This window comes from Staphylococcus sp. acrmy (genome assembly GCF_022690565.1).
Taxonomy (GTDB): Bacteria; Bacillota; Bacilli; order Staphylococcales; family Staphylococcaceae; genus Staphylococcus; species Staphylococcus caledonicus.
On record NZ_JALCVE010000005.1, the window covers coordinates 171,865 to 229,535 of the forward strand.

The following is a 57,671-nucleotide window of genomic DNA, read 5'->3' on the forward strand; positions in this document are numbered from 1 at the left end:
AATTGTAGTTTCTTTTCATTTACTACATGGGCTGCCGCTTTCATATCAAGTGTTTCATCGACAGGAATAACAAACACATAATGGTCATGGTTCGCATTTTCGAGCACTAATGTTTTGTAAACTTCTTTAACATCGGCGCCCACCATTTTTGCTACTGTGATGCCATCCATATGACCATTACCCACTTCATACGTATTCACTTCATATTTAACCTTCGCTCTATCAAGCATACGCATCGCGTTCGTTTTTTTATGTTTCATACACTGTCACCTCATTAATTGATATACATTAGTTTACTACTAAACTATTACAAATGAAAAAAGCGCTCTTTTCTCATTTAAGAAAAGGCGCTATCAGTTTCCCCTATTTGATGTTGCGTCAATTTTACCAATTTTATCAACTGCTATTTCAGTTTGTTGATTACCTTGATTGGAATGAATAGAAAATGTTACATCTTGGCTTGTTTCATCTGTTTGATCTAATGTAACTATCTTCCCATAACGTTGTTCAGCATAGTTTTGAGCGAGTGCTTTACATTCTACAGTTGAATACGTATGTTGATGATTCTCATTAGTTGCTTGTTCCGTAGTTTGTAACTGATTGTATTGCACTTCCGCTTTACGTTCGTTACTATCTTTTTCAGAAGCTTTAGCCGTGTGAGTAGTGTTGATATTTAATGTATTTTCAATTGCTGATACGTTACCCATCTTTGAAAATGTAGAAATCGTTTGATGTACTTTGGCTAAGGCGTTTTGATTCGTGGCAATAAATAATAAGAAAGCTAAACAAATTGATAAAATTACAGCTATCATACCTAAAAGTATGTTTTTTAAATTCATCTCCTTACCCACATTTCCTCTTAATTTTTACTTATCTTAACACACAACTAGAGTAAAAATAATTAGGTAGACCGCAATTTAAAATAACTGTAATCTTTGTAACAGTTATATTACCGAACGACTTTATATTGTTACAAATTATCAATTTAAATGTAAAAAAAGTATTTAGTGTGTTAACTTCTTCAGTGTTTATTTATTAAGATGAACGTTTATGACGTCGACTGGCTTGCATTGTCTTTTCAATAAAAATAATTATAATACCAAAGATCATTACGATAATAGCCATATATAATGGAAATTCTAAATTAATGTCGAAGAGCATACCAGCGACTAGTGGGCCTACGAAGTTACCCATACTAGTGAATGTGGAGTTTAATCCTCCGGCGAAACCTTGACGGTTGCCTGCAATATTTGAAAAATAATTAGTTAATGCTGGGCGAATCAAGTCAAATCCGATAAAGACGATAAAACTGATTAACATGATAGACCAGTAGCTATTAGACACGATGAGCAGTCCTAGAACTATCGCGGAATAGAGTAGTGACCAGATAATGAATGTTAATTCAGTCATATATTTCATAAATTTATCAAAGAAGAAGACTTGGAAGACGGCACCTGCTACGCCACCACCGACAATAGCGATTGAAATATCACGTGGTGTGTAATGTGCTTTCTCTGAAGTATATAATGAGAATAACGTTTCAAATGACGATAATCCGAAAGCTAAAACAAGTGTCAAAATGATAGGCGTAATAAATACCTTCCAATTGATCTTAGAAAATTCTTCCGTTTCAAACATTTGGAAACCTTCTGTTGTTTCTTTACGTGGGCTATGAATTAATATTAAAGACATAATGAATGCTAGTACCCCTAGGACACCTGCAAAATAGAAAGGTGCTCGATGAGAAAATTCTGCTAAAAATCCTCCAATACCCGGTCCAAGTATAAAACCTGAATTAATAATTGCTGACATATAACCGAAGTTTTTCGCTTTATCTTTAGCGGGTGAAATATCGGCAATCATACCTGTTACACCTGGCATAACCATACCCGCACTGAAACCGCCCAAGATTCTTGAAATAATAAGAATAGAAAAACTATGTCCAACTGCGAATAAGAATTCTGAAATTGCGAATAAACTTAGACCAATACAGATGATTAATTTTTTACCTAATTTGTCTGCAAGCGTACCACCAAATGGAGAAATGAGCATTTGTGATAGCGCAAAGACTGCTACTAAAACACCTAAATCACTACCTTTTAATCCTAAATCTTTTAAATATACTGGCAATACTGGAATAACGAGTCCAATTCCCACAAAGATTAAGAAAATATTAAAGTAGAGTGTAAATAATTGTTTTTTCATGGTCACACCTCTTTTCATTAATTGAGAGATTAATAACAAAGGTCTAGGGAATAACGACAGAAATCTCATGTATTTTCGAAGATTTCATGGTCCCTTAGTAATGTTAATTAGAGTTGAAGATAGTAAGGATTTAATACATCTTCATCATACAATATCGTGACATTGTATACTATTTCTTCTCTATATTACAATAGTAAATTTTAAATACTAAGCAATTAAACTTAATGCTTTGGCGGTAATTGTTTGTAATATACCCAAGTTAAAATGATATTTTCTTCTTTTAAAATTCATTTTGTGAATCTTATTCATTTTAGTTTTAAAATATATAGTTAAATTATTTGATTACCATCTTGTGAACGTTTATTATTAAAAATTGACTAACTAAAATGAGCCTTATAATTAATAACCTAAGAAAGTAGTGTATAACATGACCGCGCGTTATATTGCGAGAATATATTTTATTATCCTTTTTATAATTTCATTATTTGAAACACGGGTCTTTAATTTTATGAGTTTAAATCTTTTCCTAGCTTACGTGCCTTTTGAATTGTGTTTACTTTTACGATTATTTAGACCTAGAAAAACGTTTGAGTGGCCGTTATTTATTGTGTTTAGTTTGATTTTTATCTTATTAGTACCCAATACATTCTATATGTTGACGGATTTAATTCATTTAAATCAATTTACATTTGATTTTTATATGCGACTCAATATAATGGAATGGATTTATTTCACATATTTATTACTTGGCGTCTTTTTAGCTATTTATTGTATGATCCTTATTTACATCGAATTATTACATTTCACTTCGAAAATGTGGTTTAATCGTTCATTAATTATTATTCTTATGTTTTTAAATGGTTTAGGCATTTATATGGGACGCTTTTTAAGATTCCATACCATCCACTTAATTACTGAACCATTCAAGATTGTTCACCAAGTGATTTCATCGTTGAATACACACACGATTACGTTTGTTTTACTGATGGTTCTATTACAAGCTGTCATCATTGTCTTTGTGAAAGGAGTGCGCGTTGCAAAATGATGTTAAATATTCTAATGCTTTTGATTATAATCCTAGCTTTGCAACTGATTATCGGTCATTTCTTTCATGTGATTGGCTTTAAGCTATCACACAGTATTATTCTGACATTATTGCCACTTGGGATTGGACTATTCCTTATACAAGTCTTTTACTACGAACGTCGTTACCCTAATTGGAACGTTCCATTAAATGTTAAATTCAAATTAAAATATATGTATATCATTACTTTCTTCGAATATATAGCCGTATATATTTGTCTATTTGTTTTTAAATAGCCTAACAGATAAGATTCGTATAAAGAAATAAAGCTCGAGCAGTTTGGAACACTTCATAATGAAGGTTCTAAGCTACTCGAGCTTTGAATATAATTAAATACTTTTAAACGTCTCCATCACATATTCTCTAGCATTTTTATGATCCACGATAGGTTGAGGATAATCTGTTCCTAACTTTACCCCTTCTTCTTCAAGTTGAGCTTTATTTTTAAGTGGATCATGTATCAATTTAGCCGAAATATCATCAAAGAGAGGGATAAACTTCTTAATATATAAAGCATCTTTATCAAAACGCTCACTTTGACGAATTGGATTAAACATTCTAAAGTACGGGACTGCATCTGTACCCGTTGAAGCCGACCATTGCCAGCCGTGGACATTCGATGCAGAATCAAAATCGATTAATTTCTTTCTAAAATAATCTTCTCCCCATGTCCAATCTATAAATAAATCTTTTGTTAAAAATTGAGACACTACCATTCTCATACGGTTATGCATAAAACCCGTATTATTTAATTCTGCCATAGCTGCATCTACTAATGGAAAGCCTGTTTGTTCTTCACACCAATGTTGGAAGTTTTTATTATCATTAGACCACTTAATTTGACGATACTTTTCATTAAAAGCTTCGTGCGCCGTGTTAGGATATTGCGTCATTAAGACGTAATAAAATTCTCGGAACATCAACTCTCTAATAAACTTTTCAATATTACTTTCATCTTCTTCATAACTTTCTAAAAGCTGAGCTATAATTTGGTTAATATCAATTAGGCCATAAGCTAAAACGATGCTAAGTTGACTTGTTAATACTTCTGGTAAATATTCACGATTAGTATCATACTTTTGAATGTCGTTCTCTAAATATTCATTCCAGTTTTTTATCGCTTGGCTTTCTGACAATCCTTCTTGTGCAACCTCTTTATCTAAAGTCTGTTGAGACTTAACGGCAATCTTCGCAATATCTTTTAATTTATAATCGTATGAAGAATGTTGACGTAGTTTAGAACGATGCGCTTTATAAAAACTAGTGAATACTTTATAAGGTTCACCTTGCTTATTCATTGTCGAACTAGGTTTGAAATAATGATTCGCTCGCAACGTAGTCACAGTGACATCATACTTTTCAAACGCCTTCTTCAAATGACGTATATCATAAGCTTCTTGATGATAGCTCATAATATCGCCTGCTACCACAACTTCAGATATGCCTTTATCCTTAGAAAAGTCTCCTAGCTGACTATAATCTATTAAAAATGGTTCAATATCATGTTTGTGTAGTTCTTTTAAAAACTTATCTAACGTTCCATAATAATAACGTTCTTTTAATTCTGTACCATCTTCTTCAAATAGTTCTTGTGGAATAATAAGATAACATTTATCAATATCCTCTTGTTGTTGACTTATATATTCAAATAACGGGTTATTATTCACCCGAAATACTCGATTAAGGATTACACCAATATTCATTGTTTCACTCCTGAGACTAAAGTTCATATACTTTACCTTTTTTCCCGAAAAGTAATAATGTTTAATGAACAAAAAAGAACGGCGACAGAAATCTTATGTAATTCCCAAGATTTCGTCGTGCCGTCCCACGATATTGACTGAAAGTGAAGATAGTATAGTTTCATGGCCTAGCTTCGTCTATTTAGTCTTATACTAGTTTGATTATTAAATGATTAAACCTAATGTTTCACGATTAAGTCCGAATACATATAATAAAATAAAGAATATGATAGCACTTAATACGGTTAAAATAAGCGTTAAGATTAATGTTCGTTTGAAACGATTCACGAATGCTACAAAGAGCATTCCTAGATTATAAGCGAAGAACAGACCAAATAATGCCATAGAAATTTTTATATTTGTAAAGAAAATATTTATCAATAATATAATGACCGCAAAAATGACATATGGAATGGTGATCCATTTAAATTCAAATCGAATTTGCTTCGTACGTTTATCTTCATTATTCATGCGCAAACCCTCCTACTATTATTATAAAATATCACACTCACATATTAGATATGTGACAAAGTCCTGAACTATCTAATCATATCATTACTTGTTTTAAGTGAATTGAATCATCTCCAACTGATTACGTAAACGTGCTGTATCGAGTTCCTCACCGATTAACACAATCGTTAAGGGCACATCTTTATTTATAATGCCATAATCCGGTAACCCCATAGCATACTGAAATTCATAAATTGCTTCAGGGAGATCTCTAAATTTCACAAAGCCTTTCAAACGTAGAACATTGTCCGGCAAGCGCATGATAAACTGATAAAACAACTGACGGTCTATAGGCGAAGTAAACGTATATTGCATAGATTGGATTCCATGATGATGGGCATGTGGATGATGACCATCAACTGCTTTTGAATCATGATATTCTTGTAATTGTGCAATATCTATTTGACTATATGTCGTAGCTATTCTTAGCGCATTCGGATTAAGGTTTCTCAACTCATCATGCATGTTCTGAAGACTTGCATCGTCAATTAAATCCACTTTATTAATGATCATTGCATCACTATATTTTAGTTGCTCTTCCATTAAATGTGAAGTTGAGTGACTATAGTCTTCTTTTTTTGAAAATTGCTGTGCATCTACAATTCCAATAATCTGTGGCACTTCCACTTGTTTGACTACTGTTGGGTCTTGGCAAGCAGCAAATATTTCAAGCGGATGTGCAATACCTGTAGCTTCTATAATGATATGAGTCGTCTCACCTTGTGTTGTCATCGCCTTTAATTGTTGGACTAAATCTTCATTTAAATCGCAACATACACAACCATTAACAAGGGATTTTATAGAAACATTCTCTCCTATTACTAAACTATCTACATCAAAATTTCCAAATTCGTTCATTACAATTTTTATTTTCTCATCTTTTTTTAATAATTGGTCTATATAATGTTTGAGAAATGTAGTCTTACCACTTCCTAGAAAGCCAGTTATAATTGTAATAGATATTTTTTCATTTTTATTATTAATCACATTAAATTCTCTTTTCTTTTTTAAAATTATATGAATTTGATAATATATCTATATATTTTAGATTATACTTGATTAAAATTGAATTTTCTTCTAAAATTTAAGCATACTTTAATTTTAGTATGGCATTAAAACGAAGTGTGTTGCAATGTATATTTTATGCAACATAGACGAAATTTAATCCGATATATATAGAGAGACGGATAGAATGTCTGGAGGAGAACTTTAATGTCTGAACAACATAATTTGAAAGAGCAACTATGCTTTAGTTTGTACAATGCTCAAAGACAGGTTAATCGCTATTATTCAAACAAAGTCTTTAAAAAGTATAACCTTACTTATCCACAATTTTTAGTGTTAAGTATCTTATGGAATGAATCTCCTGTAAATGTCAAAAAGGTTGTAACAGAACTAGCATTAGATACTGGAACAGTATCACCTTTATTAAAAAGAATGGAACAAGTTGATTTAATCAAACGTGAACGTTCTGAAGTAGATCAACGTGAAGTATTTATTCATCTCACTGAAAAAAGTGAAAAAATTAAACCTGAATTAAGCACAGCATCACAAAAAGTTGCTACCGCTTCTTCGTTAAGTAATGACGAAGTGCATGAGCTCAATCGTCTATTAGGTAAAGTCATCAACGCTTTTACGCAATCTAAGTAGAATGACATGCTAATACTAAGCCAATTAAAGTTATTTACTTCAAATCAATTGTTATACATTTACCAGTAACGAAAAGCCTGAGTTATCTTTCCAACGAAGATATCTCAGGCTTTTTGTTTGAGTTATGATTTAACTGTTTGAGTCTTATCATTATTTCTCAAAATACGACTTAAATAGCTATCACGCTTACATAATGCATTATAGCTTCCTTGCTCAACGATTTCACCATCCATCATCACAACAATAGTATCGAATTGTGGCAATAATTGTAAATCATGGGTCGCTACAACAAGCGTGTCAGCATGCGCTTGAATTAACTTCATAATATTTTGCGTATTCTCCTCGTCTAAAGCGGTCGTTGGTTCATCTAATAGCCAAACATTCGCTTCTTTAAGGAATAGACGCGCTAGCGCAAGACGTTGCACCTCTCCGCCAGACAACCTGCTACCATCGATTGAGATATGTTGCTCGATATCTAAATGGTCAAGATTCAAGCTTTCTAATACATTGATGAGTGTTTCGTCTTGTTGCTCTGAAAATAAATTATAACGAATCGTTCCATCAAACAGTTGTTGTGTTTGTAATAATGCATTCATTGCACTATAACGCTCATCTTCGATAATATAGCTGACTTGTTGTCCGTTAAATAATACTTCCCCTTTTTCAATGTCATATAAGCCACTCATTATTTGTAAAAGTGAACTTTTACCAGATCCAGAGGGCCCTATAATAGCGACTTTCTCCCCTTGATGAATAGTCAGATTAATATTTTTCAAAACAGGAAGTTCTTGATTTAAGTAACTGAAATTCATATTCTCAATTTCAAAGACATTTTTTTGAGAAGGCATAAGATGTTCGTTATCTTCTACTACCGGATAATCAAGAATTTCATTTAAATCTGACAGGGCTTCGTCGGTGTCCGCTTTATAATACGCGACATTACTCATAGACACTGCTTGTTCAAATAATGTTAGCATCATTAGTACTATACTTGTTAAATAGACCACATTTAGTTGGCCATTTTCAACTTGCATAACACCAAGTGCTAAGCTTGCAAATAGTGCAATCATAGCAATTACATTTAAAATATAATCGTACATTGTTAAAAAACGTGTTTCTTTCGCTTGCGATTCATCATACTGGCGCAATGATGTTAAAACATCTTGATAATAGTCTTCACTTTGATTAAAACGCGTTAATTCTTCATAGCCTTCTTTGTAATCATAGAATTGCGTTAACAATTGTCGCTGTTCTGAGGCTACCTGACGTTTAAGTTTATAAGCACGTCGTGCACTAAGCCAAGGTACAAGCCATAAAGAACAGAGCATACTTACGACGATAATTATCGCATGTGCAACGCTAAAATAAATTAACGTTATTGCAGCTATGAGTGCAGTAAACCCTATGACGACAGGAGGATAGTAGACACGTAAATAAATATTCTGTAGTGCTTCAACCTTGTTAATCATTTTAGAGAGTAAGTCACTAGATGAATATTTACGATACACATGTGGAACACGTGGAATAAATCGTTTTAAAAATTGAACTCTCACATCGCGTAACATTGTAAAAGTCGTTCTATGAGATAATAAACGTTCTCCGTATCGTGCGATTGCGCGTAAAAAGCCGAATAACTTCACTGACACCACTAATACCATTAAGGCATATAACGGTGCGCCTAATGCACTTTGAGTCACCATATAGCCACTTAAGAAAAACATGGCTAAAGCTACCAGGCTTCCTCCTATACCTGTTAAGATGGCTAATATCAAGTCTCTATCTGGTCGAAATTTGATATGTGATTTCATGCATCTTCACCATCCTTATCTATACTTACTGAAATCGTTGCATCGTCTTCTACTAGACGTCCCTCTTTAATATATAATCGTCTTGTCGCTTGACGTATCGTTGAATCACGATGTGCAATAATGAGCATGGTCGTATGTTGAAACCGTTGAGCAATCGCTTCTTGAATCACACGTTCTGTTTCAATATCAAGACCCGTCGTCGGTTCATCAAAGATAACGACATCGGGGTTCATTAATAATATACGGGACAATTCAAGACGTCGCATTTGACCCCCAGACATTGTTTCCCCACCTTCACCAATACGTGTATGAATACCATCTTTCAATGACATGACTTTTTCTTTCAAGCCTACCCAATCAAGTACTTGAAGTACCTTGTCATCAGAAACGGTTTTAAACATGGCAATATTATCTTTAATTGTTGCCGCAAAAATATAAGGATGTTGACTGAGCATTCCGACATTCTTTACTTCTGAATTGAAAGTTACCTGACCATTTGTCGGTTCTAATGTCTGAGTTAATAGTTTTGCTAATGTTGTTTTACCGGCACCACTTGGTCCTACAATGGCAATTTTTTCACCTTGTCTTATGCTTAATGACAAGTTCTGAATAGCAAATAAAGATTTCTCGTCATATTGAAACGCGACGTCGGTCATTTCAATTTGGTTGCTTTGAGTAGGTACAATTTCTGGTGTGTGATTGGGAGCTTCATTTTCAGTATTTAAAAATCCAAAAACGATATCACTGGAACCTTCACTTTGTTTACCAGTATGAAATGCTTGCCCTAAATCTTTGATAGCATTATAGAATTCGGGCGCTAAGATAATCGCAATAGCTGCTGTTCTAAAATCAATATGATGAAAAACAACAAGACTAAGTGCTGCTTCTAAAGCGACTAACCCGATTCCGAGCATACTAATAAATTCAAGCATGAGCCCTGAGAGAAATGCACTTTTCAAAATACGCATCGTTAGATCTCTAAAACGCGTACTATCTTCGTAGATAAGTGTTTCTGCTTGATGGGTACGTCTAAATAATTTCAAAGTAATTAGTCCTTTGGCTACGTTTAGAAATCGCTGACTGAATTGATTTAGATAGTTCATTTGTTCTTTTGATTCATCACGTGTTTTTAAGCCAAAAATAATATAAAAGAGAGGTATAAATGGTGCTGTCACCATCATAATGAGTGCTGTATTTAAGTGAATAAAGCACATAGCGATGATAATCATTAAAGGTATCATCATAGATTTGAAAACTTGCGGTAAATAACTTTTGAAAAATGGTGCCAAACCATCAATGGCCTCAGTTAAAATATTAATTTGAGTGCCAATTGGAGCTGATGAGTGTTTAAGTACGACCTGTTTACGTAGCTGATGTTTCACTTTCATAGCTAAGTGATCTCCAAGTCGTAAATTGAACATATTGAATGTTACTCGTGCTATTAGTACGATGAAAATAACGAGTAATAAAGAAAAAATATTTGTAGTGTTATGATAGAGTACACGATTTAAAAATTCTGCGATACTCACATTTTGCACTACGACGCTTATTGCTAAAAGAAAGCTGGTTATTCCCATTAATACTGGAAAAGATTTATATTTAAAGACTAAATTCATTAGTTTTTTCACTTTAACTTCACCTAGTTTTCTATTATAAGAGCTTATTATTGTTTTGGCATTTAATACCTTTTGAAAATTAGTGACAATATAATGGCAATAAAATTTTAAATATAGATTTTTGAATTAATAGTTTTTTATAATCGTACATGATTTTGCCATTCTTCTTTATAATCATTAGCAAAGTCGCAATTTAATGTGATATTATAGTAAAGTGAATTTTGACAACAATCTATTTTTTAAAACTATAAAATTAATTTTTAAATAAAAGAAAGAGGTTTCTTATGATTATTATTGAGTTTATCAAGGGGCTTATTCTAGGTGTCGTTGAAGGCTTAACTGAGTTTGCTCCGGTATCTTCTACTGGCCATATGATTCTAGTTGATAACATGTGGTTGAAATCAACAGAATTTTTAGGTCCCCATTCCGCTTTTACTTTTAAAGTCGTCATCCAATTAGGTTCAGTCTTTGCAGCCGCATGGGTCTTCCGTGAACGTTATTTCGAAATGTTACATATTGGAAAATATAGACATGCTTCGATTAATGAAGAGTTTCGTTCTAAACCACGTCGTTTGAATTTATTACATGTGTTAGTAGGTATGATTCCAGCAGGTATTTTAGGTGTCTTATTCGATGATTTTATTGAAGAACATTTATTCAGTGTACCTACTGTTATGATTGGATTATTCCTTGGTGCAATTTATATGATTATTGCTGATAAATATAGTGAAAAGGTTCGCAATCCTCAAAATGTAGACCAACTTAGCTATGTTCAAGCCTTTGTAATTGGGATTTCTCAAGCCGTAGCAATGTGGCCTGGATTTAGTAGATCTGGTTCAACTATTTCAACAGGTGTCTTAATGAAGTTAGATCACAAATCAGCTTCAGATTTCACTTTCATTATGGCCGTACCTATTATGTTAGCAGCGAGTGCATTATCATTAGTTAAAAACTACCAATATATTGAACTTGCACATCTACCATTCTATTTAATCGGATTTTTAGCAGCATTTATTGTTGGTTTAATCGCGATTAAGACATTCTTACATTTAATTAACAGAGTTAAATTAGTTCCGTTTGCGATTTATCGTATTGTATTAGTAATCATTATTGCTATTCTTTACTTTGGCTTCGGTATCGGTAAAGGAATTTAATTTTTCTAAGTACGTGTGAAATCTATATTTAATAATGATAAGCTTGAAGATGAATTTCAATTTAGAAATAATCTTCAAGCTTATTTTTATATCTTTACTGTATAGTCGGTGATTTTCACATTAAAATACAGGACACACTTATGTTATTAAGTGGTCAATGATATGAGTATTATAGCTAGTGAAACCGTTTAGTTTCATGTATCATAGGGTATTGAAGAGAATAATAAATCTAATGGAGGCAACGCGTATGGACAAAAAGAAGATGATTAAAACAGCGATTAATGTATTACCAATTTTTATTGTGCCACTAGTAGTGGAACGCAAACGTATTAAATCTCATCCTGAGGTTCAAAAAGCAACAAATGCTACTACAAACGCTGGTCATACAATTGCTAATAAAGCTTCAGATGTAAAAGACTATGTTGGCGATAAAAAGCAAGAGTTTGATAATAAACGCGAATTGAAAAAAATCGCTAAAGAAAATGATCCTGAATACATCGAAAAAAAAGGTGAAAAATTAGAGAAGAAAAATCGCAAAGAAGCTGACAAAATGAATAAAAAGCTTCAAAAAAATATTGAACAACGTCACAAAGATGAAGAAAAAGCACGTGAAAAGAACGAAAAAGAGCGTATTAAAGACATGAAAAAAACTCAGAAATATCAAGAACAAGTAGGTTTAACACCTGGTAAACTTGATGAAGATACTGAGAAAAAAGGCGAAAAGCTAGAAAAAGAAAATAAAAAAGAAGTTAACAAATTAGATAAAAAACTTCAAAAAAATATCGAACAACGTCATAAAGACGAAGAAAAAATCCAAAAGCAAAATGAAAAAGCGCGTATTAAAGAAATGAAAAAATACGAGGATTATGAAGCAGATAGCGTTGTTACACAAAATAAATTAGACGACAATAATAAGGCGTAATTTATTATGACAACGGTACTTATTGATGGAGATGCTTGTCCAGTAGTTGATTCAGTAATTGAGCTGACTACTGGGACAGGCATTTTTGTTACGATTTTACGTAGTTTTAGTCACTATTCAAATAAGGTATACCCTGAACATGTTAATACGCTATACATTGATGACGGACCCGATGCCGTCGATTACAAGATTGTTCAGCTCGTTACTAAAGACGATATTGTCATTACACAAGATTATGGTCTAGCTAGTTTATTATTAACTAAAGCTAAGATCGTAATGCATCATAAAGGACATATATACAATCATAGTAATATAGATATGTTACTTCAACAGCGTTATAATAATGCTCAGATTAGGAAACAAGGCGGTCGACACAAAGGGCCTCCCCCTTTTTCAAAGGAAGATAGACATCAATTTAGAATGGCATTTAATCATGTAGTGAATCAACTTAAGGAGGATGATGTGTAATGAAACGTATTGCAGTGTATTGTGGGGCTAGTAAAGGTAAAGATGAGACTTACGTTAAAGAAGCGTATGAATTAGGTAAATATATGGCTGAACAAGGTTATGAACTTATCTTCGGTGCTGGGTCTGTTGGTATAATGGGCGCTATTCAAGACGGCGTGTTAGACCATGGTGGCCACGCTATTGGTGTCATGCCCAAAATGTTAGATGAGAAAGAAATTACAAGCCAAAATGTCAGTGAACTCATCTTAGTCGATTCCATGCATCAACGTAAAGAAAAAATGGCGGACCTTGCTGATGCATTTGTAATCGCGCCAGGTGGTGCCGGTTCACTTGAAGAATTCTTTGAAATGTATAGTTGGGCACAAATTGGTATTCACCAAAAACCAATTGGCGTCTTTAATTTAAATGGTTTCTTTGAACCGCTTCAAAATTTAATCGAGCATATGATTAAAGAAGGGTTTATTGATGAGAAATATAGCGCGCTTGCGCCTCTATATGATACTAAAGAAGAATTAATTGAAGGATTATTTAATTACAAACCACTGGGCGTTCGTACGTACGATTAATTGCTTCCGAGGTCTAACATTTATAATTACAAAAATAAGCCGTGGCATAATAGTCAATCTGAAGAAGTAAGAGAATTTCACCCTTGTCTTCTATTCAGCACTATTGATGCCACGGTTTATTATCTTATAGTGATAAGTCTTTATAGTAACGGACTTGTCTTTTTAACATATGATATTTACTAAGCTCTGGCATTTCAAAGTTGTCATAAAAAGTCATCCCAATTTTTTCCATTACTTTTCTGGAAGGCAAATTATTCTCAGCTGTAAAACTATACACCTCGGTAATGCCTTTCTCTTTGGCATATTTTAACACTGCCGTTGCGCCTTCTGTAGCTAGGCCATTTCCCCATACTTCAGGAATAAGTCGCCAACCAATTTCATAAATAGGCAATTCGTCAAAGGGATATTTACTATCGTCCGGCAAATAATTGACGCCTATATAACCAAGCCATTCTCCAGTTTCTTTTAATTCCACTGCAAATAACCCTATTTTCTCTTTTTTAAGAATATCGTCCATCTTATGCATATCCAATTCAGAGCGACGATAGCTTAACAAGCTTGGAAAATAGCGTCTTACTTGTTGGTTAGCATTCATTTTTTGAAATGGCAATAAGTCAGTTGCCTCCCAATCTCGTAACTTTAATCTTTCAGTTTCAATGTAAACTACCATAATCAACACTCCATTGCAGAGAAAATACAATTAATAAAAAAGTGCGATATGGGTACTGTTCCATAACACACTTAATTTATAATTAATTTTAATTAATATGTTTTATTAAGCTTTAGAAATGTAACTTACAAGTTTAATATGGACAGGTATTTCTTTTAAACGATTGCGTTGATCCTTTGGTGCAACAACAGTAGCATCCACAAAATCATTGCGGTGATTAAGTTTGAATGTTGCGACAAACGTATCTGTATCTGATTCGAAATTTGGTAAATGTGCTACAACACGTTTAATTTCTCCTGTTGAATCTACAATTGTACGTCCAGTGATGTTTTCAATTTCGCGACCTAATTCTGGTAAGGTCATTTCACGACCTTCTAAAATATGAAAATCTTGTTCATGCATATCTCATCTCTCCAATACATTAGTTATGTTTTTTAAATCATCAAATATTAAAACTATTCTAGCTTATATATTCTTAAAATATATAACCGTATCGAGGTTGGGACAAAAGTGTTTAGGATTTGAGCAGAACCGAACGATGAGCAAAATTGTTCTTCAAATTTTGTCGAATTGTGACGGTATCTGCCGAGAATCCTACTTTTGGGACACCGTTTATCGGTTTTCCAGAGCACAAATGATTAATGTCTTAGTCTCAAGTTTTACCCTTCACATCCTCTAGTCAAACTTAATCGCCTATTAATATTAGGTGTTGGACACAATTTATCGTTTTCCGAGAACACAAAACATTAAATCTTCAGCTTCACTTATTCATTACTACTTTGCGTTCCTTCATCAGAACTACTTTGTTCGCTAGAAGTGTTAGCGTCTTCAGTTTCACTTGAATTATTCTCAGTAGAACTGTTTTCAGTAGAGTTTGCAGATTGGGTCGTAGTCTCATTTGAGTCAGAAGAGTTAGCGTTACTATTAGCATTCATACTTTTCGAATCACTATTTGACTGGTCATCAGACGACATACTACTTTCAGATGAACTAGCATCGCTTGTATCGTCGGAAGATTCATCCGAACTATCATTACTCTCTTTATCCTCATCATCTGAACTTGCTTTAGACGACTCATAGGCTACCGATTCATCAACCTCTTTTTGTAGTTTTTCACGTTGATCATTCAATTTTTCTTTTTGTTTTTCTAAATCTTTCTTTTGACTTTTCAAATCATCATTTTCTTTTTGTAATTGCTTAATGTCCTTTTCCAATGATGCTCTTTCATCACTTTTACCACATGCTGACAACATAATCGTAGCAGACAGTAAAAGTACCAACCATTTTTTCATGCTTTTCTCCTTTAAATACAAGTCAATATAACTTATTTTAACATGAAATTGCCGTCTAATCATTTATTCACCCACTGTCCCTAGCAAGTTTTCACACATTTATTATTGAACTAATATAATCGCAACTCTATTTTTCTTATTTTTTGAAAAGAAGTATCGCTGCATTCAATATCGCGAAGAAGGAGTAAAATATTATGTCTATATTTAAATATCGTTGAACTCCTTTTCAATATTATAATCTCAACTTATCTATGATATGATTATTCATAATTCACATATATTAACCTACTATTTTAAAAAATAAAAAGTTTTAGACGTTGAGGAGTTTAGCGAATGAAATCCACTGCAAAATTAACACGTGAAAATAACGTGAAATCATTGCGCCTAAATAATACAGATAGAGAGATTTTCGAAAATTACATCACCTATGTACGAGCTGATTTACGTGTAAATCCTCATGACAGTGAATTAATGCTAAGTCGCATACTAAAGAGGCTATTAGCGGCTGAAGACGAAGGAACATTGGCGTTAGAATTCTTTGAACATAATCCCAGAGCACACGCTGAAAAAGAAATTAAATCTTTACCGAATGAAACGTTCCAAAATATAATTAAATATATTTGTAGAAATTTTATCTTCCTTATCGGTATATTTTGCTTTTTTAAAGGGTTTATTGGTTTCTTTATTGGTGGGAATAATAACGAGGTTTATTTATATACCTTCCCACTTATCGTTATTGCAGGATTGTTTATTATCTTCTTATTTATCTTAGTTATTTTTAAGACCGTTCAACTTCAAAGTTTTAACAATTCTCATTGGGTATGGTGGTTCAATTATTGCATCATTGCACTTTTATTAGTAGCACTTTTCTATGTATTTTTCATACCACAATCATTTTTAGCTTTTGGGCCATTTATATTAATCAGTAATTGGTCATTTATTATACTATCTTTAATTATTACGCCTATCGCATTTTATATTGAACATCATTTTGGAAATAAAAACTCAAACACAGTACTATAATTTTCAATCAAAATAGGAGCGAAACTGAAATGTCGTGTGTTTCACGGATTTCCAGTCTCGCTCCTCGTTATATTGGTTCTATACTAAATTGAACTGATGAAAATCAGCTCAATTTTTTTATGTCTTTAAGAATATAAAAATGGCGCAAATATCTCTATAATTGTAAGTGCCTAAACCAACAATAAGGAGAGATATTGCGCCTATAAATGATTGTATATCAAAAATACTTGGAATTAAAGATGTTATATTTATTTAACTAAAAACACATCAATAAAGAACCAAATTACCATTATAATCATGATAAGCGCTTGGGCCACTGTACTGGCTAAGAAAGCCATGACTGATCCTAAGCTTGCTTTTAATGCTTTTCCAAAATTAAAATCTTGTATCAATTCAACAATTAAGACAGCTAAGAAAGGCACGATGATAATACCGAATGGTGGGAATACAAAGCACCCAATAATAACTCCGATAAGTGCTGCATATTCACCTAGTTTCGAGCCTCCAAAGCGATTGACAAAGTATTTATTCATTAAAAAGTCTGATACTAGAATAAATACTGTAAAGAGTACCATGGCTACGTAAAATATCCATGACAAGCCTTGGTCACTAAATCCAAATTGATAGATTAAAAATCCTACCCATAGTACTAACACTGAAGGAATAATCGGCTTAATTAATCCAACAAATGCCAGAATAAACGCTAAAATAATTAATATCCATAAAATCGTTGCCATTATTTCACACTCACATTCTCTTTAGTATATTTTTGTTCTTTCGTAAAGAATATTAAGATCATGCCTAGGAAAATAGATGATGCTGAAACGTAAAAGACATTTTCCAAGCCAACCCAATGACTCATAGCCCCACCTAATAAATTTCCTAACAGTTGTCCAATAACCATTGCGTTCGCGAATAATGTGGAAGCATAACCCGGGAAATCAGGTAAAATGTCTTGAAAGTAACTAATCCCTAATCCTAAAAGAATGGCTAAGAAGAGTGCTAAAAAGATTTGGCCAACCATCATCATATAAATATTCTCAAAAAATCCGATACTAAAGTAAAATGTTCCGCCACTAATCGCACCAATAATTAATAATGTGCGTGTTTCAAGTTTAGACGCTAGAACGCCTAAAATAACCATAAATGGCACTTCTAAACCAGCACATAGACTCGCTAATGTTCCGACATAACCTTTTTGTTCTTTTAAATAATCAGTCACGAATAATGGCATATTCATCGTATACATCCATTGGCCAATATGTAATAAAATAAAGGCAATAAAAGGCACAAATAATGTTTTATCTTTAAACATATTCGGTGCAGTTTTCTCGATATTGGTAGTGCCACTTACATGTTCAGTTGGCGCTAAATTCAAATCTTTATAGAAAAAGATTTGTAGTATTAATGTGAATAGTAAGATGCTTACTGTGCCTCCGAATAAACCAGCGTATCCTAGAAATTGAATTAAATAGGCGCCGATTAATGGACCAAATAGAAAGCCAAATGAAAACATTGAACGTAAGACGGTATTAGCGAACTTCGCATTATCTTTAGAGGAAGATACATTGATAGATTCTCGTGCAGATGCATATAGTTGAGGCATTGCCGGCGCAAATAGTCCTTGGAAGATTGCATAGACAATGATAAACAACCATATATGATGGATATAAAAATAAATTGAGAAACTGATAGCACCCATTAATAAAGCGCTAATAATTAAGAATTTCCTGTTAATATTATACGTATCTGAAAATCGGGCTACAATTGAATTGACAGTAAATTGACTTACCGCAGCTAAAGCGAGTAGGATACCAAATTCATTCGTCGACATCCCTAATTCTTTTGTCGCAAATAATACGAAGTAAGGTACGGTAATGGCAATACCCATCCCTAGAAGCATCATATTAACAACAAACAATTTATAGTTTTTAATTTGTAATAGTGCTAAAAACATAATTTCTACCTCTATTCCAGACTTTAAACAAACGTTATTACGTTTCATTATCTTGTGCATTACTGAGAAGATGGAGGCGAGTGTAGCATTTCTCCATCTATCTGATAAAATTGAGCATGAGCGTCACAAATGATTCAACTTGTGGTAGTTGTAACATACTACCGTCATAACTCATATAAGTTGAACGTATTAGAGGTTGTGAATCAATATTTACCTTTTCAAATTCAAACATATTCTTATCTATATTCTTCATCATTATTTCAGGTAGAATAGTTACTCCTACACCACTCACTAACATTTCTTTGCAGGTAGCAACTTGGTCAACTGTAATGGTGGCATGATAATCTTGGCCAAAGTTTTCGTTATACCATTCTTTAATCTGACTAATATATATAGGATCAGCTTGAAATTCTATAAATGGTAATTGCGCAACCTCATCTTTCTTTTCTTTCGGAAAAATAAAATAATGATCATCATCAAATAAATGAGTATTCGTTAAATTCATTACTTTATTACCTCGCGTAATCATCACATGATAATCTCGATGATTAGCTTTAATTTGTTCCGTCGAGCCAACTTGTACTTGAATTTCAACATTTGGAAACTGAGAATTATATAAACTAAGCACCTCAGGTAATAAGGTCTGTCCAATCAGTGACGAACAACCAATTGAAATCGTTCCATTCACTTCTCCAATATGTGCTTGCATTTTATCGAAAAATAATCGCTCACGTTTTAACATATCACGTGCATGTTCAATAATCATAACGCCCTCAGTCGTAGTGATTAATTGCTTTTTTGTACGAATAAATATATCTACGCCAAATGAGTTTTCAATAGCTTTTAAACGTTGTGTTACAGCAGGCTGAGAAATATATAGAACCTCTGCTGCTTTACGTAATGTTTTAGTTTCATCTAATGTAATTAACAATTGATAATCTTCAATTTTCATAGCGTTCCCCCTACTTATGTTTATCCATGAACGTGGCTATGAGCGATAAATTTCAATTCAGAAACTTTAATCTTACGTTCGTGAAGCCTATTTTTGATTCGCTTTCTTACTTTTTTTCTCTATTGTCATATAAAACTAAGTGTAAAAACATATTTATTTTGTATGGGAACTATGATGTTTAATATGTTCTTTATATGTTTTATGATTTTTCGGTTTCTTCAACTTACTAATCATCTTGTTATAGCAGTGCATAATACGATGATGAACATCCTCGAAATTTTCATTAATTTCTATCATTAATTGATGCGCTATAATATATGCTTCATGATATTGTTTCTGAGTGATTTGCCCATTTTGCAATGCAAGTTCTAAATCTTGTTCATCTACTAATTCATATTCACCCGTGGAGGGTAAAACTAGAACATCTAAAAATAAATCTAAAGTTCTAGCGTTCCCCTTTTGAATAATATTTTTTATATTAATATCGAAATAATATTCCAATGGATTACCTTTATCATCAAACATTGCAGTAATACTATAGCGTTTCTTTTCTGGCAAAATCTGTAACCATTGATAATTGTCATTAGCAACAATTATGTTCTGGCCAACCACCGTCACCTCTAGAGGCTCACGGACCTTCTTCATCGTGACCAATCCAATAATACCCTTGAATCTATTATTATTTACCTTAACTTCTATGTAATCACGTTCTATAAGGCGACGCCAGTGACGTTTATCTATATATTTAATTTTCATAAAGCCACCAACTCCTTGTAATTATTATATTAAACTGACCTATTGATGTCATCTTTAGTCATTCCTATTTGAAATACGCACGTAAAATCTTTTAAATTTTCATATTTATTTTACTACATCTCTACAAATTTTAGGGAATATTGATAAAAATACTCGTATTTAATAGGTAAATTCTTTTTTATCTTAACTTTTAGAAAAACACCTAAATTAAAAAAAGGCTAGATAAAGCTATAAAGAAAAAGCTACATAAAGCCTTGAAGTCATGAAAGTAACCACCAGGCTGTATGTAGCTTTATCTGGACTGCATATTATTGTTTATTTTTAAGCGCATAACGCTGAATAATCTCTTTATGTTGAGGATACTCATCGAGTAGTTCTTGTTGGCTAAACAACTCAAAGTGATTGAAGTCGAATGCTGGTTGACACATACATCCTACCAAACTGTATCCTTCTGTCTCTATTAGACTAGAGGCAAAGATTGTACCTTTAGGCACGATACACTGCATTACATTGCCTTTTGATATAAAAGGACCTAGATCTACCGATTGATAGTCACCTTGTGGTGTGATCATATGGATTGTTAACGGTACGCCAGCATGATAATACCATATTTCATCAGCATCAATACGATGAAAATGTGAAATGTCACTTGTTTTAAGCATAAAATAAATACTGCTAACGGAACCACGCGATTGGTTAGTAGCATTAGTTCGTATAGTTTCTTTATAGTAGCCTCCTTCAGGATGTGGCGTAAGGTTAAGTTGTTGTACCCAGTACTCTGCACTAAAGTCCATTATTTTAAGTCCACGTTGTGGAAGACATTTTGTACATCTTCAAGGTCTTCAAGCGCATCTACTAATCTTTCAAACGTTGCTTGGTCATCTTCCGATAATTCGATATCTGTTTGAGGTAACATTTCGAATTCAGCAATTTTAAAGTCTTCAACGCCTGATTGACGTAACGCGTCTTGAACTTGGGCAAATTGATCTGGTTCTGCATAAACGATAGTAATATCGCCTTCCTCAGTGACATCTCTAACATCGACATCTTGTTCCATTAGTACTTCTAACACATCGTCAGCTGATTTACCTTCAAAACCAAAGGTAGCGGTGTGATCAAACATATAGGCTACTGAACCTGATACACCCATATTTCCGCCATTTTTACCAAATGCAGCTCTAACATCTGAGGCTGTACGGTTAACATTATTTGTTAAAGCATCAACAATTAACATTGAACCACTTGAACCAAAGCCTTCATAACGTAAGTGGTCGTAATTTTCTTCGCCAGCACCTTTCGCTTTATCAATTGCTCTTTCAATGATGTGGTTAGGTACTGAATAAGTTTTAGCTCTTTCAAGTACTAATCTTAAGGCTTGGTTAGACTCAGGATTAGGTTCACCTGATTTAGCTGCAACATATATTTCTTTACCAAATTTTGCATATATTCTACTTGTATTTTTATCTTTTTGGGCTTTTTTCTCTTTAATGTTGTTCCATTTACGTCCCATAATGTCATCTCACTTTCATACTCAATAATCACTATTATATAGCATTCATAGAACGTTGTCTAAAGTGATAAGCAACGACCATGTATTTCATTTTAAACATAAAAAATACTGACAAAGCATTGCCTCTGTCAGTACTCTCCCAATTAGTACAATTAAATGTTTAAAAATTCTTCAACATCATTAAATAAAGCATCGAATTTTTCGTTATTCGTTTCATCCATATAAATAAAAATTTTACGTTCATCTTCAGTGGAACGAACTTTACTTAATCTCTCTTTTTCTATAAGTCTGCGTATTGATACTAATAATTTAGTTCTACTTAAATCTAACTCGTCTATTGCAATTTTTAAAAATGATTGCATAAGTATTTGATCATCAATCGTATATTTATGAGCTAATTTTAATAAAGCTAAATCATTTAATGTCAACTTATATTGTTTATCTATATATTCTGATAATGCTTTATATTGTTTGTAAAAATCTAATAATTTATTCATCTTGTCATTGTTCAATGCTACTTGCACCTCCAAATATAAGCAGACAACTTACTATCCATTATCCTTTATATTTGAAAGCCTGTCGTTTTCATTTGTTTTGAAGTTTTTGTTAAATTTACTAACAAAGTCAAATATTGTTGCGCAATACTCTTTTCGTCATCATCTTTTTTTGTAAATTTTGATAATATAAAGTGAATTATAATTTAGTTTTATTTTTAGCGGACCTTTTTTAAAGTTATGTTCTCGAATTTTATATGCTGGGTGGGTTAAATCATTCATATTGCGTAAAAATTTCGTAGACCATTGGTATTTTTCTCTAATATCTGGCGAAATAATATGATTAATATTGCCATGATAGTCATCTATCTTTTGAATCTTCACAAGGTATTTATCTTTTAAATCTGCGTTTTTAAAATCTATGTGTGTATCTGTTTGTTCATAATCTACCTCACGCGACTCACTTTCTAATACACGCCAATCATACAGAAATACCGTATAACTGTCCTCGTCATTAACAATAATATAATTATCTTTAATCAATTTTGGCTGTATATTTACTGAAACCAACTGATCTATCATGGTTCCTAAAATAGATTTGAAGCCATTTTCATCAAATAAATACAATGCGTTAAACAAATCGGTGTAATGTTTAAAATTAAAGCTAATGCCATTAAAATACCTAGCTGTTTTTACGATTGTTTCTATTAATAATGGTGCACTATTATTTAAATTGCCATTTTGATTATTTATAAAATTATGATTTTCAAAGTTAAGGAATATTATTTTCTTATTTTCTAAGTCTATTTGCTGTAAGATTTCTCTAATATTCTGATAACGTAATATATTTTTAACTAAAAGACGCTCATTTTTCTCAATTAAGTATGGCATTTTCAATTTAGCATTATCTATATATAAAAACTCGAAATTAATACGTTTAATTTGCGATTCTATCGTTTTAAACAGTACGGGGTCATTTAATAGTTTGCTAATTTCTAGACCGAAAGAAAAACGACTTGTTTTATGTTGAATTTTTAATATGACACGATAGATGGTTTTTAAATCTATTTCATCTAAATCAAATACAAGACCTAGCTCATGTCCACCGTCCACCGGAATGTTATTCGCTTTGAAATGATCCATCACATCTTCATAATTAGATTCTAGAAAATCAACTAATCCTAAATCTTCTAATCTGAAAATTACATTTAAATCATTTTTTATAATGTATTCGAACATAAGTTGACGCTCATAAATGGTGAATTGGTCTTTTATATCACGCATGTCCACTTTTAAATAGTACATAAGTGAAGAATTTTCATGATGTAACGGTCTCGCAAAATCTTGTAAGAATAATAATTTTATTTCTTCTATGGTATTAATTTGTAATACCAAATAGTATGGTTCAACAACTTCTTCTGTCTCCGAATCGACATATATATTATATTCAATTTTTTCTTGGTAATATTGGTGCTTAGAATGTATAAGATGATTGATCTTTTCAAGACTATCGTCTATATGGCTTTCATAGTCCATATCAATATCTTTCTCGTATTTACTACAGGATCGATAATCATTTGGCGTGATGCCAACGTAGCTTTTAAATGTTTTAGAGTAGCTCGACGCATTACTAAATCCTAAGTTTTCACTAATCAAACTAATTGTATAGTCGGTAGTTAACAATTGCTCAAACGAAGTGGCTATTTTAAGCGTATCGACGTATGATTTAAATCCCATATTTAACACTTGATTAAACTGTGCCGACAAATTAGATTTTGATGTAAATAAATGAGATGAAATATCTTTTAAAGTTAATCGTTTATCTATATTTTTATTAATATATTCCAATACATCGCTTAACTCACCATAATATGAAAAATGATACTGATTATTAGCAATACTTTTTTCCATACTGCCCTGTTTACCAATAATATTAACAATATCTCTTATATGTTTTGCATCTTCAGAGACATTAGCATCCTTTAAATGATTAATTGCTAATTGAAGTAACGCCTTTTTTATGGCATTCACTGATTTAAGCAGATTAGTAGAATATTTATAATCGAAGAAATCGAACCCTTCGTCTCTAAACCAGTCGCTAGCAATATAAACCATCAATGTTTTACTATTCTCTTTTATCGAAAAGATATCCGTATTATTGATAATATATATTTCATTTTCAATTGTAATATTTTTGGTAAAGTGCTGAATTTTCAGTTGGCCTTCTATTGGAAAAAGTAAAATAATACCATCTTGACAGCGCGTCATTTTATACTCATGTTTGGTAAGTAAATGAAAATAGGCATTAGACATATATTAACCTCTTTCTATTCATGATAGCCTTTCTTTTAATTGTACTAAATTATCTTCAAGAACATAACTTATATATATTGTTTAAATGTAAATCTACCACAATATTAATTCTAAATCAAAAACACACGTAAGAATATATTAATTTTTTTCTAAATTGGGTATCTACTAATTTTAAAAAAAGATGTTACGATATTGCCTCAATTTTAAATGATTTGTAGGAGTCTCAGTCATTTATAATCAAATGTGCTAGACTGCTTAATTTGGCAATAGTTAGTCGAAATGATCACATACTACAACTTCGATTGTCATTTCTAGTTAAGTTTGCCGGAACAGGACGGTGAAATCTTTCAATGCATACTGGATTTCTGCACCACTCCCTACAAAATCGAAAATGAAAACAATTCGTCAACATCTTAAATTCGTAATAATGGATTATATGTGTTTTTGTTTAGTTTTTAAAGCGATTGGCTAATCGTAAAACGTCTTTAATAATATTAAGCAGGTTAATAAATAAGTTAAAGCCCATTTCCCTAGGCGTAAAACTACCACGCTTCATCCTATTAAAATCATATAACGTGTACATTAAGAATAAAATTAAGCCGATAATAGTAATCGCTGTATGATAAATTGGATTATGAACAAACATTCCAATTAACCCACCAATGATTAAAGCAATAAAAGCTACAAATAAATATTTACCGAGACTTGAGGCATCATTGATTATAAAGTACCCCAATATTCCGAATATAATAAATGCGCCAATTGCTAGTAATACATTTTTATAAAATACATCTGGACCTAAGTTTTGCATATAGGTTGTAAAAGTAGCGTAAGACAATAAGCCTACTATAATGGCATAGATATGTGAAATGACTAGACCGTACTTACGTGCGCGTTTTATAAATAAAGTCGCTAGTATAAGTACGAATAAACCAATTGATAATGGTCGTCTCCATTCCATAGGTAAGTATTGGCCAAAGTAACAACCGATACCAAAGATAATCCAGTAATATGTAAAGAATAACCACACTTTAGCATAAGCGTGAGTACTTTGGCTATGATGACTTTTATTTTTTACTTTTTTATTAGACGCTACGTTTTGCGCCGTATTTGAAGACTGAGACATTTTTGACCCCTCTTTGATTTTCATACTAAATATTTATCTTGATTGTACATTATCTTACTAAAGATTAAAAAGGTTTATTTTATCTACTTTTACAGTACCCAATTATCTTTAAATTATTTATTTTCAAATTAATCCACCTTTTTAAAAGTGTTTATTACAACTATGTTTTTTGCAACTATAAAGCCTGGTGTTGAGCCATTTTGGGACTTTTAATACATAATTAATTTGTCATTTTTCGAGCTGAAATGTTACAAATTTATTTTCTTATAAAATTTATATATTATTTCAATAAGGCTTCACATCATGTGTGCCAATGGTTATAGGACTTTTACATATAATAGGACAAATATTAACAATATTACAAGATAATAACAACGCCCACAGTAGTCTACATTTTTGATAGTATGAATACGTGATATACGAATTAATTTATAAAGGATATATAAAGAGTTTGGAATGATAAATTCTAATTTTTATAAAATAAAAAGTTTCAAGGAGGACATCAAGTTTGAAAAAGTTAGCAGTCGCAGTTTCTGTTGCATCCGGGGCAGTAGCAGTATTCTCGCATCATAACGCTGAAGCATCCACACAACATACGGTAAAATCTGGTGAATCTTTATGGAGTATTGCTAGTAAATACAACACATCAGTAAAAAATATTAAGCAAAGTAATAATTTATCTAATAACGTGATTTTACCTGGCCAAGTACTTACTATTGGGGGCAATAATAGTAATAGTACATCAAATGGAAATTCAACGACAGTAGCTTCATCATCTACTTATACAGTTAAATCTGGTGATTCACTTTATGCTATCGCTAATAAATATGGTGTTTCAGTGAATGCGATTATAAGAACGAATAAGTTATCTGGATATTTAATTTCACCTAACCAACAATTAAAAATTCCAAATAGCTCTACAACGCCTAAAAAGACACTAACTAATCCAAACCCTAACAATGCTACTTCAAACCAAAGTAACGGTTATCAAAGTCCAACTTTTAACCATCAAAATTTATATACTGCTGGTCAATGTACTTGGTATGTGTTTGATCGTCGTGCGAAAGCTGGAAATACAATCAGTACATATTGGTCAGATGCTAAATATTGGGCTGGCAAGGCTGCTGCAGACGGCTATAGTGTTGACCACAGACCAACAGTAGGTGCGATTATGCAATCGACTTCTGGTTATTATGGTCATGTAGCCTATGTTGAACGTGTGAATGCAGATGGTAGTATATTAATTTCAGAAATGAATTATGCTAATGGTCCATATAACACAAATACTCGTACTATTCCTGCATCTGTAGTTTCAAGTTATAATTATATTCATTAATATCAAATCCGATAAAATTAGATTCGTTAAAATTGTGAACGTATAAAACAATATTCAAATAAACAAACCATAAGCCTATCAATAAATTTTTCTACTGAAAAATATTGATAGGCTTATTTTGTATCGTTTTATAGTTTCAGTTAACTACAGTATGAATTACTTAGACAAAAAATGAGGTTGAGACATCAATTGTTTATACGCTAGAAAATCGATAAACGACGTCTCAACCTCATTTTAAATGTTATAAGAAAATATTCATTATTAAATAAATAATTGCTGCTAAAATTGCAGATATAGGTAATGTAATGACCCATGTAATAATCATACGTTGTGCAGTGCTCCATTTAACACCTTTAGCACGGTTAGAAGCCCCTACACCAAGGATTGATGAAGATACAACGTGTGTTGTTGATAATGGGAAGTGTAATGATGACGCTACGAAAATAGTTAACGCTGATGAAATATCAGCTGCCGCACCATTAGCTGGGCGGATTTTCATAATGTTTCCTCCCACTGTTTTGATGATTTTCCAACCACCAATAGCCGTACCTAGACCCATTGCAGTCGCACAAGCAATTTTAACCCAAAGTGCTGGCTCTACATTTGCAGGGTCTTGTATATTAGCCACAATTAAAGCTAACGTAATGATACCCATTGATTTTTGCGCATCATTCGTACCATGTGAGAATGATTGTAATGCTGCAGTAAATACTTGGAAGAATCGGAAATTACGATTTGCTCTAGTAAGGTTTGCATTCTTGAATACAACTTTCACAATTGTGTACATAATAAAACCAACGCAGAATGCAATAATTGGTGAAATGATTAATACAATGATAATTTTAGTGAATCCTTGATAATGTAATACACCGAAACCTTGAGCCATTACTGCTGCACCAGCGATTGAACCAATCAACGCATGGGATGAAGAACTTGGAATCCCATATAACCATGTTAATAGGTTCCAAATTATCGCTGCTAAAATGGCCGCTAGTACTACTGCTAGTCCGTTATCTAATTTAAATGGGTCGACGATATCCTTTGTGATGGTACCGGCAACTCCAGTAAATGTTAAAGCACCGACAAAGTTCATAATCGCTGCTAAGAAGATAGCAGTTCTAGGGGTCAATGCTCGTGTTGACACTGCTGTAGCAATCGCATTGGCTGTATCATGGAAACCATTGATAAAGTCAAAGATTAAAGAAAATATAACGATAGCTATAGTGATGATTAATACGTACTCCATAAATTAAAACTCCCTTAGCTATTTTTCATGATAATCGTTTCGAAATTATTTGCTACAACCTGACATTTATCAGCGATTTCTTCCATACTTTCATAAATATCTTTTATTTTAATTAATGTGATTGGATCAGTTTCGCTATTGAAAATGTGTTTAATTGATTGTCGTAAAATGCCATCACAATTTGTTTCAAACTCTTTAATATTAATTGAGTGAATACGCATGTGAGATAATTTCTTTTCAACTAATAAACCAACAGCTAACTTCATTTCCGCTACTGCTTTTTGGATATTTTCTACGAATTCAGCCATGTACTCATCAGTATATTCAATTGAATACATTTCAAACATTGCAGAAGTTTCTTCCATTGCGTCAAGCACATCATCAATGGCATTACATAATGATAAAATGTCTTCACGCTCAATAGGTGTAATGAATGTTTGATTTAGATCCGTAATAACTTGGTGCATAAGTTCATCACCATGTGACTCATAAGTCTTGATATTGTCAGAATAAGCTTTGAGATCTAAATGCGTATTGAAATCCATTTTCCCGAATTCAACGGCTGCACGGTCCAAGTTGAATACCATTTCTTCTAATTGAACCATGAACTTATCCTTTTTCTTAGTAAACATTATAAAGCCTCCATTATAGCGATTGTTATCAATCACATTGTTAATTTTTTTATTCTTGTAAGACAACTTAAATCAAGAATACATTTACAATAAGAACTTTTCAAAAGCCTATTTTCTGACTATTTGTAAATTTTATGTAAATATAATGTTTTACTGTTTTTTACGTCATACTCCATCATTGAATTTGTCCCTATTTGAAAATATCACAAAATTTACATATCCACAATTGCATTTACAAATTCTTTACAAATACGAAACATTCCTTCAACTTTAGCTTAAATTGAGTGGTTAATCGTCCGTTTTGAATGGTTATAAGCGATGATTGCAAAGATGCTATAAATAACCGTATAAATCGCCATTACCACAAATATTGGCGTTTGATTTGCGAACCCAATGAGCTTCATAAAAACGAGTGAAGCAAAATAGGCATGCAATAGTGCAATAATTAAAGGCAGACCAAAGTTAAATGCGACTTTAAGCATTAACCCTCTTGCCATATCTTTCTGTGTAAATCCTAATTTTCGCAAAATCGAATAACTCTCTAGTTCATCTTCTGTCTCATCTATTTGTTTAATATAAATAATACATCCTGTCGCAATTAAGAACGCTATTCCTAAGAAAGATGTAACAAATAATAGAATTCCAGTTAAACTTGAGGCCTCGCTCACTACTTCGCTTCGTGTTTGTACATCTCCACTAATTCCGCTAACTATTTTTTCTAATTTTGGAATATCCTTGTTATGTTTCAGGTCAAAGCCATATTGAGGCACAATATATTTATTTTTAGCATGTGCTTTCAAATAATTGTATTCTTTATCGCTAAGGACTAACGTTGGTCCTCCCAAATCTATACTCTCTTTAAAGTATATTTTATTTATCACTTTATGCAGTTTTACATTTACATGTGTTTTCTTAGTTCCTATTGCCATAGTGCCATTTTCTCTATGTTTTGCTAAATCATGAATTAAACCTTCTGGAATAATTAAATTTGCTTGTCCTTTTTCCAAAGAAATATTAGGAAAATATTTGTCACTAGTCACTGTAACTGCATAAGGCTGCGCTTGACTCACATCGAATAAATGATCTTTATACACTTTCGAATATACCACTTCTTTAAAATCATATTGGTATGCAATATGATGTCTTCCAAGTTCAAAACCCAGTTCATTAGCAATATTTTCATCTTTCAATGTCACTTCATGAGGAGATTCTAGTAATACTTCATTACTTAAAGAGCCCCGGCTAAGCGCTGCGAAACAAAGAACAGATACAGTAATCGCCGAAATAATTGCCATGACGGTAAGTGAAAATGCATTCTTTCGAATACGAAACATGAGCGATGATGTAAAAATAACATCATTTACAGTCACATTTCCACCTTTAAAGTGTTTGATGATTTTTAGTATGAGAGAAACTGTACTTCTAAAGAAGAAGTACGCACCGATAACAGTTAAAAATAAAATTACAAACGGCAATAAAATATGATCTAACAATTCCATAAATCGCGTTGACAAATAATAACCTGCTAAGATAAATAAAATGCCAAGGATACTTAAAACGACTTCGCCCAATGTAATATTAACTTGGCTTTCTTCTTTCGTATCTTGAAAACTCATCAAACTTTTTATTGAATTTTTATTGAGATAAATCCACGCTTGCACGATGATTAAAATATAAGAAATGATCAAAATAAATAACGTTTGTGCGATGGCTTGAAAACTAAAAATAATAGACACCGAGGTATGAATACCTAATAATTTCAGCACAATCATTAAAAGAATTTTAGACCCTAACACACCAATGATCATGCCTAAAATAGCCGTAATCAAGAATATAAACAATTGTTCTAACATTAACATGTAAATAATGCGCTTTTTATTTAAACCAATCGTTTGTAATAACCCAAACTCATAACTACGCCGTTTAATAAACAACATATTAGTATACATAATAAAGACGATAATAATTATGAATAAAAAATAACTGCCGACCTGCGTACCTTGTTTAATAACCGACATGGATTGATGTAAATGTAGATGATGTACATATTTAATCGTTATAAAGCTATAAAATAAGACGATACTTAAAATTAATGAAAAGATGTAAATCGCGTAATGCGTAATATTTTGTTGGAAATTTTTCCAAATAATGTGACTAAAACTCATACATCATGCCACCTAAAATACTTTGCGCACGCAATATTTCTTTATGAAACACTTGTTTATCATCTTCCCCTTGATATAACTCTGTGAAGATTTGGCCATCTTTTAACATGACCACCCGATCTGAAAAACTTGCCGCAAGAGGATCATGTGTCACCATTACAATTGTCGCATTATACAATTGATTAATTTTTTGAAAACGATGTAACAAGTCTCGCGTATTTTTAGAATCTAATGCTCCTGTGGGTTCATCTGCAAAGATAATCTTTGGATGTGTGATAAAAGCACGGGCAGCTGACGTACGTTGACGTTGGCCTCCTGAAATTTCAGATGGGTACTTATCACTAATATCAAAAATATTGAGCGTTTCTGTAATTCGTTGATAGCGCTCATTCATTTCTTTTTTATTCAATTTTTGTACGGATAAGGGTAATACAATATTTTCTTTTACTGTTAATGTATGAAGTAAATTGTAATCTTGAAAGATAAAGCCGATATCCTTTTTTCTAATTTCCGATAAAGCTTTGTTAGATAATTTTTCTAATTGTTGATCACCTAGGACGACTGACCCATGAGTTAAATAATCGATAGAACTCAATACATTTAGAAACGTTGTTTTGCCTGACCCTGAAGCCCCCATAATAGAGATAAATTCTCCCGCTTCAATGGATAAATCTATCCCTTTTAAGACTTCTTGTTTCATATTTTTAGCACCATATGTTTTGGTTACTTGTTTCGCCTGTAAAATGGTCACGTCATTACTTCACCTCGTCATTCATAATTATTTTCCTCAAATTTGATATCTCACCTTTAATTCACTTTAATTATATAGGTTGTGTTCTATTGAAAAATGAAGATGAAATAACAAATTGCAGGTTTAAAATGACAGTGTTGTCACTTCAGACATACGTTTTAATATTTCATTTTGCTTAGGGAACGTCAAAATAAAAGTAGTGCCTTGACCAACCGTGGAGTCTACTTTTATTTTAATGCCTAGTTGTTTTTTTACACTATCGACTAAATACAAGCCAATCCCAGAAGACGTAGTTTCATTACGGTTGGCTGTTGACGTAAACCCACGTTCAAATATACGAGGTAAATCTTTGTGACTGATGCCTCTTCCTCTATCAGTTATTTCGAGAGCGACATGTCCATCTTGTTCAAAAGAACGAATGCGAATATCCTGACCTTGTGAATACTTCAACGAATTAGATAATATTTGACGAATCATCATGCGACACCATTTCACATCGGTGTAGACAGTTGGATTAATGTCAAAGTTCAAATCATATCCTATACCTTTCGTTTGACTAATATGACGCGTCAATTGAATTTCCTCGATGACAAGTCGCTTTAGTGCTACTTCTTCGAAATACATATCGCGATTTTTAGACTCTAATCGCGTGAGATACAATTGCTTGTCTAACAATTCATTGATACGCGCCCATTCATATAGCAACGCTTTTTTTCGTTTAACGTCCTCTTCTTGATCAATTAGCAATTTCATTGCGGTAACCGGCGTTTTAATATCGTGCACAAATTCGGTTAATGATTGTTCAGACGTTTGAATATGTAATTGTTGCTCAACGACACGTTCTTTTTGACTTGTTAGTTTGCGGTATAGATAATTTACGATTTGTTGTTGAAAAGGATCTTCAGCTAAATCTTTATGTTTAATTTCTTCAATTTCTTTATTGTTGTATAAATGTTGATATAGTTTTACTTCTTTTAGAAAAGCAAAAATTAGAAACAGACATGTTAGACCAAGGTTTAACATGACGATGTAGCTCACACTTTCAATCGAAATATCGTAATCGATATAGGCCATACCTAATAAGATAAGATGTAAAAATACTATCCAAAATATCCAATTACTGCGTGTCTTTAGAAATAACCAAAACCACTTTACATTACTCATGAGCCATATAACCTTTACCTACTTTAGTTTCAATCTGCGTATCCATGTCGATTTCGGATAGCTTTTTACGCAGGCGATTCACGTTAACGGTTAATGTATTATCACTTACAAAAGCCTCATCATCCCACAGTACCGTAATTAATGTGTCACGTGTGACGATTTGATTTTGCTTTTTAATCAACATTTCTAAAATAATCATTTCAGTTTTAGATAAGTAAATAATTGTATCGCCTTTTTGGATACTGTCTTTCGATAAATCAACAAGCGTATCTTGCCAATTGAGTGTGCGCTTTTCTTCTGCACCAAATTCGTAAACGCGACGATAAATCGCTTGTAATTTGGCTATTAGGGCATTGGTATAGAATGGCTTTTGCATATAATCATCTGCACCTAATTCCATACTCATCACTTGGTCCATTGGATTGTCACGGGAGGATAAAAATAGGATAGGCACATTAGAAATTTGTCTAATTTTGCGACACCAATAAAACCCATCATATTTTGGTAATTGTATATCCATAATCACAATTTCAGGCTTAGCTTCTTCAAATTTATCCATTACAGCACTAAAATCATCGACGCCCGTAACATAGAAATCCCAGTGTTCTAATTCTTTCTTCAACTCTTGAAATAATGTTTGATCGTCTTCAACTAATAATATTTGCATGAGTGTATCACCTGCTATTTTGTATATTTCATTTTCTCGCCTGATTGCACACGTCCATTAAAGTGCTTAATACGACAATCAATTTCAAAACCTCTCATTATTAATCCTTGTAGCGGCGCTTGGACGAAATAATAAATAGGCCAAAACAGTCTTGGAATATAATCATATAAATGCACAACAACCAGACGTGTTCCTTTAATATGTCGAAATTCTAATTTACCTTGTTTCTTCAGGTTCGGTTTTATCATTGATCCTCCAACTAAATGAAATGTTATAAAATCTTCAGCATTAGTTACTTTTTTTAAAATTAACAACGGCTTAGATTTCTTACGCGAGTATACGATATAATTATCATTTTCTTTATACGTATGCATAAATGTTCCACGTGTATCATTAATCCAAGTCATAAAGTAGTCGACTAAGTGAGATAACGTCCATTTCCTAGGTAATACCATTTTTAATGCCGTACGTACATCGTCGTACTTTGAAACTTGTAATTCAACATTAATATGAGGACGTTTGATATAGGTTTCCGTCGTTTCAACGGTCACACCATAACTTTCTAAACGTTGAATCGTTTCATTATCAAAACGGCTTCCTTTTACATAAACAATTTTATCTAATCCTTGTTTCATTGCCGCTCTGGCAAAGTTATCTGCAGCAATAAGGTTCAAATCACGCGCTGTAGCTTGTGTTAATTTAGCTGAATGTTTATTTGGATCTAAATAGAAATAGGCGATATCCATGCCTTCCATTCCCGTTACCACGTCTTCATAGTTATAGATATCACGTTTGAGCCAGATAATTCGAGTATCTTCTTTCTTCTTAGAGTGAGGATATTTGGATAATGCATAGACATTTTCATCTTTTTCAAGTGCATTACTTATATATTTACCAATATAACCACTACCACCAGCTAATAAGACATTTGATTTCATGTTAGAAATTGCCCCTTTATCTTTTGAAAATTTATAATTATATGTATCGTTAAGATTTATTGCTATAATGTTATGTAAGGCAATATAGCTTAACATATTGGGAGGAAGCCGCATGGCTCATAATATTCGTGAAATCAGTATAAAAGACGTCGAGAATTTTATTAAACTTTTAAGCAAGATTTATGATGAATCTGACTATACATTATATAATCCTGGTGAATATACACCAAGCATTTCAAGCGTTAGTGACCATCTAGAACATATTATTACGTCTCCAAGAAATACAATTTACGTGGCAGAACAAGATGACCAACTCGTAGCTTATGCTTTTGTCACTACTGAAGATTATGAACGTACACGTCATCAAGCTTTTATCACTATCGGTGTAAAACAACTCTATCAGAAACATGGTATTGGCCTAGCGTTAATCAATGCCGTTGAAGCATGGTCTATTAATCATAATATTAGACGTATCGAAGCTTCGGTTGTTCCTGAAAATGCTCGCGCCGTAGAACTCTTTAAAGGCGCTAATTTTAATATCGAAGGTGAATTAAAAGACAAACTATTCATCAATGGCACTTATTACAGTCAATATGTTATGGCTAAATTACTCATTTAAACTATTCGTTTCGTATTTATTATACTCTAGTCACTATAATATTAAACTATCTTAGCGAGATGTTTAAACAATTATCATCTAAGAAAGTGAAATTCATATACTTATCTTGAAAATAGAGGAATATAGATTACAAAAAGCGTAGAAGAGTTTGGGACATAAATCCCAAAATAATAGCGTAGAGATGATTGAATCACCTCTACGCTTCTCTTTTTATCAATACTTCGTATTGTTTGGCTCGCATTTTCCTAAGGAGAGCGAGACAGGAACCTAATTTAATATGGAGATAATGAAAAGTTTTTATCTGGTTCTGTAGCACCATCGAATGGTGAACGTTGATTTTGTTCCACACCAGATGACGAAGTATTTCGGCTTAGGAATGCTAGTACTCTTTTCATATTTTCTTTAGATTCCGGTTTATCTAGATGAAATTGATATTGATGATGTAAATGATGTGAACCATCATAGAATAAAGTATTAACAGGAACCTCTTCTTCTTTTAACTTACGATAAAATGCAATGTTTTGACTATAGAATGGATCCGCATCGCCTACTGATAAATATGTTGACGGATAATCTTTTGTTACCTGATTAATCGTTGACATTTGAGAAATATCTTTAAAATCCGTTTCCCAATGTGTAGCTCCAGTATAACTATGCATAAACATTTTAATCCTTGGGAATTCTGTAGCTCTTACAGTCTTCATATCATAAAATCCACCAAAGAAAATGGCCCCTTTAAGTTGTGAAGGCATAAATTGCTGTTCAAAATTCATCTCTTGGCGTAATGCTTCGTTGGATTGCATTGCTACATATTGACTTGTAAGCTGCGCACCTGCAGAGTCCCCACCTATAACTACTTGATCTAAATCAATTGGGAAGCGCTCTTTATTATCTTTAATGAATTGGACTGCATCATTTAATTGAATGAGTGGCGTCGGATATTTATTATGTGGCGCTAATGCATAATTGACATTGACCACTACATAACCTTGCTCAGCAATTTGTGCGAGCAACGGATTTTTATATTGTTTATCCCCTGCAACATACCCTCCGCCATGCATCCAAAAGATAACTGGTAATCGAGTCTTACTATTGAAGTCAGAAGGCATAATAATATCTAACTGACTATTCGGAATATGTTTGTTATAAGTAATATTTTGAAATAACTTAACATTAGGATTATTAATTTGTACCTTTTCATGTTGTTGTACGTTTTTTTTATTTTGTTGATAATGACTGTATAAATTCCAGGCGATTAAAGCTCCGACCATAATTATGAATACAAATGTAATTATCGTCCACTTCCGTTGATTATTCATTTCTTGCAGTCCTTTCAACTCTTTATATAATAGATTACTTCTCTTTTTTAAAAAGAAAAGCAATCCGTGACGTTATCACGAATTGCTTTTAAGATTAAAACATTCAATTTAAATTGTAAAGTTTAGTTATTTTAAAACTAGGCAATGTGGTCTTTGTTATCATTTTTACGAACGTAGTACTTAATAAGTACTGCTACAACGATAAATAAGCCAACTACACCCATAATATTATATAAGAAGTTAATTAAGTCTGCGAAACCAACGAAACTTAGGATAAATGCAGCAATCATCATAATAACGATGAAAACATGATATTTTTTACTGTATGTTTCTGTAAAACGTGCAGCAAATGAATAGCATAGACCTAAAATTGTGTTATACATTACCACAAGCATAATGATAGTTAAAACAAGACCAATCCATGGATTAATATCATTTGCAAGTGTGAGCGTTGGAATTTCTGCGTTCTTAATTTTTGGATATTCTGATTGTAATGCAAAGTTGATTAATGCAAGTAAGATAGTATAAACAACGCCACCGAACATTGCGCCTGCACCAGAAACTTTACGTTTAGATGCGTCGCCACCAATGGCAACTACCGTACTGAATCCGACAGCAAATGCTAGTCCACCGTACATTAATCCTCTAACGGCACCCCAGAATATACTTGTTTTTTCTACTGTACTATTAACCTCACTTATTGGAACACTACCTGCAAATAAGTAGTAAACCGCAATAAGTACTACCATAATAATTAAAAATGGTGTAACGATTCCAAGTGCACTAACGATTTTATTAAAATCTAATAATAGTGTTAAGTAAATCACTACTGTCATAATAAGTGCACCTAACCACGTTGGAATTCCAAAACTTTCTTGGAATGTAGAACCCGATCCGGCAATCATAGTTACTGCTATACCGAATAGGAAGAATACAAGTATATAGTCGAAGATTTTACTGAACTTCTCTCCAAATAAATATTGTAACGTTGACTCGTGATTCTTAGCTTTAAAGGCAGTACCGATTTTAGCTACTTGTCGGCCAATAAAGCCAAGGATTAACCCTGAGATTAATACACCTATATATGACCATAGACCATAAGGCGTAAAGAATTGCATTACTTCTTGGCCAGTTGAGAATCCGGCACCAACTACGATGCCGACATAGGCGAAACCAATTTTTACAGCTTCTCTATTTAAACCCATGCGAAAAAATAACCTCCTTAAATTTGACACATTGAGAATTATAACGTACTAAAAATATTATGCAATAGCGTATAAAGGTAGCAACTCAACCTTTATCGGCTGAAAGTACTGAGCTAAATACTATTAGAAAAGATTGAAAAAAATTGAAAAACTATTAAATTTGTTAACAAATTCATAAATGAGTAACTAGTAGTGGGCATAATTGTTAAAGTCTTATAATTAAGAGAAGCTAATTTATAGTAAATGTATAATCAATAAAAAACGATATGAAAACGTAAATGCTGTCTTCATACCGATATGTGTAGCTTAGTATTGGGTTATATGGCGATAATTAATGATTATTGTGAGCCACCATATTGTTGTAGTTCATTAATATCAACGACTACATTATCCATACGTTTCGCCGTTTCTTTTAGTGCGTTTCTAGCGACATGGTTACTTGGGTCTAATTTCAAGATTTGTTTCGCTACTTTAAATGCTTCAGAATCTGAAATAACGGGCTCAGGTATAGCATGTAATAATAACATTTGTAACAAGCTTTTGATTTCTTTTCCATTGGTTAATTGGATGGAAGATTGGGCGTGGTAATATGCAGAATCTATTGCACCTTCCACTTCACTCAATGGATATACTAATAAAAGAAATGCTAAGTCATGTAACTCTGCCGTTTCTTCGAATTTAATCATATATAAGATACATGTATAAAACATCATACTTTCATGTTCATGTGCACATGAAATGTAGGCTTCTTCGAAATCCATAAAATCAGCTTGAGACATTATTTGTCTCACCTGTTCAAATTCGCCACTTAACACATATTGTTCAATGCTTTCTTGCATGACAAGGCTCACCTACTCTCCACCTATTTTGCAATACTACTATTCTATCATAATTAAAGTTAATTTTCATATTATAATAATTTAGTTAAATTCAACTATTTCATTTAAATGCCGTCGATTTAAATGAAGTCTTTTCTACTTCTTTTATAACTTCATCTGTAGAACTACCCACTGATAATTTAACAGCAGCCGTAAAACTTCCTTCTACGATAGGAGCGTTCATTTTCTTAATATTATACGGCCCTTTATATCTTTCAATGGCTAAGTTAATATTCATTTCCGAAGATCCTAAATCGTAAAAACATAAAGCATCCTCTTCCACACTATTAATGAGTCGTTGTACTGCACTAAATGACGTGCCAATCTCCCCATCGACGCCACCGTATGCTAATATATTAACACTACTTGCCATCTTATTCAGTAGTGCTTTAGTCCCATTTGCGATATCTTCACTATGACTAATAATGATAATTGAGGTCACTTATATTCATCTCCAATTCATGCATTAATTTCTTATATCATATTGTTTATCTAGCGTTATATCGTAAATTAAAATATCTGATTTTCTTCTATTTCTTCTCTCTGTCATTCCATTATAAATTAAGTACTATAGATGTGCTAACTTTTGAATAATTTAGCGTTTAAGCCTATTCTTTTTTACTTTTGAAAATTAAAAAAAATACACTTCAAAAAGTTGGATGATTAGCCATTTTCACTAAAAAATAGCTAACGATAACCCAACCTATTGAAATGTACATTAAACTACAAATACTAAACACTTTTAGATTTATACATTAAATAAATAAAATATGTTGCGCCGATAATCGCCACAACAATCCCAGCAGGTATACCAGTTGGTTCAAGAATGATTTTACCAAGTGTATCTGCAAATACTAATAAGAATGCGCCTACTAGTATAGAAATTGGTAAAAAGAGTTGATGTCGTGGTCCCACGATAGACTTAGCGATATGAGGACCCATTAAACCTATAAATGTAATCGAACCTGCTACCGCTACCGCTACTGAAGATAATACTACGGCGATGAAGAAGAGAACAATACGTTCACGCTCAATTTTCACACCTAAACCTTTCGCAATATGCTCGTGTGTATTAACTAAATTCAATACATTCGATTTATACATTAAGAAAGGGAACAGAATAATTATCCATGGCAGAGTAGCAATCACAAAAGCCCATTCATCGCCCCAAATATTACCAGCAAACCACGTTGCGATAAATTCAGATTGGTCTTCATCAAATTTAGACATTAGGGTGATTGAACCACCATATAAAGCTGTTTGCATACCTACACCAATTAACACCATACTTGCTGGCGTAATACCATCTCTTTTATTCATGCTAAATAAAAAGATAATAATTGCAGTTGCCACACCACCAATTACACTAATAATTGGTAGAAGATAAACAAAATTGTCAGGGTCGATTTGACCAACTGATAAGAATAAGGCAATCGCAAAGCCACCACCAGCATTAATACCTAAAATACCTGGTTCGGCGATTGGATTCTTAGTCACACTTTGAATAATCGCACCACTTAAACTTAAAGCTGCACCAGCTAAGATAGTGATTAACATTCGTGGGAAACGAAATTCCATTAAAATTAATTGATCATAGTATTCACCTTGGCCAATCAATGTTTTAAAGAAATGATTTACTGGAATTTTATATTCGCCAGATGCCACGCTCCATGTGCATGCTGCAAATAAGAGTATCGCAAAAATAATAAAGATAATAATTTGTTTGCGTCTCAATTTAGGATGTATCATATTGTGCGGCCTCCTCTTTTAACTAAGTATAAGAAGTAAGGCACACCAATAAATGAAATTACTGCGCCGACTGGAGCTTCACCTAACATTCGCGCTACTGTGTCGGCTACTATCATTAATAAACCGCCTGATAAAGCTGTTAATGGTAATACCTTAGCGTAATCTGTACCGACTAAAAATCGTACGATATGAGGCACCATTAGACCTACGAAGGCAATCTGACCAACCATAGATACGGCCACGCCTGCAAGAATCATTGTTAACACTAGGCTCACACCTCTTATCAGTGTGATATTTTGACCTAAACCTTTAGCTAATGTTTCTCCCAAATTTAGAATCGTTAATTGCTTGCTCATTGTTAAAATAATGATAACTGCAATAATAATGACTGGTCCGCTCCATAGTAATTGTTGCCAAGTTGTTCCTGAAACACCACCTGCACTCCAATATGTAAGTGATTGATTCAATTTAAATGTTAGTGCTATACCTTGGCTAAGTGCCGTTAATAGCGCACTTACTGCCGCACCGGCTAATATAATCCTCATAGGGTTAAACCCATCGCGTCTTGAACGCCCAATCATTAAGACAATAAAGCCACCTAACATTGCACCAATAAAACCAGCGAACATTAACACTAGAAATGGCGCTTCAGGGTAGAATGCGAATGTACACGCCAATGCAAAGGAAGCACCTGAATTCAGTCCGATTAAACTTGGATCCGCAAGACCGTTTTTTGTAACACCTTGAATAACGGCGCCCGCTACGGATAAAGCCATTCCTACTAACACTGCTCCCAAATCTCGTGGAATACGAATTTCACTAATAATGTTGTGTTGTTGATTCTTGGGGTTATAGTGAAAAATAGCATCGCTTATTGTAGATAAGCTGATTTTAGCGTCACCAATTAAAATAGAAACTAAAAGGGCACCAAATAATAACACTAAGACTAAAATAATATAGCCTATAAACCCAAAATTAACTTTCTTGTCCTTCCCTGTCATATTAAAATCCCTTTTCTTTATTTGTTTTTAAATTATGAATAATTTTTTTGGAATAGATCATAAGTTACTAAAAGCGGTTTCCCAGTTCGTGGGTCTGTACTAAGTACCACATCAATATTAAATACTTTTTCTAAAATATCTTTAGTTAGCACATCCTCTGTCGCACCACTTGCTACAATTTCCCCTTTTTTCATTGCAATGAGGTGATCTGAAAAACGGATAGCTTGGTTGATATCATGTAACACCATGATAATCGTACAACCTTGTTCTTCATTTAATCGTTGTACTAACTCCAATATTTCTAGTTGATGCGAAATATCTAGATAAGTTGTAGGCTCATCTAAGAAAATAATATCTGTTTTTTGCGCTAATGCCATCGCAATCCATACACGTTGGCGTTGCCCGCCACTCAAATCATTAATTGAACGATGTCTAAATTCTGATGTGCCGGTTACGCTTAATGCCCAGTCAATTTCTTTTTTATCTTCGGCAGATAAGCGACCAAATCCCTTTTGATGTGGAAAACGGCCATACGACACAAGTTCGCCCACTGTAAGACCATCCGCTACTTCAGGCGTCTGAGGTAAAATTGCAATCTTTTTAGCAATTTCTTTTGTCGATTGTGTGTGAATATTTTCACCGTCTAATTGAATTTCGCCTTTTTTGATCGCCAACAAACGTGATAATGCTTTTAATAAAGTGGATTTACCACAACCGTTCGGGCCAATAATCGAAGTTATTTTCCTGTCAGGTATTTCAACATCCAAGTTATTAATAATTGTGTGATCCCCATAGCCAATTTCAACTTGTTGTCCTCTTAAACGATTCATGCTCTCCCTACTTTCATGAAAAATAAATCTATTAATAAAATCTAAACTTAATTGATAATAATTATCATAGTCAACAGAAATATTATAACATCTTTGTAAACCACTGACTATTTCTAAAATGCTAAAAAATAGAGACCAGGAATTATTAAATATGTTCAGTCGTACTATAATTTTTTTACATAGACTCTTCATTAATTTAGTTGATTAGGTTTTATAAAAAAGTGTCTTATTTTTTAGGCTTTTTATATAAAATTACATATAATAACGTAGTATTGTTGGCGAGACTCCTGAGGGAATAGGATGAGCGTCGAGACCGTGGCTCGGCCCATCCCCTAGGAAATGCGAGCCAAACAATACAAAGTATAAATAAAAATAGAGGCTAGGAATTATATATTGAACATCGCTCTAAGCTAATATTTCAATATACTTAATTTCCTAACCTCTATAAACTAACGTATTATTCATCTATTAAGAAACCATTACCATAAACATCACGCACATCGTGAACGACAAGAAAAGCCTGATTATCTATTTTACGTATGATTCGTTTAGCACGTGAGACTTGAGTCTTTGCTACTACTACATAAAGAACATCCTTCTCCTCACGACTATAATAACCATGCCCATCTAAAATCGTTAGACCACGGCCTACTTGCTCGTCGATTGCTTTTGCTACTTCATCGGGTTTACTAGAAATAATAGTCATTGCTTTCTTCGTATTTAAGCCTTCAATAACATATTCCATTACTTTAGTTCCGATGTATAAAGAAATCACTGTAACTAACGCTTTTTGTAAAGGTAAAACAGTTAATGAAATAAGCACTACAATTAAGTCGAAGAATAATAGCGCATATGCTGTACTTACTTCTAAATATTTGCTAGCTATACGTGCCAAGATCGTTGTACCTGCAGTTGTACCTCCAGCTAATACAATGACACCAATACCTAATCCAACGCATGCCCCACCAAATACGGCGTTAATAATGACATTGTCTGTGGCCACATGCCAAGATTCTGTTAAACTTAAAAATACCGAAATAAGCACCGTTGCAATAATTGTTAATACTGTACTTCGCTTACTTAAAAATTTATAGCCTAGAACAATTAAAACAGCATTCGCTACGAAGTTTGTAATGGCTGGCGAGATGTGAAAAGCATAGTATAATACGATGGCAATCCCAGTTACTCCACCTTCACCTAGATTACCTGAAATGATAAATGAATTTACTCCTGCTGAAAATATGAAAGAGCCTAGTATGACTAGTATTAAATCTTTAATAGTTTTATTCACATATACCAACCCCTTTTATAGAATGTATTAATAAAAATGTAGCATATTCCTTTGTTAAGCTACAATATTTATTTTGAAAATATGTAAATTAATAATAATCGAATAAAATTATATAGCAATAAATCATACATGGTAATTGAATAGTGACGACAATAACGTTATTCCAGATACCTCTGCAGCGCTATCCGTTAAATATTTTTAAATTTTCTGAATTTTTTATTTACTTCTTAATCTTATACTGCTATAATGTGTATAACTTCTTAATAAGAGAAGTTATCTCCTTTGTGTTGTTTATAGTAACAAAACAAATTTTGCTCGAAGTACTGTGACAGTACCTAGTCCTTACCGTTACAAGTACATTAATATTCATTTCCCATAAAAACCAAGTATATAAAGTGTCTCCTCACTTTTTGTGCTTGGTTTTTATCATGTAGTTCAAGGTGATTACAATTAAAAAATCTACATTCTAAAAAAGACTTGAAGAAGAGGTTGGGACAAAAGCGTTTAGGATTTAAGCAGAACCGAACGATGAACAAAATTGTTTTCCAAATTTTGTCGAATCGTGACGGTATCTGCCGAGAATCCTGCTTTTGGGACACCGTTTATCGGTTTCCCAGAGCACAAACGATTAATGTCTCAGTCTCACATTCTCTTCAAGTCTAAAATTTTGGGATTAATATCCCAGATACTTAATCTTCCAATGATTCTTACCAAGCAAATAAACCAACAAAGGCTGCAGTAAGTAGTGATACTAAAATACCAGAAAGAAGCATCATCGGTACATATTTAGCTACGAAATCCGACGTTTTCTTATCAACGATACCTTTTAATGTACCTACAATCATTCCGATTGTTGAGAAGTTCGCGAATGATACTAAGAATGTTGAAATAACTGCTTGTCGGTGAGGACTATATGTATCGACAACTTTAGTAATTTCGCCCATAACTACAAATTCGTTTGTCACGATTTTTTTAGCCATTTGTTGCGCTACAATCCATGCTTCGTCCCAAGGTAAGCCTAAAAGTAAAGCAAATGGATACATGAAAACGCCTAAAATTTGATTTAATCCAAAGCTACCTTTCACACCTATGCCACTACCAATAAGTCCAGTAATTAAATTAATGAAACGGTCTATTAAATCTGCTAATGCTACGAAACTAATAACAAATGCAATAATGATAAGTACTAATTTACCAGCATTTAATACTGAATCTCCTAAGAAAGAGAAGAACGGTTGACGTTCTACAGTTTCATTATTGTTAATGCTATAAATAACATCTTCTTGTTCTTCTACAATCACTGGATTCAGAATAGAAGACACAATAATCGCATTAATAATATTTAGAGGTATTGCCGTTAAAACAAGTTCCCCAGGAATCATTTGTACATATGCACCAACAATAGCTCCTGAAATCGAGCTCATTGACATCATCGCAACAGTTAACACACGCATTTCGTTCATACGTTTCAATTGTGCGTTTGAGACTGCTAATGCTTCAGTATTACCTAAAAACATCATTTCAATTCCGAAAAATGACTCGAACTTAGGTTGACGTGTAATTTTAGCTAGTAACCAACCAATGCCACCAATAATCTTAGGAAGAATATTGAAGTACATTAGAACGTCGAATAGTGGTACAACAAGTAAAATTGGGAATAATGCGCTAATCGCCATGTCCATTTGTTTGCCACTTGTAAAACTACTAAATGCAAATCCTGTTCCCGTATGCGCCGATTGAATTACCCATGCAATTGCAGCAGCTAAGCCTTCTACAATAGTTCTTCCAATTTGGAAATAAACAAAGAACCATGCCAAAAATACGTTTAAAATAACAAGAATTAAAATAGATTTCCATTGGATATTTTTACGATCTCTAGAAAATAAAACTGCAATTCCTAAAAATACAAGTAACCCAATGATATTAATCAACAAAAACATAAGGCACCCACCTAAATATAAAATTTTTAAACTCACTATGTAATAGCGTGTCTATTTAACAGAACCGTACTTTGTCTCTTATAATAACGTTAACATTCCGTAAATAACTTAATTATCATTATACCATGCGCTAATGTTCGATAAAATAAAGTTTTTAGAGATTTCTGTGAAAATTCACGAACAGTAAATGACAACCTTGATTCTAAAACAAAGATTCTAACAAGTTTCACTAAAAAACAGACGCAAAGATGCTCATTCAAATGAAAATCACCTTTACGCCTGTATTTTGAGATTTATGCTTAATCTCTGTTTTGTTACATAATAAAACTATTTATTTTTCTCAATATCGTTATAGATATAGTCACCGATAAATTGAGAAGATTGTCCTTTTTCAATAGAGCAGAAATCATTATAAAACTTCTCAATCTTATCTTTATATTGCACTTTATGTTGATCTAATTGTTTTAATTCTTCAGCTAATTTAAATTCGTCTGTAATGATTTCGCCTGGTAAATCATTCATATAGTCCATATAGAAACCACGTAAACCTTTGTCATATTTTTCAATATCGTATGCAAAGAAGAATTGTGGACGTTTTAAGATACCAAAGTCAAACATCACTGATGAATAGTCAGTGATTAATGCATCAGAGATAAGATATAACTCAGAAATATCATTATAATTTGATACATCAATCGCAAAGTCATCAAATCCATTTAAATCTAACGCATTCGCAATCAGATAATGCATTCTTAATAAAATCACATAGTCATCGCCAAGTTCTTTTTGAAGATTAGCAAGATTGATTTTCAAATCAAATAAGTACTGTCCTTTTTTAACAAACTCATCGTCTCTCCACGTTGGCGCATACATAATTACCTTTTTACCTTCAGGTAAGTTCAAGTCACGTCTAATTTGAGCAAGATATTCAGTGTCATGTTGACGATTAACTAAAACATCATTTCTTGGATATCCAATTTCCCAAATTCTATCCTCATCCATCCAGAAAGCTGTTTTGAAAATGTCTGAAGAATATCTATTTGGAGATACTAAATAATCCCAACGAGATGCTTCTGCATAAAAGTTTTTCTTATAGTTCGCCGTCGTTGTACCTGGCATTCTAACCACTTTCATATCGTTAGCTAAACGTTTAAGTGGTGTACCGTGCCAAGTTTGGATATAAGTTTGATTGTCTTTTTTATTTAAATAAAGTGGCAATCTAGCATTTGAAACCCAATATTTTGCTCTAGAATACGCTTCATAGTATTCTTTAGACCCTTTCTTAACTTTAGTTGCATTTCCTGGAACGACATTATTCTCTGGTTTTGAAAATACCCAAATATAATTAAGTTGTGGGTAATGTTGTTGCATATATTCATAAATATATTTAGGACTATCGCTATAGTTTTTACCACCAAATGCTTCAAACACAATTGTGTTCTCATCAACGGTATCTTCACTATCGCTTAATTGATATCTTGAACGTTCTTTCATCTTACTATTAGTAACAATATTTTTAACTAAACGCGTTTTATTACGTAAATTATTTACATATTTAGCATTTTCAACATTGTCCATAGCTAAGAATAGCACTTCAAGGTTATACAATACTTTTCCATCGCTAATAATATTCCATTTTAACGCTTTTACTACTCTGATAAGTGGTTGTTCAAGTGTAATATAGCGTGCTTTAATATCTCTTAATGATGGATCAAAGCCAGTCTTAATTTCATTCTTCATTTTTTGAATTAAAAATTTCCTAACTTTCTTATCATCTGTTCTTTGCATCGCATCAAAAAAACTATTGACATGATCTTCAAATTTATTAGTAAAATCTTGCCCACTTAATGTATTACCATTAAATGGATCATACACTTCACCACGATAGTAGAATGGGAAATTAGTAATTCTTACAAAACTTTCAGCATGCTTTAAATATTCTAAAGTAAATGAATGATCTGTATAGATACTTAACTCTTCATTAAATTTGATGTTATGTGCTTTGATAATCGCATTTTTAAATAAAATATTACATACAGATTCTTTTCTTAAAATCGTGTTAGGACTTTTCTTATGAGATGCGTACTGTAAACGCACTTTATCTTTATCAACATACTGCGCACGCTGAGTAGTAAATTTATGAATTGGTGCAATTAAAGTATCTAAACCATTAATGTGACGTAAATAGAAGTCAATTGCATATGATGCTAATTGGTCATCTGCATCAAGAAACATAACATATTGTCCATGAGCTTCATCTAAAGCAATATTTCTAGCATGCGCGTGACCACTATTCTCTTTTAATTGAATAAACTTAACATCTTTATCATAATTTTTTAGTTCTTTTTGTAAAATTTCTGTCGATCTATCAGTAGAACCGTCATCTACGATAATAACGTCAAAGTCTTGATTTCTCTGGCTTTTTAAACTATTGATACATTCATCAATATATTCTTCATTATTATAATACGTAATAATAATTGATATTTTATTCAACATAATTCTCTCCATTTTCTAATTGTACTAAGTATTTGTTATGTCATCGAGGAGTGCTTGATAATTTTTGAGTGCTTTTTCCACATCAAATTTTGTACTTAATTTTACATCTTTGAAGTCTTTATTTCTAGCCATTTCTATTCCGTTAGCAAATGCTTCTATATTATCTTTTTCGACTAGTATACCATTTTCACCATTAGTGATTAATTCACTAGGTCCATAGCGCATATTATAAGAAACTACAGGACAGCCAGTGTTTATACTCTCCATTACAGTTAAGGCAAAACCTTCATATTGACTCGTCAATAACGAAGCTCTAACAGTAGCAAACACTTTTTCCGGTTGATCCGTATGACCTTTAAATTGCACATTATCTTTAATATTTAACTTAGCGACTAAGCTTTTTAATTTCTTCAAACTACCATCTTTATCATTACCATAAATCAATAATTTTGAAGTGTAACCTTTCTTTAAATACATGTCGAATGCGCGAATAATATGGTCAATTTGTTTTTCCTTCGCAATTCTACCTATAAAACAGAACTGGTCTTGCACATTTTCACGAGTCGTTGCTTTAGCTATTTCTAGAAAATGAGGAATGACATCTATTTTATCATCATTGATTGAAAATTGTGATTGGATATCATTTTTTTGGTAATCAGTTAAGACGATATATTTATCGATTGCTTCATTCTTCTCAAGGGCCAATTGATAAGATTTATGTATCTCATCATTGATTAAATGGTTGCTATGAAAGACCAAGATACGCTTAATATTATTTTTACATTCAATAAGCGGTCTATCTAATAAGCGCGCATCATTAAATACAATGCTACCATCTTTTAAAACTTGATTATAATAATATGTGAATAACTCTTTTTCCTTTTTAAAGACGAGTATTTTATTTTTCTTTTTAAAATAACGTATTTCGATTAACTTATTGTCTTCATCATTATTAAAACTTTTGTTCAAATACATTTTCCCTTTGCGGTCATAGTATTCTTCATTAACCTTAAAAGTGGTTTTCTCATCATAGTAAGTTATTTTATGTAATTTGCCATTTAACGTATATTCTTTCCGCTTACTAATGTTAGAAGTTCCTTTAACGATAGTGTCTTCATACTTAATCACATTTGAGTCTTTATAATATTTTCTAAACATAACACGAGTCTTGGCTTTATAATACGTTACGTCATCTCCATATCTTTCAGCTTTCAAACCTAACACCTTAATTTTAGATTTAATAGCTGCTTTGTCTATATAGGAAGGTGGCGTCGGCTCTTCTAACAATTTATAATTCGCTAGCCAATCATAAATATTGTCTAATTTTAAATTGTCAGTTATAAAACCTTTTCGTCTAAAGATTTTATAAACGTTTTTATAATTTGCATTATAGTTAGTGGTTAATATCGTTGATGGCTCATTTAATTTCTCTTCCAAAAACTTTATTCTGTATAATAATGCTTTTGTTCTTCCGCCATGCACTGGAGGCAATGTTGATGTTATCGTGTATAGCATAGTCTTTCACTCCATTCTCTAACTTCTCACATCATGTGCAAGTTTTACTATTATGCATATAGTTTCAAAAAAACACATATATACTATTAAGGTTGATTATTTCACATTCGTTAAGTGAACTCAATCCAAAGCTATGTTGTTTGTAAAATCCAAAATAATATAAATAATAAATATTTTTATTCAAAGTACAGCTTAAAAAATAGCTCTAAGTTGATTTCTACTTACTTCAAAATCAACTCAGAGCCATTTTATGATTCTTACATATTCAATTATTCGCTTAAGTTTTGTGTTGATACGAATTGACGGTATTTTTCATGGTTCGCCATCAATTCTGAATGTGTACCTTTACCGGTCACTCTACCTTGATCTAGGAAAATAATTTGACCAGCTTTTTTAATAGTTGAGAGTCGATGCGCAATTACAATTGTCGTACGCCCTTCCATTAAAATTTCTAAGGCTTCTTGAATTTTTTGTTCACTTTCACTATCTAAGTTCGCTGTTGCCTCATCAAGTAATAAAATATCAGGATTTTTAACGAAACTACGTGCAATATCAATACGTTGACGTTGTCCTCCAGATAACTTGAGACCGCGTTCTCCAACTAAAGTATCGTAGCCATCATCAAATTGCATAATAAAGTCATGACAGTTAGCAAGTTTAGCATATCGAATTAACTCTTCATCAGAAACTTCACGATTAATTCCATAAAGAATGTTATCTCGAATCGTACCGCTCATCATCGAATTAGATTGCATAACATATCCAATTTTTTGACGCCAATTTGTAACCGGTATGTCGTAAATACTTTGTTCACCATATTTAATATCTCCCGCTTCAGTTTCATACATGCGTTCGATTAAGTTAAAGATGGTACTTTTTCCTGAACCAGAAGGCCCTACAAACGCACTCACTTTACCTTGAGGGATACGGAATGATACATCATTCAAGATAGGTTGAACATCATATTTAAAGTTAACCTCTTCGAAAGCTAATTCGCCATCAGTAATTGAAACATTAGCTACTGGTTCTAAGTCTGTCATTGGTTCAACAGGTTCTTGCATAATTTCAAAAATTCGACTACTAGCACCGACTGCTTTTTTATAGTCTGTAACTAATGTAGATAGATTCATTAACGGCATAGATAATTGCATCACATAAAATATCATAGCAATTAAGGCGCCGGCCGTAATCGCTCCAGTAGCGATTCTAATTGCACCAAATCCTAAGATAATAGCAATCATGAGTAACATAATCACACTTGAAATCGGTTGAATAATAGCCACGATTTTAGCTTGTTTTAAACCTAAATCGTATATTGCTCGCAAGTTATAATGTGCATTATTCAATTCCTTGCGCTCTGTATTAGAAACCTTTACTAAGCGCATTTCAGTTAGCACACGTCCTAACAAACCACTAAAGTTAGCAATTTCCGTTTGTGTATTAATTGAAATCTTTTGCATTTTTCGACCCAATGGAATCATAATCGCCATAAATATTGGAATAGCGATAAATGTTAATAACGTCATTTGCCAATCCATAATGAATAACATAACGATTGATCCTACTAATGTAATCACTGCTGGTAAAAGTTGCGGTAATTTTTGTGAAATAAATTCATTAATCACTTTTGTATCGTCAGTTAAACGACTCATTAGTTGTCCGCTTTCGTTTTTATCGAAAAATGGCATTTTTAATTTAATAATGTGTTCCCATAAAATTGAGCGAATATCATAAATCATTTTCTCACCAATTTTGCTGAGTAAGTATATGCCAATACCACTTAATAACGCATTAATTATAAATATGCCGGCGAATAATATAACAATATTCCAATTAATACTACTTGTGGAGAATTTATCTACTAAACGTCCTGTAAATAATGGAATAAGTAATCCGCTTATACTGCCTAATGATGAAATAATAATGGCAGTAATAATCAACGCATACGGCCATGATAGCCGTTTAAATAAGAAAAATAATGGATTTTGCCCTTTCATAAACTAGCCCTCTTTTATATTCATTTTAAATTATATTGCTCCTGTCTTGAGTTTGAGGTAGTTAACCTCAAATGATCAACAATACTTTTACACCCTATTTTCTTGTGAACAATTCAATTATGTTTATCTCAACATTTCCCTATGTTAAACTATTTTCACTGAAATTTTTAACAAAAGGAAAGAAAGTATGAAACGAATTATTACACTTATCTTCAGTATGCTCTTAACGGCTACTATTATAACACCTATGACAAACGCTGCTGAAGAAACGCTCACACCTACTGAAATCACACGTCAATATGGTTATCCGAATGTTACAGATGCCTATCAACCAGAAAGTGCTATCAACGTTAGCCAATCAGGTCAAATACTTTATAGCTATCAGGCGAATCAAACATGGCAACCCGCTTCCATGACTAAGCTTATGACCATGTATCTCACGCTTGAAGCCGTCAATAAAGGTAAGCTTTTGCTGAATGACAAGATACATATTACGCACAGACATTATCGAATGTCAACTTTACCGGAACTTAGTAATACTAAACTATATCCTGGTGAAACATATACAATTAAAGAGTTGCTTCAAATTACAGTTTCCAATTCAAGTAATGGAGCAGCATTAATCTTAGCTGAGAAAGTTTCAGGGAACGTAAATGACTTTACTGATTTGATGAATAAGAAAGCGAACGAGATTGGCATGCATCATACCCATTTTGTTAATCCGACTGGTGCTGAAAATCATAGATTAGCTAGTTTCGCTCCTTCGAAATACAAAAGTCAAGAAGTCTCTACCACTACGGCAAAAGATTTCGCTATACTTGATCACCATGTGATTAAGGAAACACCAAAGATTTTATATTTTACAAAGCAATTAGCACCTACGCAACACGGCGTGACATATTATACGTTTAATCATTCATTAGAAGGTGCCAAAATGAGCTTAGAAGGTACCGATGGGTTAAAAACTGGTTCAAGTGATACGGCAGATTATAACCATACCATTACTACGCAACGTGGTAAGTTACGCATTAATCAAATACTTATGGGAGTTGGGGATTACAAGAAGTTAGGTGGTGAAATGCAACGTAACATGATAGGTAACGCACTCATGAATCGTTCATTTAACCAATATGAGTATAAAAAAGTGTTACCTCAAGGTAAGCATAAGATTAATGGCAAGACTTATTACGTCCGAGACGATTTGTATGACATCATACCTCAAGATTTCACTTCCAAAGATTATAAATTTGTAGTGAAAAATGGAAAAGTCCACCTAAATTATAATCGTCAATTCTTAACAGATAGTGATGGCCCTCCTACTGCCAAAGTAACACGACCTGCACTACACAAAGCGAATACATTTGTTCAACATTTGTGGCATAATTATCCAACACTAACTATACTTGTTGGAGCGTTAGTTTCTATTATTTTGATTTTAATTCTTTATTTAATTGGTCGTCTAATCTTCAAACATCGCTAATGCTTTAAAATTAAAAATGACATCCATCACAAGCGTTATGTTACTACCTACGCAAATGAGGGATGTCATTTTTTATTATTGCTAAATATTATATTCGAATCGTTTATTATTTAGCGTCTTTACCGTACAATTCTTTTTTAATTTGAGTAGTTGAAATACCTTCAGTACGTTTTAAGTATACAACTTCACACTTATCTTTTAAGAAGTCGAATTCGCCTTCCCAATCGTGACCCATTACAAATACATCAACATCAAATCGATCTACGTCAATTTCTTTTTGTCCCCAATCACTCTCAGGGATAACTAAATCGACATAGCGAATTGATTCTAGCATCATTTTACGTTGTTCAAAATCATAATAAGACTTCTTGTTTTTAATTTGGTTAAACTCATCTGTTGATAGCGCAACAATTAAGTAGTCGCCCATTTCACGAGCTCTTCTTAATAATTCAATATGACCATAATGTAACAAGTCATATGTGCCGTAAGTAATTACTCTTCTCATACCTAGTTGTCTCCTTAACTAAATTTTTAACAGTGCTTCATAATCTTAATGTAGCATAAATAAAATTTGCATACCATTATTTCTATAATGCGCTCACTTAATACGTTGGGTTATCTTTTCAATATTTTCTTTAAAGATTGTTTACCATTGAATGCTAATTTTTTGGGCATAACTTGTGCTTTAAAAAGCAGATATCTAGGTCTACCAATGCCTACATTCACAAGCGTTTGACACCACTTTTCATAACTATCTTTATCCCAATTTGTCGCACCTTGTTCGACTGCTTGAACAATTCTAAATAATGCATCACCTGAGTAATCAGTATGTTGCATGTCTTTAATATATTGCGTTATTTTATCAATAAATTGTGATGTTATTCGGCTATATTTTAATAAATAAGCTTGTATCAAATAACTTACAATCAACTCATCCATGCGATAGCTATAATATGCTTTCTCGTTCGTTAATAACAACATTTCCATCACACGTTGACGCACTCGTCGTGCATCTTCGATATACGATAAGAACGTATCAGCACGTTTATCCGTCACTGAGCCTTCTCGTTCATTGTAGCCATAGATGATTAAAGGCAAGAGTTGAATATCTCGTGCCGTTAAATAAGCACGTGTAATAAAGGTATGTTCTTCACAAAAAACAACATTCTCATCAAATTGTAAGGCTTTAAATTTTGAGTTAAATAATTTCCCACCTGGACCTATAGATTGCAAAATTTCGGGAGCTTGCGCTAACGTCACAATGGCGTTACGGTTTATTTCTTCATGAGTAGGCACAACTTTCCAATCACCGTTTACGCCTCGCCCAATTTGACCAATTACAATATCAACGTTCTGGTCGCTTTCATAGTAATTTATCATTTGGTCTAATCTTCCAGGTAAAAATTGATCATCTGCATCTAAAAACATAAACGCTTCGACATCATCAGCCAGTGCGGCTAAACCTACATTTCTACTTTTAGCAGCGCCTTGGTTGTCTTGATTATAAATCACAAGATTTTTAACTTCTTTTTGTAATTGCATTAATACTTCTCTAGTACGATCGATTGAACCATCATTGATACAAACAATTTCCACTTCATGCGTAGTATCAATTGATTTAACAGCCTTTCGAATCGTATGTTCTGCATTATATGCTGGAATAATCACGGCTATTTTCATTCTTTCACCAACTTTTCAATAAATTGTACTGTCTGTTCTAAACTATTCAAGCTATTGTAGCGATGCCAATCTTTAAATAATGGACGTAGATGCGTTTCATTTTTAATTTTGCCTATCAATTCTTCTTCATTATTCACTTTATATTCTTGCGGTATGGCATCGTAAAATCGATTTAATCCTCGCACGCGTCTATACTTTTCTTCATCATATACATAAAATAATGTTGCTTTATTTATTAAACTAGCTTCAATCGGTAAGGAACTATAATCACTAATAATCACATCAGCCATCACCATTAACTCTGAGGTAGGAATCTCTGGTGTGTAGCCACTAATTGAAGGATGTAATTGATTGATTAATGTATAGTTCGGTAATTCCTTTTCAAAATGAGCTTTATTTAACTGTCGATTATCTGTCGCATCTTCGCGATACGTTGGCACATATATCGCCAATTTATTAGGAATATTATAATATTCTTTCAATCGTGTTTGCTCAGCCTTGAGGTCGAAATTCATATAATTAACTAAACGTGGTAGCCCTAGTTGTAACATTTGATTGTCTGTCGCGCCAAATGATTCTTTAAAGCATTCACCCATCTCATCGCCACCAATAAGATAATAATCTGTAGCATCATACACGCGTCGATACTGTTTCACCATTTTAGAATTATTTAAATCAACTTGATGGTCGGTTAAGCCAAAGTTTTTTAATGCGCCGGAAGCATGCCACGTTTGGATAATCGATTGTCCTTGTTTCTTAGTGTATCCCCCAAGCATTAAGTAATACGTATCAATGACAATTACTTTAGCGCTACTCAACGTTGCAATGTGTTTTACAACATTTTTATTCCCCGCCGGCAAGAATGTCGTATGTTTAAGATGGGTTAAGCGCGCTTGCTCTTGAGCTTTCGCAATTACAGTAATCGCATAGCCTTTATTGCCTAATTCTTTAATAATCGGCATCATGTCTTCAGGAAATGTCATTAAACACACGATTTGTGTTTGGTTAACCTTTCTCCCTTTGAAAACGAAGTTCAATACCGCAATCATTAACATATACACATTTTTAATAATGATTCGCATACTTATACCTCTCAATTTTAGTTATTTACAAAATGATAATTCCTTGTCTTCATCACAATATCATGTAATCTTTAGCCAACTGCTATATTAAAAGCTGAGACACTTTTATAAATGCCCCAGCTCTTAAAATATTATAAGAAATCAGCGAAATGATCGCGATATTTACGATGTAAAATAGAACCTAATACAAAGAAGACTAAAATAACTACAACGTTATATAGGAATAATCTCCAATGTTCAATAAAGTACCACTGATGGAATAAAATAGCAGCACGATATGATTGTGCTAAGAAGTAAACTGGATTAAATTTCATAATATCATTAATCACACCACTAACGCCTGTATCCTTAGGTATCCATAAGATAGGAGACATATAGAACAGAATTCTTAATAACGCTTGCATCACCATTTGTGTATCACGCACAATAATACCCAATGTTGAGGTAAAGAGTGCTACTGAAGCGGTAAAGAAAAATGTAAGTGGTACATAAACTAATAATTGCACAATATGTATCGAAGGAATAATTCCATTTCCTAAACAAATGGCAATAATTAACGCTAGTAAACCTATGTGTCCATAAAATTTACTTGTCACTGTATATGTAGGAATAATTGATAACGGGAAATTCATCTTAGCAACTTGATTAAATTTCATAGATACTGATTTCGTACCTTCAAGAATCCCTTGGTTTACAAAGAACCACATGCTAATACCAACTAATAACCATAAGATAAATGGCACGCCATGAATAGGCGCATTACTACGAATACCCATACCAAATACAAACCAATATACCATGATTTGTAAAGCAGGATTGAGTATTTCCCAGGCCATACCAAGATAGTTATTCTTATTGCTTATTTTAATTTGGAATTGTGCAAGTCTTTGTACTAAATAAAAGTTTTTGATATGTTCTTTAAAAACTGACCCTACTGCCGACATTGAAATAAACCACACTTTCAATTAAATATCCACACTGGCATTTAAATTCTTTAATTTGTCATTTGAATAACTTTATTATATAGTATTTCTTCAAAAGTTTAATGTATTTATACGTACTATTGAATTCGTATTTCATTTTACTCGTTCAATTATCGAAAGTCTCGTATTTGTGAATTTCATTTTCCAAAATGTAAAATCTACTTTCCGATAACTAAACAATTCAAAATCTCTAATACACTTTACACTAGGTTAATAAATTTAACAACACTTGTGTAATGTATTATAATCTATATGACTACTTATAAGAAAGGAATAATCATGAGCGTATCCGTTAATATTAATAATGTGACAAAAGAATATCGCATTTATCGCAATAATAAAGAACGCATTAAAGACGCCCTGATCCCTAAAAATAAGAATAATACATTTTTTGCTTTAGACGATGTATCAATAACTGCCCACGAAGGTGATGTTATTGGTTTAGTTGGTATTAATGGTTCTGGCAAATCAACGTTAAGTAATATGATTGGTGGTTCATTATCCCCTACTTCTGGGAATATTGAACGTAATGGTGAAGTCAGCGTTATCGCTATTAATGCCGGTCTAAATGGTCGATTAACTGGTGTAGAAAACATTGAATTTAAAATGCTTTGCATGGGCTTTAAAAAGAGAGAAATCAAAGAACTTATGCCTCAAGTTATCGAATTTAGCGAATTAGGAGAATTTATTTATCAACCTGTTAAAAACTATTCAAGTGGTATGCGTGCTAAATTAGGTTTCTCGATTAATGTAACGATTAACCCTGATATTTTAGTAATTGACGAGGCATTATCCGTTGGGGACCAAACTTTCACTCAAAAATGTTTAGACAAAATATACGAATTTAAAGAAGCTAATAAAACTATTTTCTTCGTCAGTCATAATA

Annotated in this window: 55 protein-coding genes (2 of these 55 only partly in view); 12 read left to right on the top strand and 43 right to left on the bottom strand. The window is 32.8% G+C overall.

The window, feature by feature from the left end; translation table 11 throughout:
• From ybaK to norA, 3 genes are all read right to left on the bottom strand, one after another.
• Nucleotides 1–260 carry the 5' portion of a Cys-tRNA(Pro) deacylase gene (ybaK, locus tag FH144_RS07130; RefSeq protein ID WP_242314663.1) on the bottom strand. Its footprint begins 220 nt before the window's first position, so only the first 260 of its 480 coding nucleotides appear in the window; its start codon is at nucleotides 258–260; its stop codon lies off the left edge, out of view.
• Between the two features lie 93 nt (nucleotides 261–353).
• Complete coding sequence (locus FH144_RS07135) at nucleotides 354–839, bottom strand: hypothetical protein (protein WP_242314665.1); 486 nt, start codon at nucleotides 837–839, stop codon at nucleotides 354–356.
• A 196-nt stretch (nucleotides 840–1,035) separates the two neighbouring features.
• On the bottom strand, nucleotides 1,036–2,205 hold the full coding sequence (gene norA / locus FH144_RS07140) for a multidrug efflux MFS transporter NorA (RefSeq protein ID WP_242314667.1): 1,170 nt from the start codon (nucleotides 2,203–2,205) through the stop codon (nucleotides 1,036–1,038).
• 427 nt (nucleotides 2,206–2,632) lie between these two features.
• Here norA and FH144_RS07145 point away from each other — a divergent pair, with 427 nt between their 5' ends.
• Nucleotides 2,633–3,250: a DUF1361 domain-containing protein gene (locus tag FH144_RS07145; protein ID WP_242314669.1), complete on the top strand. Its 618-nt coding sequence runs from the start codon at nucleotides 2,633–2,635 to the stop codon at nucleotides 3,248–3,250.
• Nucleotides 3,247–3,525, top strand: coding sequence for a hypothetical protein (locus tag FH144_RS07150; protein WP_242314671.1), 279 nt, complete (start codon nucleotides 3,247–3,249; stop codon nucleotides 3,523–3,525). The genes FH144_RS07145 and FH144_RS07150 overlap by 4 nt, the downstream gene beginning before the upstream one ends.
• A 93-nt stretch (nucleotides 3,526–3,618) precedes the next feature.
• On the opposite strand, the gene FH144_RS07155 is transcribed toward FH144_RS07150, so the two are convergent.
• The 3 genes from FH144_RS07155 to FH144_RS07165 all read right to left on the bottom strand — a co-directional run bounded on the left by FH144_RS07155 (nucleotide 3,619) and on the right by FH144_RS07165 (nucleotide 6,528).
• Nucleotides 3,619–4,992, bottom strand: coding sequence for a cryptochrome/photolyase family protein (locus FH144_RS07155; protein WP_242314672.1), 1,374 nt, complete (start codon nucleotides 4,990–4,992; stop codon nucleotides 3,619–3,621).
• 204 nt (nucleotides 4,993–5,196) lie between these two features.
• Nucleotides 5,197–5,502, bottom strand: coding sequence for a hypothetical protein (locus tag FH144_RS07160; protein WP_107507794.1), 306 nt, complete (start codon nucleotides 5,500–5,502; stop codon nucleotides 5,197–5,199).
• A gap of 93 nt (nucleotides 5,503–5,595) precedes the next feature.
• Nucleotides 5,596–6,528, bottom strand: a complete 933-nt coding sequence (locus FH144_RS07165; RefSeq protein ID WP_242314675.1) for a CobW family GTP-binding protein — start codon at nucleotides 6,526–6,528, stop codon at nucleotides 5,596–5,598.
• Nucleotides 6,529–6,753: 225 nt separating this feature from the next.
• Here FH144_RS07165 and mgrA point away from each other — a divergent pair, with 225 nt between their 5' ends.
• Complete coding sequence (mgrA, locus tag FH144_RS07170; protein ID WP_242314677.1) at nucleotides 6,754–7,191, top strand: global transcriptional regulator MgrA; 438 nt, start codon at nucleotides 6,754–6,756, stop codon at nucleotides 7,189–7,191.
• A gap of 122 nt (nucleotides 7,192–7,313) precedes the next feature.
• On the opposite strand, the gene FH144_RS07175 is transcribed toward mgrA, so the two are convergent.
• Entirely contained in the window at nucleotides 7,314–8,999 is a 1,686-nt protein-coding gene (locus FH144_RS07175; RefSeq protein ID WP_242314678.1) for an amino acid ABC transporter ATP-binding/permease protein, read from the bottom strand.
• On the bottom strand, nucleotides 8,996–10,627 hold the full coding sequence (locus tag FH144_RS07180; RefSeq protein ID WP_242314681.1) for an ABC transporter ATP-binding protein/permease: 1,632 nt from the start codon (nucleotides 10,625–10,627) through the stop codon (nucleotides 8,996–8,998). Before FH144_RS07180 ends, FH144_RS07175 begins: the two co-directional genes overlap by 4 nt.
• A gap of 272 nt (nucleotides 10,628–10,899) precedes the next feature.
• Between FH144_RS07180 and FH144_RS07185 the strand changes: the two genes are divergently transcribed.
• The 4 genes from FH144_RS07185 to FH144_RS07200 all read left to right on the top strand — a co-directional run bounded on the left by FH144_RS07185 (nucleotide 10,900) and on the right by FH144_RS07200 (nucleotide 13,725).
• Complete coding sequence (locus FH144_RS07185; RefSeq protein ID WP_242314683.1) at nucleotides 10,900–11,769, top strand: undecaprenyl-diphosphate phosphatase; 870 nt, start codon at nucleotides 10,900–10,902, stop codon at nucleotides 11,767–11,769.
• A 247-nt stretch (nucleotides 11,770–12,016) separates the two neighbouring features.
• Nucleotides 12,017–12,691: a hypothetical protein gene (locus tag FH144_RS07190; RefSeq protein WP_242314684.1), complete on the top strand. Its 675-nt coding sequence runs from the start codon at nucleotides 12,017–12,019 to the stop codon at nucleotides 12,689–12,691.
• A gap of 6 nt (nucleotides 12,692–12,697) precedes the next feature.
• Nucleotides 12,698–13,159, top strand: coding sequence for a YaiI/YqxD family protein (locus FH144_RS07195; RefSeq protein WP_107507800.1), 462 nt, complete (start codon nucleotides 12,698–12,700; stop codon nucleotides 13,157–13,159).
• Nucleotides 13,159–13,725, top strand: coding sequence for an LOG family protein (locus FH144_RS07200; RefSeq protein WP_242314687.1), 567 nt, complete (start codon nucleotides 13,159–13,161; stop codon nucleotides 13,723–13,725). The genes FH144_RS07195 and FH144_RS07200 overlap by 1 nt, the downstream gene beginning before the upstream one ends.
• A gap of 124 nt (nucleotides 13,726–13,849) precedes the next feature.
• Here the strand turns inward: FH144_RS07200 and FH144_RS07205 are convergent, their stop codons facing one another.
• The 3 genes from FH144_RS07205 to FH144_RS07215 all read right to left on the bottom strand — a co-directional run bounded on the left by FH144_RS07205 (nucleotide 13,850) and on the right by FH144_RS07215 (nucleotide 15,687).
• Nucleotides 13,850–14,395, bottom strand: a complete 546-nt coding sequence (locus FH144_RS07205; protein ID WP_242314689.1) for a GNAT family N-acetyltransferase — start codon at nucleotides 14,393–14,395, stop codon at nucleotides 13,850–13,852.
• Nucleotides 14,396–14,500: 105 nt separating this feature from the next.
• Nucleotides 14,501–14,797, bottom strand: coding sequence for a hypothetical protein (locus FH144_RS07210; protein WP_107507803.1), 297 nt, complete (start codon nucleotides 14,795–14,797; stop codon nucleotides 14,501–14,503).
• Nucleotides 14,798–15,159: 362 nt separating this feature from the next.
• Entirely contained in the window at nucleotides 15,160–15,687 is a 528-nt protein-coding gene (locus FH144_RS07215; protein ID WP_242314692.1) for an SA0632 family lipoprotein, read from the bottom strand.
• Between the two features lie 333 nt (nucleotides 15,688–16,020).
• Between FH144_RS07215 and FH144_RS07220 the strand changes: the two genes are divergently transcribed.
• On the top strand, nucleotides 16,021–16,710 hold the full coding sequence (locus tag FH144_RS07220; protein WP_242314693.1) for a DUF1129 family protein: 690 nt from the start codon (nucleotides 16,021–16,023) through the stop codon (nucleotides 16,708–16,710).
• A 248-nt stretch (nucleotides 16,711–16,958) separates the two neighbouring features.
• Here FH144_RS07220 and FH144_RS07225 read toward each other — a convergent pair whose 3' ends face one another.
• The 9 genes from FH144_RS07225 to FH144_RS07265 form a co-directional block, all read right to left on the bottom strand.
• On the bottom strand, nucleotides 16,959–17,447 hold the full coding sequence (locus tag FH144_RS07225) for a DUF456 domain-containing protein (protein WP_242314695.1): 489 nt from the start codon (nucleotides 17,445–17,447) through the stop codon (nucleotides 16,959–16,961).
• Nucleotides 17,447–18,667, bottom strand: a complete 1,221-nt coding sequence (locus tag FH144_RS07230; protein WP_242314697.1) for a sugar efflux transporter — start codon at nucleotides 18,665–18,667, stop codon at nucleotides 17,447–17,449. Before FH144_RS07230 ends, FH144_RS07225 begins: the two co-directional genes overlap by 1 nt.
• 97 nt (nucleotides 18,668–18,764) lie before the next feature.
• A complete protein-coding gene (locus FH144_RS07235; protein WP_242314699.1) occupies nucleotides 18,765–19,619 on the bottom strand; it encodes a LysR family transcriptional regulator in 855 nt (284 codons plus the stop codon).
• Nucleotides 19,620–19,772: 153 nt separating this feature from the next.
• Entirely contained in the window at nucleotides 19,773–20,375 is a 603-nt protein-coding gene (locus tag FH144_RS07240; protein WP_198610917.1) for a ribonuclease FAU-1 family protein, read from the bottom strand.
• Between the two features lie 308 nt (nucleotides 20,376–20,683).
• The gene (locus FH144_RS07245; protein ID WP_242314701.1) at nucleotides 20,684–21,169 is read right to left on the bottom strand and encodes a cupin domain-containing protein; all 486 of its coding nucleotides are present in this window, start codon (nucleotides 21,167–21,169) and stop codon (nucleotides 20,684–20,686) included.
• The gene (locus FH144_RS07250; RefSeq protein WP_242314703.1) at nucleotides 21,169–21,885 is read right to left on the bottom strand and encodes a YebC/PmpR family DNA-binding transcriptional regulator; all 717 of its coding nucleotides are present in this window, start codon (nucleotides 21,883–21,885) and stop codon (nucleotides 21,169–21,171) included. The genes FH144_RS07245 and FH144_RS07250 overlap by 1 nt, the downstream gene beginning before the upstream one ends.
• A gap of 152 nt (nucleotides 21,886–22,037) precedes the next feature.
• Nucleotides 22,038–22,382: a transcriptional regulator, SarA/Rot family gene (locus FH144_RS07255; protein WP_408642063.1), complete on the bottom strand. Its 345-nt coding sequence runs from the start codon at nucleotides 22,380–22,382 to the stop codon at nucleotides 22,038–22,040.
• Between the two features lie 159 nt (nucleotides 22,383–22,541).
• Nucleotides 22,542–24,692 carry a helix-turn-helix transcriptional regulator gene (locus FH144_RS07260; protein WP_242314705.1) on the bottom strand — a complete coding sequence of 717 codons (2,151 nt, stop codon included), beginning with the start codon at nucleotides 24,690–24,692 and terminating at the stop codon, nucleotides 22,542–22,544.
• A 448-nt stretch (nucleotides 24,693–25,140) separates the two neighbouring features.
• Nucleotides 25,141–25,818, bottom strand: coding sequence for a Bax inhibitor-1/YccA family protein (locus FH144_RS07265; RefSeq protein ID WP_242314707.1), 678 nt, complete (start codon nucleotides 25,816–25,818; stop codon nucleotides 25,141–25,143).
• 508 nt (nucleotides 25,819–26,326) lie between these two features.
• Between FH144_RS07265 and FH144_RS07270 the strand changes: the two genes are divergently transcribed.
• Entirely contained in the window at nucleotides 26,327–27,154 is an 828-nt protein-coding gene (locus tag FH144_RS07270) for a LysM peptidoglycan-binding domain-containing protein (RefSeq protein ID WP_242314709.1), read from the top strand.
• A 241-nt stretch (nucleotides 27,155–27,395) separates the two neighbouring features.
• Here FH144_RS07270 and FH144_RS07275 read toward each other — a convergent pair whose 3' ends face one another.
• From FH144_RS07275 to FH144_RS07305, 7 genes are all read right to left on the bottom strand, one after another.
• The gene (locus tag FH144_RS07275) at nucleotides 27,396–28,400 is read right to left on the bottom strand and encodes an inorganic phosphate transporter (RefSeq protein ID WP_242314711.1); all 1,005 of its coding nucleotides are present in this window, start codon (nucleotides 28,398–28,400) and stop codon (nucleotides 27,396–27,398) included.
• Between the two features lie 14 nt (nucleotides 28,401–28,414).
• The gene (locus tag FH144_RS07280) at nucleotides 28,415–29,032 is read right to left on the bottom strand and encodes a DUF47 domain-containing protein (protein ID WP_011276491.1); all 618 of its coding nucleotides are present in this window, start codon (nucleotides 29,030–29,032) and stop codon (nucleotides 28,415–28,417) included.
• 275 nt (nucleotides 29,033–29,307) lie between these two features.
• Nucleotides 29,308–31,197: an FtsX-like permease family protein gene (locus FH144_RS07285; protein ID WP_242314713.1), complete on the bottom strand. Its 1,890-nt coding sequence runs from the start codon at nucleotides 31,195–31,197 to the stop codon at nucleotides 29,308–29,310.
• Complete coding sequence (locus FH144_RS07290) at nucleotides 31,187–31,948, bottom strand: ABC transporter ATP-binding protein (RefSeq protein WP_242314714.1); 762 nt, start codon at nucleotides 31,946–31,948, stop codon at nucleotides 31,187–31,189. Before FH144_RS07290 ends, FH144_RS07285 begins: the two co-directional genes overlap by 11 nt.
• 123 nt (nucleotides 31,949–32,071) lie before the next feature.
• A complete protein-coding gene (locus tag FH144_RS07295) occupies nucleotides 32,072–33,112 on the bottom strand; it encodes a sensor histidine kinase (protein WP_107507133.1) in 1,041 nt (346 codons plus the stop codon).
• Nucleotides 33,105–33,779, bottom strand: coding sequence for a response regulator transcription factor GraR/ApsR (gene graR, locus FH144_RS07300; protein ID WP_242314716.1), 675 nt, complete (start codon nucleotides 33,777–33,779; stop codon nucleotides 33,105–33,107). Before graR ends, FH144_RS07295 begins: the two co-directional genes overlap by 8 nt.
• Nucleotides 33,780–33,793: 14 nt before the next feature.
• Complete coding sequence (locus tag FH144_RS07305; protein ID WP_242314718.1) at nucleotides 33,794–34,717, bottom strand: Rossmann-fold NAD(P)-binding domain-containing protein; 924 nt, start codon at nucleotides 34,715–34,717, stop codon at nucleotides 33,794–33,796.
• A gap of 112 nt (nucleotides 34,718–34,829) precedes the next feature.
• Here FH144_RS07305 and FH144_RS07310 point away from each other — a divergent pair, with 112 nt between their 5' ends.
• Nucleotides 34,830–35,336 carry a GNAT family N-acetyltransferase gene (locus FH144_RS07310; protein WP_242314720.1) on the top strand — a complete coding sequence of 169 codons (507 nt, stop codon included), beginning with the start codon at nucleotides 34,830–34,832 and terminating at the stop codon, nucleotides 35,334–35,336.
• Between the two features lie 272 nt (nucleotides 35,337–35,608).
• On the opposite strand, the gene FH144_RS07315 is transcribed toward FH144_RS07310, so the two are convergent.
• From FH144_RS07315 to FH144_RS07370, 12 genes are all read right to left on the bottom strand, one after another.
• The gene (locus tag FH144_RS07315) at nucleotides 35,609–36,655 is read right to left on the bottom strand and encodes an alpha/beta hydrolase (protein ID WP_107507137.1); all 1,047 of its coding nucleotides are present in this window, start codon (nucleotides 36,653–36,655) and stop codon (nucleotides 35,609–35,611) included.
• Nucleotides 36,656–36,792: 137 nt separating this feature from the next.
• Entirely contained in the window at nucleotides 36,793–37,860 is a 1,068-nt protein-coding gene (locus FH144_RS07320) for a YkvI family membrane protein (RefSeq protein ID WP_242314723.1), read from the bottom strand.
• 338 nt (nucleotides 37,861–38,198) lie between these two features.
• Nucleotides 38,199–38,699, bottom strand: coding sequence for a hypothetical protein (locus tag FH144_RS07325; protein ID WP_107507139.1), 501 nt, complete (start codon nucleotides 38,697–38,699; stop codon nucleotides 38,199–38,201).
• Nucleotides 38,700–38,799: 100 nt separating this feature from the next.
• Entirely contained in the window at nucleotides 38,800–39,180 is a 381-nt protein-coding gene (gene dhaM, locus FH144_RS07330) for a dihydroxyacetone kinase phosphoryl donor subunit DhaM (RefSeq protein WP_242314725.1), read from the bottom strand.
• 290 nt (nucleotides 39,181–39,470) lie between these two features.
• A complete protein-coding gene (locus FH144_RS07335; RefSeq protein WP_242314727.1) occupies nucleotides 39,471–40,487 on the bottom strand; it encodes a FecCD family ABC transporter permease in 1,017 nt (338 codons plus the stop codon).
• Nucleotides 40,484–41,488, bottom strand: a complete 1,005-nt coding sequence (locus FH144_RS07340; RefSeq protein ID WP_107507142.1) for a FecCD family ABC transporter permease — start codon at nucleotides 41,486–41,488, stop codon at nucleotides 40,484–40,486. Before FH144_RS07340 ends, FH144_RS07335 begins: the two co-directional genes overlap by 4 nt.
• A gap of 32 nt (nucleotides 41,489–41,520) precedes the next feature.
• Nucleotides 41,521–42,318 (bottom strand): ABC transporter ATP-binding protein, encoded by a 798-nt coding sequence (locus tag FH144_RS07345; protein WP_242314729.1) that lies wholly within the window; start codon nucleotides 42,316–42,318, stop codon nucleotides 41,521–41,523.
• Between the two features lie 457 nt (nucleotides 42,319–42,775).
• The gene (locus FH144_RS07350; protein WP_107507144.1) at nucleotides 42,776–43,609 is read right to left on the bottom strand and encodes a YitT family protein; all 834 of its coding nucleotides are present in this window, start codon (nucleotides 43,607–43,609) and stop codon (nucleotides 42,776–42,778) included.
• A gap of 707 nt (nucleotides 43,610–44,316) precedes the next feature.
• Entirely contained in the window at nucleotides 44,317–45,549 is a 1,233-nt protein-coding gene (locus FH144_RS07355; RefSeq protein WP_242314731.1) for a NupC/NupG family nucleoside CNT transporter, read from the bottom strand.
• Nucleotides 45,550–45,876: 327 nt separating this feature from the next.
• Nucleotides 45,877–48,045 (bottom strand): bifunctional glycosyltransferase/CDP-glycerol:glycerophosphate glycerophosphotransferase, encoded by a 2,169-nt coding sequence (locus FH144_RS07360; protein WP_242314745.1) that lies wholly within the window; start codon nucleotides 48,043–48,045, stop codon nucleotides 45,877–45,879.
• A gap of 27 nt (nucleotides 48,046–48,072) precedes the next feature.
• Entirely contained in the window at nucleotides 48,073–49,563 is a 1,491-nt protein-coding gene (locus FH144_RS07365) for a glycosyltransferase (protein WP_242314733.1), read from the bottom strand.
• Nucleotides 49,564–49,832: 269 nt separating this feature from the next.
• The gene (locus tag FH144_RS07370) at nucleotides 49,833–51,560 is read right to left on the bottom strand and encodes an ABC transporter ATP-binding protein (protein ID WP_107507147.1); all 1,728 of its coding nucleotides are present in this window, start codon (nucleotides 51,558–51,560) and stop codon (nucleotides 49,833–49,835) included.
• Nucleotides 51,561–51,747: 187 nt separating this feature from the next.
• Here FH144_RS07370 and pbp4 point away from each other — a divergent pair, with 187 nt between their 5' ends.
• Entirely contained in the window at nucleotides 51,748–53,040 is a 1,293-nt protein-coding gene (gene pbp4, locus FH144_RS07375) for a penicillin-binding protein PBP4 (protein ID WP_242314735.1), read from the top strand.
• A gap of 106 nt (nucleotides 53,041–53,146) precedes the next feature.
• On the opposite strand, the gene tagD is transcribed toward pbp4, so the two are convergent.
• From tagD to FH144_RS07395, 4 genes are all read right to left on the bottom strand, one after another.
• Nucleotides 53,147–53,545 carry a glycerol-3-phosphate cytidylyltransferase gene (gene tagD / locus FH144_RS07380; protein ID WP_107507149.1) on the bottom strand — a complete coding sequence of 133 codons (399 nt, stop codon included), beginning with the start codon at nucleotides 53,543–53,545 and terminating at the stop codon, nucleotides 53,147–53,149.
• A 110-nt stretch (nucleotides 53,546–53,655) separates the two neighbouring features.
• Nucleotides 53,656–54,720, bottom strand: coding sequence for a glycosyltransferase family 2 protein (locus FH144_RS07385; protein WP_242314737.1), 1,065 nt, complete (start codon nucleotides 54,718–54,720; stop codon nucleotides 53,656–53,658).
• Nucleotides 54,717–55,802, bottom strand: coding sequence for a teichoic acid glycerol-phosphate primase TarB (tarB, locus tag FH144_RS07390; RefSeq protein WP_242314739.1), 1,086 nt, complete (start codon nucleotides 55,800–55,802; stop codon nucleotides 54,717–54,719). The genes FH144_RS07385 and tarB overlap by 4 nt, the downstream gene beginning before the upstream one ends.
• A gap of 131 nt (nucleotides 55,803–55,933) precedes the next feature.
• Complete coding sequence (locus FH144_RS07395; RefSeq protein WP_107507152.1) at nucleotides 55,934–56,746, bottom strand: ABC transporter permease; 813 nt, start codon at nucleotides 56,744–56,746, stop codon at nucleotides 55,934–55,936.
• 318 nt (nucleotides 56,747–57,064) lie between these two features.
• Here FH144_RS07395 and tagH point away from each other — a divergent pair, with 318 nt between their 5' ends.
• Nucleotides 57,065–57,671, top strand: partial view of a teichoic acids export ABC transporter ATP-binding subunit TagH gene (tagH, locus tag FH144_RS07400; RefSeq protein ID WP_107507153.1) — the 5' portion only. The gene runs 188 nt beyond the window's last position; 607 of the gene's 795 nt are visible here — the first part of the coding sequence; it begins with the start codon at nucleotides 57,065–57,067; its stop codon lies beyond the right edge, outside the window.

Excerpts from the sequence above, each read along its gene's own strand:
- FH144_RS07265 (WP_242314707.1), bottom strand. The coding sequence starts at position 25,818 with ATGTCTCAGTCTTCAAATACGGCGCAAAACGTAGCGTCTAATAAAAAA.
- FH144_RS07240 (WP_198610917.1), bottom strand. The coding sequence starts at position 20,375 with ATGAAAATTAAATATATAGATAAACGTCACTGGCGTCGCCTTATAGAA.
- FH144_RS07225 (WP_242314695.1), bottom strand. The coding sequence starts at position 17,447 with ATGGCAACGATTTTATGGATATTAATTATTTTAGCGTTTATTCTGGCA.
- FH144_RS07355 (WP_242314731.1), bottom strand. The coding sequence starts at position 45,549 with ATGTTTTTGTTGATTAATATCATTGGGTTACTTGTATTTTTAGGAATT.
- FH144_RS07200 (WP_242314687.1), top strand. The coding sequence starts at position 13,159 with ATGAAACGTATTGCAGTGTATTGTGGGGCTAGTAAAGGTAAAGATGAG.
- FH144_RS07235 (WP_242314699.1), bottom strand. The coding sequence starts at position 19,619 with ATGAAAATTGAAGATTATCAATTGTTAATTACATTAGATGAAACTAAA.
- norA (WP_242314667.1), bottom strand. The coding sequence starts at position 2,205 with ATGAAAAAACAATTATTTACACTCTACTTTAATATTTTCTTAATCTTT.
- FH144_RS07370 (WP_107507147.1), bottom strand. The coding sequence starts at position 51,560 with ATGAAAGGGCAAAATCCATTATTTTTCTTATTTAAACGGCTATCATGG.
- FH144_RS07190 (WP_242314684.1), top strand. The coding sequence starts at position 12,017 with ATGGACAAAAAGAAGATGATTAAAACAGCGATTAATGTATTACCAATT.
- FH144_RS07175 (WP_242314678.1), bottom strand. The coding sequence starts at position 8,999 with ATGAAATCACATATCAAATTTCGACCAGATAGAGACTTGATATTAGCC.
- pbp4 (WP_242314735.1), top strand. The coding sequence starts at position 51,748 with ATGAAACGAATTATTACACTTATCTTCAGTATGCTCTTAACGGCTACT.
- FH144_RS07195 (WP_107507800.1), top strand. The coding sequence starts at position 12,698 with ATGACAACGGTACTTATTGATGGAGATGCTTGTCCAGTAGTTGATTCA.
- FH144_RS07295 (WP_107507133.1), bottom strand. The coding sequence starts at position 33,112 with ATGAGTAATGTAAAGTGGTTTTGGTTATTTCTAAAGACACGCAGTAAT.
- FH144_RS07395 (WP_107507152.1), bottom strand. The coding sequence starts at position 56,746 with ATGTCGGCAGTAGGGTCAGTTTTTAAAGAACATATCAAAAACTTTTAT.
- FH144_RS07340 (WP_107507142.1), bottom strand. The coding sequence starts at position 41,488 with ATGACAGGGAAGGACAAGAAAGTTAATTTTGGGTTTATAGGCTATATT.
- FH144_RS07335 (WP_242314727.1), bottom strand. The coding sequence starts at position 40,487 with ATGATACATCCTAAATTGAGACGCAAACAAATTATTATCTTTATTATT.
- graR (WP_242314716.1), bottom strand. The coding sequence starts at position 33,779 with ATGCAAATATTATTAGTTGAAGACGATCAAACATTATTTCAAGAGTTG.
- FH144_RS07245 (WP_242314701.1), bottom strand. The coding sequence starts at position 21,169 with ATGGACTTTAGTGCAGAGTACTGGGTACAACAACTTAACCTTACGCCA.
- FH144_RS07215 (WP_242314692.1), bottom strand. The coding sequence starts at position 15,687 with ATGAAAAAATGGTTGGTACTTTTACTGTCTGCTACGATTATGTTGTCA.
- tarB (WP_242314739.1), bottom strand. The coding sequence starts at position 55,802 with ATGCGAATCATTATTAAAAATGTGTATATGTTAATGATTGCGGTATTG.
- tagD (WP_107507149.1), bottom strand. The coding sequence starts at position 53,545 with ATGAGAAGAGTAATTACTTACGGCACATATGACTTGTTACATTATGGT.
- mgrA (WP_242314677.1), top strand. The coding sequence starts at position 6,754 with ATGTCTGAACAACATAATTTGAAAGAGCAACTATGCTTTAGTTTGTAC.
- FH144_RS07250 (WP_242314703.1), bottom strand. The coding sequence starts at position 21,885 with ATGGGACGTAAATGGAACAACATTAAAGAGAAAAAAGCCCAAAAAGAT.
- FH144_RS07145 (WP_242314669.1), top strand. The coding sequence starts at position 2,633 with ATGACCGCGCGTTATATTGCGAGAATATATTTTATTATCCTTTTTATA.
- FH144_RS07255 (WP_408642063.1), bottom strand. The coding sequence starts at position 22,382 with ATGAATAAATTATTAGATTTTTACAAACAATATAAAGCATTATCAGAA.
- FH144_RS07325 (WP_107507139.1), bottom strand. The coding sequence starts at position 38,699 with ATGCAAGAAAGCATTGAACAATATGTGTTAAGTGGCGAATTTGAACAG.
- FH144_RS07315 (WP_107507137.1), bottom strand. The coding sequence starts at position 36,655 with ATGAATAATCAACGGAAGTGGACGATAATTACATTTGTATTCATAATT.
- FH144_RS07285 (WP_242314713.1), bottom strand. The coding sequence starts at position 31,197 with ATGAGTTTTAGTCACATTATTTGGAAAAATTTCCAACAAAATATTACG.
- FH144_RS07320 (WP_242314723.1), bottom strand. The coding sequence starts at position 37,860 with ATGGGTTTAAATAGAGAAGCTGTAAAAATTGGTTTCGCCTATGTCGGC.
- FH144_RS07385 (WP_242314737.1), bottom strand. The coding sequence starts at position 54,720 with ATGAAAATAGCCGTGATTATTCCAGCATATAATGCAGAACATACGATT.
- FH144_RS07220 (WP_242314693.1), top strand. The coding sequence starts at position 16,021 with ATGAAATCCACTGCAAAATTAACACGTGAAAATAACGTGAAATCATTG.
- FH144_RS07280 (WP_011276491.1), bottom strand. The coding sequence starts at position 29,032 with ATGTTTACTAAGAAAAAGGATAAGTTCATGGTTCAATTAGAAGAAATG.
- FH144_RS07185 (WP_242314683.1), top strand. The coding sequence starts at position 10,900 with ATGATTATTATTGAGTTTATCAAGGGGCTTATTCTAGGTGTCGTTGAA.
- FH144_RS07150 (WP_242314671.1), top strand. The coding sequence starts at position 3,247 with ATGATGTTAAATATTCTAATGCTTTTGATTATAATCCTAGCTTTGCAA.
- FH144_RS07205 (WP_242314689.1), bottom strand. The coding sequence starts at position 14,395 with ATGGTAGTTTACATTGAAACTGAAAGATTAAAGTTACGAGATTGGGAG.
- FH144_RS07310 (WP_242314720.1), top strand. The coding sequence starts at position 34,830 with ATGGCTCATAATATTCGTGAAATCAGTATAAAAGACGTCGAGAATTTT.
- FH144_RS07210 (WP_107507803.1), bottom strand. The coding sequence starts at position 14,797 with ATGCATGAACAAGATTTTCATATTTTAGAAGGTCGTGAAATGACCTTA.
- FH144_RS07135 (WP_242314665.1), bottom strand. The coding sequence starts at position 839 with ATGAATTTAAAAAACATACTTTTAGGTATGATAGCTGTAATTTTATCA.
- FH144_RS07305 (WP_242314718.1), bottom strand. The coding sequence starts at position 34,717 with ATGAAATCAAATGTCTTATTAGCTGGTGGTAGTGGTTATATTGGTAAA.
- FH144_RS07160 (WP_107507794.1), bottom strand. The coding sequence starts at position 5,502 with ATGAATAATGAAGATAAACGTACGAAGCAAATTCGATTTGAATTTAAA.
- FH144_RS07260 (WP_242314705.1), bottom strand. The coding sequence starts at position 24,692 with ATGTCTAATGCCTATTTTCATTTACTTACCAAACATGAGTATAAAATG.
- FH144_RS07230 (WP_242314697.1), bottom strand. The coding sequence starts at position 18,667 with ATGTTTTTAGCACTATTACAAATTAAAAACTATAAATTGTTTGTTGTT.
- FH144_RS07155 (WP_242314672.1), bottom strand. The coding sequence starts at position 4,992 with ATGAATATTGGTGTAATCCTTAATCGAGTATTTCGGGTGAATAATAAC.
- FH144_RS07345 (WP_242314729.1), bottom strand. The coding sequence starts at position 42,318 with ATGAATCGTTTAAGAGGACAACAAGTTGAAATTGGCTATGGGGATCAC.
- FH144_RS07365 (WP_242314733.1), bottom strand. The coding sequence starts at position 49,563 with ATGCTATACACGATAACATCAACATTGCCTCCAGTGCATGGCGGAAGA.
- FH144_RS07275 (WP_242314711.1), bottom strand. The coding sequence starts at position 28,400 with ATGGAGTACGTATTAATCATCACTATAGCTATCGTTATATTTTCTTTA.